Below are 57671 nucleotides of genomic sequence, written 5' to 3' on the forward strand. Positions count from 1 at the left end.
GGCCCAAGTTCGCCGTTCGCGACATGGCCAAGGCCCTCGGCTACAGTGCCGGACAGCAGGACGGCTGGTCACAGCAGGTCGAGCGCTGGGGCTCGATCACCGAGAGCACCGACCACGACATCCCCGAGGACGTCGTGGCGCTGACCACCCGGGTGCTCGGCACGCCACGGCACCTCGGCATCCACTCCGGGGGCATGGTGCTGACCGACCGTCCCGTGGGCGAAGTCTGCCCCATCGAGCCCGCGCGGATGGAGAACCGGACCGTTTTGCAGTGGGACAAGGACGACTGCGCCTGGATGGGCCTGGTCAAGTTCGACCTGCTCGGGCTCGGGATGCTCGCCGCGCTGCAATACACCTTCGACCTCGTCACCGAGCACATCGGCGAGAAGTGGGACCTCTCGACCATCCCGCGCGAGGAGAAGGGCGTCTACGACCAGCTCTGCCGCGCCGACTCCATCGGCGTGTTTCAGGTCGAGAGCCGTGCCCAGATGGGGACCCTGCCTCGGCTGCAGCCGCGACGCTTCTACGACCTCGTGATCGAAGTCGCCCTGATTCGTCCCGGGCCCATCCAGGGCGGAGCAGTCCATCCGTACATCCGCCGAAAACTCGGCGAGGAGCCGGTCGTCTACCAGCACCCTCTGCTCGTGACCCCGCTCAAACGCACCCTGGGGGTGCCTCTCTTCCAGGAGCAGCTCATGCAGGTCGCCGTGGCGGTCGGTGACTGCAACGCGGAGGACGCCGATCTGCTCCGCCGCGCGATGGGGTCCAAGCGCGGCACCGAGAAGATCGAGACTCTCCGTGAACGGCTCTACCAGGGGATGGAGCGCAACGGGATCACCGGCGAGGTTGCTGACGACATCTACCTCAAGATCCAGGCCTTCGCCAACTTCGGCTTCGCCGAGAGCCACGCGATCAGCTTCGCTCTGCTGGTTTACGCGAGCGCATGGCTCCGCCTGCACTACCCCGCCGCCTTCACCGCGGCACTGCTGCGGGCCCAGCCGATGGGCTTCTACGCACCACACACCCTGGTCGCGGACGCCCGGCGACACGGGGTCGACGTCGCCTCCCCCGACGTCAACCGCTCGCTGGCGCATCCAAGCCTTGAAGCACAGGAGGGCGCACCCGCACCGCGCCGGGCAGGCGCGCCCTCTGGGAAGGATGAGTGCCTTTCGGCCGATCAGCCCCCGACGGGTCTCTTCGACCGCTTGGAGCACTTCCACACGGACGACCACCGCCGCGACAGCGGCTTCGTGATCCGGCTTGGGTTGGCAGGCGTGAAGGGCATTGGCACCGCTCTGGCCGAGCGCATCGTGACCGAACGCGAGCGCGGTGGCCCCTACGCGAGCATGGCCGACCTCTCGAGGCGGGTGGGCACGAACGCGACCCAGCTAGAGGCGCTCGGTGCCGCGGGCGCGTTCGACTCCCTGGGGCTTGAACGTCGACAGGCGCTGTGGGAGGCGGGGACTGCGGCAGGAGACCGCGAAGAATTCCTCGCTAGCTCGACGGTCGTCGTGCAGCCTCCCTTGCTGCCGATGCTCTCCCCGCAGGAGCGCGTCGTCTTCGACTTCTGGGCCACCGGAATCTCACCCGACGACCATCCGCTGCGGCATCTCCGCAAGAACCTCAAGCACCGCGGAGCCCGCTCGACGGCCGACCTCCCCAAAACCCCCTCGGGCACGCGGATCGAGGTCGGCGGAGTCGTCATCCATCGTCAACGTCCCTCCACAGCCGGCGGAGTGACCTTTCTTAACCTCGAAGACGAGCACGGGATCCTCAACGTGATCTGTTCCGTCGGAGTATGGAACCGCTACCGCCGCGTAGCTCGCGAGGCACCCGCCCTGCTCGTCAGGGGGATCCTCGAGCGCTCCGACGAGGGGGTAACGAATCTCCTCGCCGACCGGTTCGAGACCCTGGCGGTCGGCGCCCGCACCACGTCCCGCAACTTCCGATGATCCACCAACGGCCCCAGCCGCTGCCACGAGAAAGCGACACCATGATGACCGTCAACCACGCCGACCCGTCCCCGCACCTCGACGCACCACTCCTCCACGACCGCGAGCTGCGCGAACGCGTCTCGTCACTGATCGGCCCGGCCTACCGCCGAGCGCTTTGGCCGATCTTCCTCGATCGAGCCGGAGTGCAATTGCCGATCCTCTACCCGGTCGACGGAGTTCCCGTGCATCCCGACGCGGAGAAGACCGAACGGATCGTCGCGACACTCGCGAAGGCCGTCGCCCATCAGGAGGTGGGATCACTCGTCTTCGCGTTGGAGCGACCGGGGCGGGCATTCCTCAGCGAGAACGACCGAATCCTTGCTCGGCACCTCGCCGCAGCCTGCCACCGACGCGCGATTCCGCTGCGAGCCCTGCTCCTCGTGCACAACGAGGGCGTCCGCGTCATCACCGCGACGGAGTACGCCGCGGTCACGATATGAGCACTCAGGCGGGGGCGCCCAGGGTCACCAGCAGCGAGGAGGCTCCGAGGGCGACCTCGAGGGCGCCGGGCTCGACCGCGTACTCGCCCACGCCGAGAAGCGACTCCGCCACCTCCGGCAGCGGAACCCGAGCAGCCGAGTCACCGACGTTGATCGCGATAGTGACACGTCCACGACTGAGAGTCAGCCAGTGTGCCTGCTCGTCGAGTTCGACATGCACCGAGCCGAACCGCGGATCGGTGAGTTCCGGGAAACGACGACGCAGCGCCGCCAGCTCGCGATACACAGCCAGAATGCGCGCGTGGCGCCCCTCCTGCACCTCAGACCAGTTGAGCCGAGAGCGCGCAAAGGTCTCGGGATCCTGCGGATCAGGCACGACCTCCGGGTCCCACCCCATCTTGGCGAATTCCTCGATGCGGCCCTTCGCGGTGGCCTCGCCGAGGTCCTTCTCTGGGTGCGAGGTGAAAAACTGCCACGGCGTCGACGCAGCCCATTCCTCACCCATGAAAAGCATCGGGGTGAACGGGCCGAGCAAGGTGAGAGCAGCCGCGATCGCGAGACGACCTTCGTCAAGGGTCGCTGTCAGTCGGTCGCCAATCGCACGATTGCCAATCTGGTCATGGTTCTGGCTGCAGACGACGAGACGCCAGGTGGGCATCCGCTCGATGTCGACAGGACGGCCGTGATGACGGCCGCGGAATGTCGAGAGGGTCCCGTCGTGAAAGAAGCCCTTCGTCAACACCTTCCTGAGAGCACCGAGGGGTGCGAAATCTTCGTAGTAGCCCGTCGTCTCGCCGGTCAACGCAACATGAATCGCGTGGTGGAAGTCATCGCTCCACTGGGCGTCGAGCCCGTAACCACCCGCCTCGCGCGGCGTGATGAGCGTCGGATTGTTGAGGTCCGACTCCGCGATCAGCGTGAGGGGGCGCCCGACATGCGCCGAGAGCACGGCCACCTCCGAGGCCATTTCCTCCAGCACGTGCACAGCGCGCTCATCCGAGAGGGCGTGCACCGCGTCGAGGCGCAGGGCGTCGACGTGATAGTCGCGCAACCACATCAGCGCGTTGTCGATGATGTAGCCGCGGACGACGTCCGAGCCCTCACCGTCCAGGTTGATCGAGCTGCCCCAGGTATTGGCCTTCTCGTTCTTCAGGTAGGGACCGAACTCGGGCAAGTAGTTGCCGCTCGGCCCGAGATGGTTGTAAACGACGTCCTGCACCACACCGAGACCCGCACGATGAGCGGCGTCGACGAACCGCTGATACGCCTCCGGTCCTCCGTACGGCTCGTGCACCGCATACCAGAGGACGCCGTCGTAGCCCCAGTTGTGCGTGCCATTGACAGCGTTCACCGGAAGGATCTCAACGAAGTCGACCCCGATCGACCGCAGGTGCTCGAACTTGCCGGCCGCGGCGTCGAGGGTGCCCTCCGGGGTGAACGTGCCGACGTGGAGCTCGTAGATCACCGCACCCGCCAGCTCCCGGCCCGTCCACGACTGGTCCTCCCACTCATGGGCCGCAGGATCGAACGTGCGCGAGAGTTCGTGCACGCCCTTCGGCTGACGTCGCGACCGTGGATCGGGGAACGGTCCTCTCCCGTCGATCCGGTAGCCGTAGTCGACGTCGCCCGACTCGGGCGCCGACGACGGAGCACGCCACCAACCCTCGTCCCCGAAACGGGTCATCGCGACGGAAGAGTCGGCGCCCAGCACGAGTTCGACGGTCGAGGCGTCGGGAGCCCAGACATCAAAGCGAGCCGCTCCAGACCAAGGAAGGGCGTAGCGGTAGGAAGTCGTGCGGGTCACGGCGATCTCCAGAAGGGGTCAGGATGGGCGACGGAAAGGCGAGTCGGTCGGTCAGACGATCGGCGCGAGCAGCGCCACCGGGTAGTCGGCGAGCAGCTCGGCCACCGGCGTCACTCCACCCGCAAAGGTGCGACCGGTAAGGACGTCCTCGACAGGGTGACCGGGGAGCACGATAACAGTCTCGTCCCAGCCCCCGCGTGCGGCGAGCCCCGTGGGCAGACGAGTCGCTACGGTGAGCGCTCCACCGCGATCGAACGCGACCGCGTGCTCGGCCGCGGGACCGATCGCCGGCACTCCCGCGTAGCGGGTGAACAGCTCTGGGCGGTCGCGGCGCAAGCGCAGGGCTCGGGAGGTGACGAGCAGCTTTGCTGCACCCTCGGCGTCAATTGCCGGCTTCCAGCCTCCGTCGATCCGCTCGAGCAGCGTGCGACGTCGGCCAAAATCGACCTCGCGGCGATTGTCCGGATCCACGAGGGACGTCTCCCAGAGCTCGCTGCCCTGGTACACGTCAGGAATGCCGGGTGCCGTGATCTGCACGAGCTTCGCCGCGAGCCCGTTCGACCAACCAGCAGCAGAGACGCGCGAGACGGTCTCTTCCACCAGTCGGCGCACGGCAGGATGGTCGAAGGCGGCATCGATCGCCGCGTGCATCCGCTCCTCGAACGCCTCGTCCGGAGCCGTCCAGTGCGTCGAGTCGTCGGCCTCGCGCGACGCCTTCTCGGCGTAAGCATGCAGACGCTCGCGACTCGCGGGCCATGTGCCGACGACAGCTTCCCAGAGCAGGTGCTCGATGGCACCGTCGCCAAAACCCACAAGGCCGTGCAACTCGCGCAGTGTCGTCGCCCAGGCCCCCGGGTCCTCGGCCAAAGCAGTGATCCGGGCCCGGGTGTCTTCGCCACGCTTGGTGTCGTGGGTCGAGAGCGTCGTGAGAGACGCCGGGAACGACGCTTGCCGCACGCCCTGACGGCGATGGAACTCGACGAGATCGATCGCGAACTCGTCCGGGTCGGCTCCGACTTCGTTCAACGACGTGAGACGGCTGAAACGGTAAAACGCCGTATCCTCAACGCCCTTTGCCATGACCATGCCGGACGTTTGCTGGAAGCGCATCGACACAGGAGTGCCAGTCTCGCTCAGCGCAGCGGCTACCTCGTCGAGGGTCGCCGCAATCTCGGGACGTCGGTGAATTGCGTCGATCCTGGCGTGCTCAAGATGCTCCGCGCCATAGGGCAGGTAGCTGCGGTACACGGGGTAGGTGGCCAAAAGCTCGGCCACAGCGTCGTCGGCACCACTGATGCCGGGCAGCAAACGGGCGAGTCGAAGTACCTCGGAGCGGAGGATGCCATCGGCGATGCCGCGCTTGGTGCCGTGAATCAGGTCGGCCCACGCGACGGGCGAGCCTCCGCCGCTCATCTCTGCGTCGAGTCCCTCAAACACGGGCCGCGCATCGGGATCGACCAGAATGCGATCGATGTCGGCGAGGGCGTCGTAACCCGTGGTGCCCACCGTCGCCCAGTGCGGCGGGAGTTCCTCGTCGCCCTCAAGGATCTTCTCGACCCAGACCGGTGCGCCACCAATGGCGCGGGCAAGATCGTCGAGATAGCCGCCCGGGTCAGCCAGACCATCCGGGTGGTCGACCCGGAGGCCGTCTGCGAGCCCCTCGGTAAACCAGCGGACGATCTCACGATGCGATGCATCGAACACCTCGGGGCGCTCGACCGTGAGTGCGGCAAGGGTGTTCACTGCGAAGAAACGGCGGTAGTTCAGCTCGGCGTCGGCACGGCGCCAGTTGACGAGTTCGTAGCTCTGCCGTGCGTGCACGGCGCGTCCCGAGTCTCCCGGTCCAGCCGTCCCCGGCGCGATCGGCAGGCGGTTCGTGTAGTAATGCAGCTCGTCACCCACGATCGTGAGCGCATCGAGTTCGCTGTCACTGTCACCGTCGCTCGCCCCGTCGCCGAGGATCGGGACGCGCAGCCTGCCTCCACCCGCCTCCCAATCGACGTCAAACGCAGAGGCGTAGCGCGAGGCGCGCCCATTTTTCAGCAGATCCCACCACCACGAGTTCTCACTCGGCGTTGCGACACCCATGTGGTTCGGCACGATGTCGATCAGCACTCCCAGGCCCTCGGCCCGCGCCGTCCGGGAGGCGTGTGCAAGGCCCACCGCTCCACCGCGCTCAGGATCGACCTGGGAGTGGTCAACCACGTCGTAACCGTGGTCCGAGCCCGGCTCCGCCCGCAACAGCGGCGACAAGTACAGCCAATCGGCGCCGAGGGCCCGCACGTAGTCGGCGACGCGCGCCGCCTCATCAAGACCGAACCCGGACCGGATCTGCAGGCGGTAAGTGGAGGCGGGCAGACGCACGTCAGACTCCTGTCGAAGCGGCGGTCGCGGAGTCGGTGGACTCGGCGTGGGGGCTGGTATGGCCGGTCGAGGTCACGATCGGGATTGCCGAGGTCGCCGCGAGCGAGGCGAGCGAGGCGGCCACCGAGTGGTCGACCTCAGGTTCGGGGGCGCTGTGCTCCTGCAAAATGACCAGCGACTTCGCCTGGACGGTGAGCATCGCCCCGGCCGGGCGCGGGATCGAATCCGCCTCCGCACCGGCCGTATCAACAAGAACGCTCCACTGAAGCGCATATTCGTCGCTCGGAATCGCGAACTCCACGTCTACATCATCAGCGTTGAAATAGAGCAAGAAGCTGTCGTCGGTCACCGGACGGCCGCGCTCGTCGCGCTCACGGATCCCGTTTCCGTTCAAGTACATCCCCACCGAGCGGCCAAGACCAGAATCCCAGTCGGACGGCGTCATCTCGGTTCCGGCCGGTGTGAACCACACGATGTCCGGCAGCGGCTCGCCGGTCCCCCGCAGAACGGGACGGCCGTCGAAGAAACGCATCCGACGGAAGGTCGGGTGCTCGGCACGGAGGCGAATAAGCGCCGCCGTGAACTCAAGCAGAGGGCGGTCAGCATGAGTCCAATCGATCCAGGTCAACTCACTGTCCTGAGCGTAGGTGTTGTTGTTACCGTCCTGCGTACGGCCCAGCTCATCGCCGTGCAGGATCATCGGCACGCCCTGCGAGATCAGCATCGTCGCGAGGAAATTCCGCTGCTGCCGCGCCCGCAATGCGAGCACGTGCGGGTCATCCGTTGGCCCCTCGGCGCCGTGGTTCCACGACCGATTGTGCGACTCACCGTCGTTGCCGTTCTCGCCGTTCGCGTCGTTGTGCTTCTCGTTATACGAGACCAGGTCGCGCAACGTGAAGCCGTCGTGGGCCGTGACGAAATTGATGGACGCGACGGGATAGCGGCCCGAACGGGCGTAGAGGTCGGCCGAGCCGGTCAGCCGGGAGGCGAATTCGCCAAGAGTCGACGGCTCGCCACGCCAGAAGTCGCGCACCGTGTCGCGGTACTTTCCGTTCCACTCTGTCCACTGCGGCGGAAAGTTGCCGACTTGATAGCCGCCGGGACCGACATCCCACGGCTCGGCGATCAGCTTCACCTGCGAGACCACCGGATCCTGCTGCACCAGCTCGAAGAAGGTCGACAGCCGGTCGACGTCGTAGAACTCCCGTGCGAGCGCCGAGGCGAGATCGAAGCGGAAGCCATCGACACGCATTTCCGTCACCCAGTACCGCAGCGAGTCCATGATCAGCTGGAGCGAATGCGGGTGGCGGACGTTCAAGGTGTTGCCCGTGCCCGTGTAGTCCATGTAGTAGCGCCTGTCATCGTCGACCAGGCGGTAATAGGCCTCGTTATCGATGCCGCGGAAGGACAGGGTCGGACCGAGGTGGTTGCCCTCGGCCGTGTGGTTGTAGACCACGTCGAGAATGACCTCGATCCCAGCGGCGTGAAGGGCCTTCACCATGCTCTTGAACTCCTGTACCTGCTGGCCCTGGCCGGCCGTCGAGGCGTAGGTGTTCTGCGGAGCGAAGAAGCCGATGGTGTTATAGCCCCAGTAGTTCGACAGGCCCTTTTCCATCAGCGTCGAGTCATTCACGAACTGGTGCACCGGCATGAGTTCGATCGCTGTCACGCCGAGGTGCTTGAGATGATCGATAACCGCGGGATGGGCGACGCCCGCGTATGTGCCTCGCAGATCCTCCGGGACCTCGGGATGGCTCCGGGTCAGCCCCTTCACGTGAGCTTCATAAATCACCGTGCTGTCGTACGACGTGCGCGGTCGGCGGTCTCCCGCCCAATCGAAGAATGGATTAATGACGACGCCCATCATCATGTGAGCAGCGGAGTCCTCGTCATTCCGGGAGTCCGGGTCGCCAAAGGTGTACGAGAAGAGAGACTGGTCCCAATCGATCTCGCCCGCCACAGCCTTTGCGTAAGGGTCCAGCAGCAGCTTGTTGGGGTTGCAGCGGTGGCCCGCCGCGGGGTCGTACGGACCGTGGATCCGAAAGCCGTAGCGCTGGCCGGGCTGCACCTGCGGGAGGTAGCAGTGCCAGACGTACGCATCCGATTCGAGAACCTCGACCCGCGTTTCGACGCCGTCGTCGTCGAACAGGCAGAGTTCGACGCGCTCAGCGATCTCGCTGAACAGGGCGAAGTTCGTGCCGCTTCCATCGAACGTCGCGCCAAGCGGGTAGGCGGTTCCGGGCCAGGTCTCCACGAGACTCCTCAGGGGATCATGCTCGGGCAATCCAGGAGAGGCCGATGTGCGGTCTGCGGACGCCCGACGTCGGGGGTGGTGGTCCGGCACTTCCGCATCGGACCGACTGCCCACTGTAGCGAGCGACTGTCGTGCGTTCTCCTGCTGGTCAGCGTTCATCGCACGTTCCTCCTCCGGCGGTCTCGACCGCAGGCCAGAGCAGCGGTCCGGCACATCCTGCACGCGCAAGAGCGAAGAAGACGTTCCAGGAGGCCACGATCGAACAGTACGGGCGGGCTGACGCCCCCTGGGAGGGCTGGCGCCGCGCCCGGTGCATCGGCTACACCGACGTTAGTGAGAGCCGAGCCTGCGACGCACGAGGTCGATCCGAGCCTGCAGCTGCGTGACGCTGGCCTGCGCGACCGCCGGACCGCCGCAGAGCCGTCGCAGCTCGGTGTGAACCTGACCGTGCGACTCTCCGGTGCCGCGGGCCCACAGCCCGACCAGCGAGTTCAACAGGCTCCGCTGCTCTTTGAGGGTGCGGTAGAGCGGCGCCGGGATCTCGCTCGCCGTCTCCGCTGGGGCCGCCGCACCCGTGCGAGCACCGGCCCGCTTCGCCTGACGTTGCTGCCGGTTCTGCAGAAGTTCGCGCACTTGGTCGGGCTCGAGCAGGCCCGGCAGACCGATGAAGTCGAGCTCCTCCTCGCTCTCGACCTCGACCTCCATCCCGAACTCGGCGCCCTCGTAGACGACGCGGTCGAAGGTCGCAGCAGAGCCGAGCGATTCGAATTGTCCTTCCTCGAGCAGGTTGGACGAGGCCTTCTCGCTACGCTCGGCGTCAGCCATCAGGTCGGCCTCGGGGTATTCCTCATCCTCCGACGAGCGGCGATCGAGCGCGTGGTCGCGCTGCACCTCCATCGACCCGGCCAATGCGAGCAGGCCGGGCACGTTCGGGAGGAACACCGAGGCGGTCTCGCCGCGCCGCCGGGCGCGCACGAAGCGGCCGATTGCCTGCGCGAAAAACAGCGGAGTCGAGGCCGACGTGGCATAGACCCCGACCGCCAGCCGCGGCACATCGACACCTTCCGACACCATTCGCACCGCGACCATCCAGCGCCCGGTCTCCTTCGCGAACTCGTCGATGCGGTCGCTCGCCTCCTTTTCGTCCGACAGGACGACGGTGACCGATTCGCCGCTGATCTCGCGGAGCATCGCGGCATAAGCCCGGGCGGAGTAGTGGTCCGTCGCGATGACGAGGCCACCCGCGTCGGGAACGGCGCGCCGTACCTCCGTCAGCCGCGTGTTGGCGGCACGCAGCACCGAGGGGATCCACTCGCCCTTCGGGTCAAGCGCGGTTCGCCACGCCTGCGAGGTGATGTCCTTCGTGTTGCCCTCGCCGAGCCGCGCCTCCATTTCATCGCCGGCCTTCGATTTCCAGCGCATCTGGCCGGCGTACACCATGAAGAGCACGGGGCGCACGACGCCGTCGGCGAGCGCACGGCCGTAGCCGTACGCGTAGTCGGTCAAAGAGGTGCGGATGCCCTCGTCGTCGGGCAGGTAGCTGACGAACGGGATGGGTGCCGTGTCCGAGCGGAACGGCGTCCCGGTGAGCGAGAGCCGACGCACGGCGGGCTCGAACGCCTCGCGGACCGCTTCCCCCCAGCTGAGGGCGTCGCCCGCGTGGTGCACCTCGTCGAGGATTACGAGGGTGCGACCCGAGAGGGTGAGTTCGCGGTGCAGCTCAGCGCGAACCGCCACCTGCGCATAGGTGACGGCGACACCGTGGTAGTGCCGGGCATGCCGGCCCATGCGGTTCGTAAACGTGGGGTCGAGGCGGATCCCGACACGATGCGCGGCCTCTGCCCACTGGCGCTTAAGGTGCTCTGTCGGGGCAACGACCGTGATGCGGTCAACCGTACGGTTGTGCAGCAGTTCCGCGGCCAGGCGCAGAGCGAAGGTGGTCTTGCCCGCCCCGGGGGTCGCTGCGGCGAGGAAGTCGCGCGGCTCGTTCTGGAAGTAGGCCTCGAGCGCCTCGGCCTGCCACGCCCGGAGCTTGTGGGCGGTACCCCACGGGGCCCGCCCCGGGAACGACGGGGACAGATGCTCGGCGGCGGAGGTGCCGACCTGATGACCGAAGCTCGTGGGACTGCTCACGTGGATCGAATCTAGCCGACCCCTCCGACAGCGGACGGTCCTCCACAGCACCTCGCGACGGGGCACGGCGTGTCGCCCCGAACCGCGCCTCCCGCGGCACTACCGGTGGCGTCGGAGCACAATGGAGGGATGGTCGAGCAGCGTCATCCGTGGTCCCGCTATGTCGCCTTGGGCGACTCCTTCACCGAGGGAATCGGCGATCCTGAGCCCGCGAGCCCCGGCGGGCACCGGGGCTGGGCAGACCGGGTCGCCGAGGTTCTCGGCAGCCAAAACGACGACTTCGCCTACGCAAACCTCGCCGTCCGTGGGCGCCTCCTGCAGCAGATCGTCGACGAGCAGATCGAGCCGGCCCTCGAGCTGCGGCCCGATCTCATCACGATCTCCGCCGGCGGCAACGACGTCATCCGCCCGGGCACCGACCCCGACGATATCGCGGCACGATTCGAAGCAGGCTTGGCACGGCTGCGCTCGAACGGAGCGACGGTGGTGCTCTTCACCGGTGTTGACGTCGGCTTCTCCCCCGTCTTCAACCGGATCCGCGGCAAGGTCGCCATTTACAACGAGAACCTACGGGCGCTCGCCAGACAGTACGACTGCATCGTCGCCGACCAGTGGTCGCTTCACGAGATCCAGGATGTGCGGATGTGGGCGCCCGATCGCCTGCATCTCAACCCGCACGGGCACCACGAGGTGGCTCGGATGGTACTCGAGGCTCTCAACGTCACGAACGACCTGCGCCCCCTCGCGCCCGAGCCGCTGCTTGCTCGGACATGGCGCGCGGCGCGAACGGAGGACTTGCAGTGGGCCCGCGAATACCTCGTGCCGTGGGTGCTGCGCCGAGTACGGCACCAGTCCTCCGGCGACTTCATCACGGCGAAGCGCCCGTCGGCACAACTCTGGCGGGCCGACGCCACCCTTCCCGGCGGGGAGGCGCCAGGAAATGCCACCCCGGAGCAGGTCGACGCGGATATCGCCACGGCTGGCGTCCGGATCGAGCGCCTCGGGGACTAACGGAAGAGTTCGCCCGGGTGAGCGATCCGCCAGCCGAAGCCGGGATCCCCGATCGCGCCGTCCGCGACGAGCGGCAGCTCATAGGGCGTGCCGTTCACCTGCACGGTCGCCGTCCCGACACGTCCACCGTCGGCGACGACCTCGACCGGATCCAGGGCGACAGTGGTGGTCGTCGAGACGTCCCCCCAGACCAGCACCGACCGCGCTTCGGCCGTCTCCGCCACCACCTTCTCGCCCCACGCGCTGGTGAGGCTGCCGTAATCCTGCCCAGTGGTGCTCAACGGGAGGGTGTGAAAGCCGGCCTCGATGCTCGGGATCAGCGTCAGCACGTCGGCCGTCAGCTGCTGATGCGTCTGTGCCCCAACCACGACGCCGACCAGGGTCATCGCCTGCCCCTCGATGGTGGCGACGAGCGAGAAGAGCAGGCAGGAGCCAGCCTCGTCAGTCGTCCCCGTCTTGATCCCGTCGATGCCGGAGCGGCCCAGGAGCGAATTGGTGTTCTCGAGGGTCCCGACACCCGGGAGGGTCGCGGTGGGCAGTGCCACAATGGGCGCCAACACGGGATCGGTCACCAGCAACTCGCCGAGGCGCACCATCTCGGCGGTCGTGCTGACCGTCGCCGGCGACAATCCACTCGTGTCAGCGAGTGAGGTGCGGGTGAGTTTCTGCCCGTCGAGCCAGACCCGCGAGGCGGAGAGAAACGCCGCCTCGGAGCCATAGGCCCAGATCGCGAGCGACTTCGCGTAGTTATTCGCGGAGGGGAGCATCATGGCGGTCAATGCCTCCCTCTCGGTGAGCTGTAGACCGGCCGTCACCGGGGCATGAGAGCCGTTCTCGGCAACTGTCTCGTTGTAGTACTGCACATCGGCACTGGTGAAGGTAATGGTCTCGCCGTCAGTCCCGTCGGCAAGAGGTCGTGCGGCCAGGATCATCAGTGCCGTGACGACCTTGGCGATGCTTCCGGTGGGCAGCACATCCTGGGAGCCGTAGCGCGCGAGCAGTCCGTCTTCCTCCGTGCCCTCGACGCCGACCGCCGCCACCGCACCGGACCCGTACGCAGGCCAGGCCGGGGCTGAGGCGTCGAGGGCGTTTGAGACGGGGGGCATCGCAGCAACGCTCGCCGCGGGGAGCTCAGCGGTCGCTGCGTTCGTCGCGTAGGCGCCGCCCGCGGCCACCAGAACGGTCGCGAGTACGACGGCGGCGATGAGCGGCCCGCGACGACGGGGACGTGCCGCCTGGCGTGCAGCAGGGCCGGGCAGAGCGAGCGCATCGTCGGGCCTGGTCGTGGGGGTCATCCCGTCATCGTAAGGCGGCGTCGCCGGCGATCCTTGAGGCAGAGCCCCGGAGACTCCCACCGACCTTCACCGACGGGGCGCGTCGCCGTCTCAGCGCCCGCGCGTCAGCGCCCAGAGGGCCACGGCCCCCGCCGAGGCGACGTTCAACGAGTCGACCCCGTGCAGCATCGGGATCGTCACCACCACGTCGGACGCGTCGAGCGCCGAACGGCTGAGCCCGTCCCCCTCCGCTCCGAGCACGACGGCGACCCGCTCCGGACGCACCGCCGCGTACTCGTCGAGCGGGATCGCATCGGGCGCGAGCGCCAGCGCGGCGACCGAGAAGCCCGCCGTCAACAGCGACTCCCGCGCCGTCGCCCAGTCCGGAGTGCGGGTCCACGGCACCTGGAGCACCGTGCCCATGCTCACCCGGACGCTACGCCGGTAGAGCGGATCGGCGCACCGCGGGGTCACCAGCACTGCATCGGCGCCCATCCCGGCCGCCGCGCGGAAGACAGCCCCGACGTTCGTGTGGTCGACGAGGTCCTCAAGAATCACCACGAGAGAGGCTCCCTCTAGCAGCTGCGCCATCGGCCGCAGCGGCGGACGGTGCATCGAGGCGAGCGCGCCGCGATGCAGGTGGAAGCCCGTCAGCTCTTCGATGAGCGGGTCCGGCGCCACGAACACCGGAACGTCCGGGAAGCGCTCAAGCACGTCCGTCGCCTCCAGTAGCCGCTTCTGCTGCACCAGGACAGACCTCGGCCTGTGCCCAGCGTCGAGCGCGCGACCGATGACCTTCGCCGATTCGGCGATGTAGAGGCCGCCCTCCGGCTCGAGCACCCGCCGCAGCGCCACATCGGTCAGGCGGTGGTAGTCGGCGAGGAGGGGGTGGTCGAGGTCGTCGATGGGCACGATCGGCATCCCGGCAATCTAGGGCACGACGCGGGCTAAACTCGCCAGGGGCCGCCCGAACGGCCCTCGAAGGAGGCGCGGATGAAGGTCAGTCCGTCACCGGTCACGAAGGGCCCCGCAGCCCTGGCGATCGAGCAGGCCGTCGAACTCCTCAGCGGGCGCCGCATCGCCGCCGTCACAGGCGCAGGCATGAGCACCGATTCGGGCATCCCCGACTATCGCGGCGCGGGTGCCCCCGTCCGCAGCCCGATGACGTACTCGCAGTTCGTCGCCGACCCGGATTACCGCCGCCGCTACTGGGCGGGCAGTCAGCTTGGTTGGCACCGCTTCACGAGCACGGTCCCGAACGACGGGCATCGCGCACTCGCACGCCTTGAGGAACGCGGCCTGCTCACGGGCGTCGTCACGCAGAACGTCGATGGACTGCACGTGAGGGCCGGATCGCGCCGTGTCGTCGACCTGCACGGTTCGGCGGATCGCGTGCGCTGCATGACCTGCGGCCAATACTTCGCCCGCGACGCCGTCGCAGAGCGGATCGAGCGACTCAACCCCTGGCTCGACGATCCGGGCGTTTCCTCCCTCAACCCCGACGGCGATGCCGAGGTGCACGACGTTTCGGCGATGACTGTGCCCGAGTGCACCGTCTGCAGCGGGATTCTCAAGCCCGACATCGTGTTCTTTGGCGAGTTCATCCCCACCGAGCGGTTTCAGGAGGCGCGCGCGATCGTCGCGGGCGCCGACGCGCTGCTCGTGGCAGGGTCCTCACTGGTCGTCAATTCGGGCATTCGATTCCTCGAGATCGCACGCCGGGCGAAGATGCCAATCGTCATCGTCAACCGAGGCGCTACCAAAGGCGACTCGCGCGCGGCGATCAAGATCGACGGCGGCACCAGCGAGGTGCTCCGCGAGCTGGCCGGGCGCCTGCCTGAGCTACGCCCCGCGTCGGTGTGACTCCGCGCAAAGACCGCAACGACCGACCCGCCCCGACCTCACGAGAGGCCCCCGTGACCCAGCTCACCCTCGTCCGACACGGCCAGACCGACTGGAACGCCGCCCGCCGCATCCAGGGCAGGAGTGACATCCCTCTCAACCCAGTCGGCCGCTCGCAGGCCCGCGCGGCTGCGCGCCTTCTCGGCGATCGACACTGGGACGCCGTGGTCGCAAGCCCTCTTCAGCGTGCGTACGACACGGGCGCGATAATCGCCCGCGGCCTCGGCCTTGACGAGCCGCTGGCGGTCGACGGACTCGCCGAGCGTTCCTATGGCGACGCGGAGGGGATGACCGGAGCCGAACTCACCGAGCGGTTCCCCGGTGGCATCGAGGGCGGACGGATCCCCGGCTGCGAGACCCGGGCCGAGGTCGTCACGCGCGCCACCATCGCGCTCCTCGATGCGGCCGAGCGCTTCCCTGGCTCCGCCATTGTCGTGGCTACCCACGGCGCCGTGATCGGCAGCCTCCTGCGCGCGCTCAGCAGCGACGACCTGCCGGCGCACGGCATCTCGGTCGGCAACGGCTCCCGGCACGACTTCGTGATCGTCGATGGAGCGCTGCGCGTCGTCGGCTTCGATGACTCCGGTGATGTGGTGGTCGCCGACGTCGACCTCGACGACGTGCTCAGCCCGGCAGCGGGCGCCTGAGACTCAGCGGCGGCCGAGGTCGCCGAGCAGCCCGAAGAGCACGCGAGCGGAGTCGCGCCACGAGTACGCGGCCGCCCGCTCACGGGCCCGGTTCGACTGCTTGCGCCAGACGACGCCGTCCTCGAGTAAGCGGACACCGTCGGCAATCGCTTTAGCGCTCGACGGATCGACATACACCGCCGCATCCTGCGCAATCTCGCGAAAAATTGGGATATCGCTCACGACGACCGGCGTTCCGAGGGCCATCGCCTCCACCAACGGAATACCGAATCCCTCGTCGTGGCTCGCCGTGACGAGGGCCGTCGCGCGCGCCAGGACCGCACGGTACTCCGCATCCGGAGCCCCCTGATGGAACACCAGCTTCGCGGTCGGTGCCAACGCACGCAGCGTCTCGACCGTTTCGTCGCTTGCTCGGCTCATCAGGTGCAATTCGTAGTCGGGCAGGAGGCGCATCGCCCGCGCCAACGACTCGACGTTCTTGTATGGCATGAACGAGCCCATATAGACGAGGGAGCGCGCCTCCGAGCGGTCCGGCAGCGAGGCGGCAAGTGCGGCGCTCGCCTCGTCGGGCTCGGTCGCTGCGTTGGGCACGACGACGACAGGTCGCGTCGTGAGGCGGTGTTCGCGGATCAGGTCTCGCGTGGTCTGAGAGACCGTCACGACGGCGTCCGCCCGCTCAAGGAGCCTGCGCTGCGGCCACCAGGCCAGGTGGTAGAGACGCCAGAGTCCCCGCACGGGCGCCGTCAGATCCCGCGGGGGTGTGCGGTGGCGGTAGTAGATGAGATCGTGCACGGTGAGAACAAGGCGGTATCGGCGACCGAGCGAGCCCATCGTCTGCATCGGCGAGAACACGACGTCCGGCTGGAGTCGGTTGACCAGCAGCGCGACGAACGGCTCGAAGGGGCTGCTCGGACCGGTCACCCGCTCCCACGGCAGCGCGGGCAGCATCGTGAGCTGGCGGCGGTCGCTGATCAGCATGATGACGTCGTGAAGCTGCGCCAGTTCCCGGACCAATTCGGCCGTGTACCTACTGATGCCGTCGTGGCGCTCGAGCCGGGTATACCGGCAGTCGACGACGATCCTCATCGATCGATCCCCTCCTCGAGGGCAGCGCGGAGAACTGCGGCGGCCTCATCCGGCTTCTCGTAGTGGATCAGATGACCGACGCCGTCGATCACGTGCAGTCGGCCGTGCGCCAAATGATCGAGAAGACGATACTGCGCCGAGAGCGGAGTGATGTCGTCCTGCGCCGCCGCAATCAGCTGCGTCGGCACGGCTATGCGGGAGGCGTATTCGCCAACGTCGTGCGAGACCGAGGCGCGAAACGCCTCCAGGAGGGTGTCCCGCGAGGCGAACGCGCTGAAGTAGCGGTCGTGCTGGTCGTGCACGAACCGGCGCAACGACGGATCCCGCGTTTTCACCATCGCCAGGCTCATGACTCGGACGATCGGCGGGGCGCTGAGTAAGCGATCACCGAGTGGGCGTGGTAACACTGCGGCGAGCCGGTAGTAGAGGACGGCGAGGCGCGTCAGCGCGCCGCGAGGTCCCGCCAACGCCGGCGCCCCGATGGGGTTCACCAGCACCAGGAGCGGCGTCGGCAGCCCGTTCGCGACTGCGGCCGCCGCAATGATCGAGCCGAAGGAGTGGCCGAGCACGACGGCCGAACCGCGCAATCCAAGCGCGTCGAGGAACCCGTTCAGCCAGGAGGTGTACCCGCCAACGTCATGCAGATGTGCGGTCATCGGCGGGGAGGCGCCGAAGCCCGGCAGGTCGGGCGCGACGACCCGGACATCCGCTCCCCCGCCCAGGAGGCGGGCGATCACCGGCTCGAGGCCGTGGTGCTCACCGCGGAACCCGTGCACCAGCACCAGCGCGGTCGACGCCGTCGGCGACCCGTAGATCCAGTACGCGGTCGGCGCTCCCGCGACATCCACCGACGCCTCCTCGATCAGGAGGCGACCGAGGTCGGCGGCGTAGGGGGAGGGTAACGTCATGGCGCTCCCCATCGTAGGGAAAGCCTGTGGAACTTCTCGCCGCAACGCCTTGCGTGGCCCTGATCCGAGCCGCAACCATGAGCACGCGCTCGCATCGTGGCGCACCGCCCCCGTCTCGCAGACGGTCATCCGCTCAGGCAGCAGCAGAAGGAGCACCGTGAGCTTCACGTCGCCGATCCAACTCCCCGGACTCGCCCTCGACCCCCAGTGGTATCGCCGGGCCGTGTTCTACGAGGTGATGATCCGGTCGTACTACGACTCCAACGGGGACGGCGCCGGCGACATCAACGGACTCGCGTCCAAGCTCGACTATCTTCAGTGGCTCGGGATCGACGCCCTCTGGCTTCCGCCGTTCTACCTGTCACCCCTGCGTGACGGCGGCTACGACGTCTCCGACTTCAAGGCGATCCTCCCCGAATTCGGCACGATGGAGGATTTCCGGGACCTGGTGCGAAAGGCCCATGAGCGCAATATGCGGATCGTGATGGACTTCCCGCTGAACCACACCAGCGACCAGCATGAGTGGTTCCAGCAGTCGCGCTCCGACCCCGAGGGCCCCTACGGTGACTTCTACGTCTGGAACGACACGGACGACAAGTGGCCGGATATTCGCATCATCTTCGTCGACACCGAGGATTCGAACTGGGCATTCGACGCCGAACGCCGCCAGTTCTACTTCCACCGCTTCTTCTCGCACCAGCCCGACCTCAACTTCGAGAACCCGGCGGTGCACGAGGCAATCCACGACATCGTCAAGTTCTGGCTCGACCTGGGCGTCGACGGCATCCGCCTCGATGCGATCCCCTACCTCTACGAATCCGACGAGGGCAACGGCGAGGGCGAACCTCCGACGCACGATTTCATCAAGAACCTTCGCACAATGGTCGACCGCGATTACCCGGGCCGCATTTTGATCGCGGAGGCGAATCAGTGGCCGCGCGAGGTCGCCGCATTCTTTGGTACGGAGGAGGAGCCCGAGTGCCACATGGCATTCGACTTCCCGGTGATGCCCCGCGTCTTCTACTCTCTCCGCGCGCAGACCGCGAACGAGCTGAAGAAGGTGCTCTCCGAGACCTTCGACATTCCCAGCGGAGCCGCCTGGGGAGTGTTCCTGCGCAATCACGACGAGTTGACTCTCGAGATGGTCTCGGAGGAGTACCGCCAGGCGATGTACGGCTGGTACGCCTACGACCCGCGGATGCGCTCGAACATCGGCATCCGGCGTCGCCTCGCGCCACTGCTCGACAATTCGCGCGCAGAACTCGAGCTCATCAACGCGCTCCTCTTCTCCCTAGCAGGAAGCCCCTTCCTCTACTACGGCGACGAAATCGGGATGGGCGACAACATTTGGCTCAACGACCGCGACGCCTCCCGCACGCCGATGCAGTGGACGCCCGATCGCAACGCCGGTTTCTCCGCCGCCGATCCGGGCAAGCTCGTGCAGCCGATCGTGCAGTCGCTCGTCTACCACTACAACCAGGTCAACGTGGAGGCGCAGCTCGCGCAGTCCCGCTCGCTCCTGCACTGGATGCGAAACGTCCTGCACGTGCGTCGCGGCCACCCGGCGTTCGGCCTCGGCTCGATGCGTGTGCTCGAGACTGACCACGAGTCGGTGCTCGCTTTCGTGCGCGACTACGCGGGTTCCGGTAGTGAGATGGGCGACCAGCCCGAGGAGGTGCTCTGCGTCTTCAGCTTCAACCACAACCCGGTGTCAGTGACGATCACCGACCCCGAGAACCCCGGATCGACGCTGAGCGACCTCTTCGGAGGCGGACGCTTCCCCGGCTTCACCGAGGCCGGCACGCTCACCATGACCCTCGGCACCCAAGGCTTCTTCTGGCTGCACGTGGCGAAGGCGCGCGGAGCGCGCTGAGCCGCAGCACACCGCGGGGCCTCCGGCCGATGTCAGAGGCCCCGTTTATGCTGTCCGCGTGAGCACCACCGCACAGACCGAGCCCACCCTGTTCGACGATGGCGAGTTCGGCAGTGATGCCGAGTTCGAGAGGCCGGACGAACGTGCCCCGGCTGCGGGAGCGCACTGGTTCGATCTCCTCGCGGTGTTCGACCTCGAGACGACGGGCATCGACGTGCGTACGAGTCGCATTGTCACGGCATATGTCGGCGTCCTCGACGCAGCGGGCCAGCCCATCGAGGGAACGACCTGGCTGGCCGACCCCGGAATCGAGATTCCCCCCGGTGCGAGCGCCGTGCACGGCATCACCACCGACTACGCGCACGAGCACGGACGCCCTCCCGGCGAGGTCGTCGCCGAGATCTCGGAGTCGCTGCGCTCGCTCCTCGCGCGCGGCGTCCCGGTCGTCGTGTACAACGCACCCTACGACCTCTCGCTTCTGGCGCATGAAGCGCGTCGCTGGGGCGTCCCGGTCTTGCTCGACCCGAGCCCGGTCATTGATCCGCTCGTCATCGACAAGGCGGTCGACCGCTTTCGCAAGGGCAAGCGCACTCTCACCGTCGCTGCCGAGCATTACGGAGTCGCCCTTACCGAGGCCCACGATGCCGGAGCCGACGCGATCGCCGCCGGTCGGGTCGCTCAGGCCATCGGCCGCGCGTTCGCCAACGAACTTGGCGTCGACGCCGAGGCCCTCCACGAGCTGCAGGTCGACTGGTGTAGCACGCAGGCCGCATCATTCCAGGAGTACATGCGCCGCGTACGCGACGAGTCCTTTGTCGCTGATGGCACGTGGCCCGTCCGCCACTAACGCCCTTTAAGTAAGGGTGCGCCCCTGCTGCAGCAGCGCCACGTACTCCGCGATCCGCCGCTCTCGCGTCTCGGGCCGCTTGAGCTGCGAGAGCCGGAAGAGGAACGCGAAGCGTTTCTGCCCGCTCACTGTCGCGAAGAAGGCCTGCGCCACCGGATCACCGTCGAGCGCCACCTGAAAATCGGCCGGCACCTCTGCATCGCGCTGCCGGTACGCCGCATCCCAGCGCCCGTCCGCCCGAGCCCGCTCCACCTCCGCGAGCCCCGCGGGCAGCATCCGCCCCTCCGCAAGCAACCGGGCCACATGGTCGCGGTTGACCTTCGACCACGGGCTCGCCCGGCGCCTCGGGGTAAACGCCTGGAGCTTGAACTGCTCATCGAAGGCACCCGCTTGGCCGTCGATCCAACCGTGGCAGAGCGCGATGTCCAGCGCCTCCGCGTAGGTGATCCCCGGATCCGTGGCCGCCTTCTTACGCAACTTAAGCCGGACACCTCCCGGGTCCGGTTCCCCGCGCAGGTACTCGTCCCACTGCTCGGCTGTGGCGAACGGCAGGATCGGCTTGTCGGCGAAGGACACCATTCCGGGACGCTACCGCGTCCGCGGCCCCACCGCGCTACGGATACGCAAGTACCGCTTGTCCCCGTTGTGTCCGCGCAAGGTCGATTGCGGCCCTGGTGACGGTGACGGAATTCTGCCGACTATCCTCCGAATCCGTCGCCTCGAAGCCGTATGCGCCGAGCACGACCGGCGCCGAGCACGACCGGCGCCGAGCACGACAAAGGGCCCCCGACCGCGTGGTCGAGGGCCCTTCGAGGACGTGCTACTTGCCGAAGTTCTTGAACCGGAGGTTGAACTTCTCGACGCGACCGGCGGAGTCCATGAGACGCTGCTTGCCCGTGTAGAACGGGTGTGAGGCGGAGGAGATCTCGACGTCGATGACGGGGTAGGTGACACCGTCAAGCTCGATCGTCTTGGTGCTCTTCGCGGTCGAGCGGGTGAGGAACGTCTCACCGGACGCAAGGTCGCGGAAGACGATCGCGGAGTACTCGGGGTGAATGTCGGTCTTCATGGTCGTGTCCTGTCCTCGATGGTCCTGAACCGCACCTGTCATCGACGGGAACGGGTGGAAGTGGGCGGGAACACCGCGAACGGGCCCGAACCAGCTATCGAGAATATCAGACCGACAGTGTCGAGAAAAGGCCGCGCCCGCACTCAGCCGCGAGCGCGGGCCGAGAAGCGCCCATTTTCGCGAGTAAGCGCGATGTCGAGCCCAAACGTCTCGGCCAGGGTCGCCTCGGTCAGCGATTCCGCCAGGGGACCGGCCACCACGACCGCCCCATCTCGAAGGAGCAGCGCGTGGGTGAAGCCGTCCGGGATCTCCTCGACGTGGTGGGTCACCATCACGATTGCGGGCGAGGCCGGGTCCTTCGCGAAACCGCCGAGCAGCTGCACCAGCTCTTCGCGGGCGCCGAGGTCGAGGCTCGCGGCCGGCTCGTCGAGCAAAAGCAGCTCGGGGTCGGTCATGATCGCGCGGGCGATCTGGACGCGCTTTTGCTCGCCGTCCGAGAGCGTGCCGAAGGTGCGCTCGGCAAGGTGCTCGAGCTTCCACTCGGCCAGAACTCGGCGAGCTCGGCGCTCGTCAATTGCGTCGTAACCCTCGTTCCAGCGGCCGGTTACGGCGTAGGCGGCGGTCATCACCACGTCGAGCACGGTCTCGCCGGCGGGCAGTCGTCGGGCCATCGCGGTCGAGGCGTAACCGATACGCGGCCGCAGCTCGAAGACATCGACGCGACCCAGCGCGTCCCCAAGCAGCTGCGCGATACCGGTCGAAGGGTAATTCTGCGCGGCGGCAATCTGCAGGATCGACGTTTTACCGGCGCCATTGGGGCCGAGGATCACCCAACGCTCGTCCTCGGCGACGTCCCACGACACGTGATCGAGGATCCGCTTGCCGTTCCGGACAAAGGAGACATCGGCGAACGAGACAACGCTGGGCATAGCAGCCATTCTAAAGGGAGTGCCTGAGCGGGTCAGACGAGCGACTCGTAGATGGCTCGGGTGTCCCGAGCAATGTGGGTCCAGCTGAAATGGCTCTGCGCGCGGTCGCGGCCCGCTGCACCCATTCGCTGAGCTGCCTCGGGGTCGGCGACGACCTCGGCGAGTGCCGCGGCCAGGTCAGCGACATAGCGTTCAGGATCGACGGGCGTGCCGGTTCCGTCCGTCGCCTGCTCGATCGGCACGAGCCGACCGGTCACTCCGTCGACGACGACCTCCGGAATACCGCCGGTCGCCGTGCCGACGACCGCCGCGCCGCAGGCCATCGCCTCGAGGTTGACGATGCCGAGCGGCTCGTAGATCGACGGGCAGACGAACGTGGTTGCGGCCGTCAGCACTGCCGAAAGATGGTGCCGAGGCAGGTGCCGGTCGATCCAGACGACGCCGGTGCGCTCCTCCTGGAGACTGCGAACGAGCGTCGTCACCTCGGCCATGATCTCTGGAGTATCGGGCGCACCTGCGCAGAGCACGAGCTGCACGTCGGGCGGCAGGGTCGCCGCGGCCCGCAGGAGGTAGGGCAGGCCTTTCTGTCGGGTGATGCGGCCAACGAAGACCACTGACGGTCGCGAAGAGTCGATGCCGAGCTCCGTCAGGACAGCCTCGTCCTCGACCGGGTGCCAGGCGTCGAGGTCGATGCCGTTGTAGACGACGTGCACCTTGGCGGGATCGAGCGCCGGGTACGAGCGGAGGATGTCGGTGCGCATGCCGCCGGATACCGCGATCACGGCGTCGGCGTTTTCGTACGCCTCGCGCTCGATCCAACTCGAGACGCGATAGCCGCCGCCGAGCTGCTCGGCCTTCCATGGCCGCAGCGGCTCGAGGCTGTGCGCCGAGACCACGTGTGGGATGCCGTGGAGCAGTTGAGCCAGGCGTCCCGCCGCATTCGCGTACCAGGTGTGGGAGTGGACCAGATCGGCTCCCGCCACATCCTGCGCGATCTGCAGGTCGACTCCGAGGGTCTGCAGCGCACCGTTTGCCTGCGCCAACTCCGCGGGAACGGGATACGCGAACGTCCCCTTCTCGTCGCGCGGCGCACCGAAGCAGCGCACCACGACCTCCAGATCTCTCCGCAGCGCCATCGTGAGTTCGGCCACGTGCACACCGGCTCCCCCGTACACCTCAGGCGGATATTCCTTGGTCAGCAAATCGACTCGCACCCCCGAACCGTAGTACAGCCCGCTACTGCGGCGACAGACGGGTCCGCTGACGAGCCCAAGCCCCTACTGTTAGGCCATGCAGTCAAAGAAGATTTTCGGCATCGTCCTCGCCGGCGGCGAGGGAAAGCGGCTCATGCCCTTGACGGCCGACCGAGCGAAGCCCGCGGTGCCGTTCGGTGGCCAATACCGGCTGATCGACTTCGCGCTCTCTAACCTCATCAATTCCGGTCTCACCCAGATCGTCGTGTTGACCCAGTACAAGTCGCACTCGCTCGACCGCCACGTCTCGCAGACCTGGCGCCTCTCCGGACTGCTCAACTCGTACGTCGCGTCAGTGCCCGCGCAGCAGCGCCTCGGCAAGCGCTGGTTCAGCGGCTCGGCCGACGCCATCCTGCAGAGCCTCAACCTGATCCGCGACGAGAAGCCCGACATCGTCGTCGTGGTCGGCGCCGACCATGTCTACCGGATGGACTTCTCGCAGATGATCGACGCGCACGTCGCGTCGGGCGCGAAAGCGACGGTCGCGGCTATCCGCCAGCCGATCGCGCTCGCCGACCAGTTCGGCGTGATCCAGCTCGCGGGCGACGAGGCGGGCGACGGAATCGTCCCCACGATGATCTCGGAGTTTCTCGAGAAGCCGAAGAATGCTGTGGGGCTCGCTGATGCGCCCCATGAGGTTCTCGCCTCAATGGGGAACTACGTCTTCGATGCCGACGCGCTGATCGACGCGGTCATCCGCGACGGTGAACTCTCCTCCTCCGATCACGACATGGGCGGCGACATCATTCCGGACTTCGTCGCCCGCGGCGAGGCCGGCGTCTACGACCTCAAGCTCAACGAGGTCCCCGGGTCGACCGATCGCGACCGCTACTACTGGCGCGACGTCGGCACCATCGACTCGTTCTTCGAGGCGCACCAGGACCTCATCTCGGCGCTGCCGGTGTTCAACCTTTACAACCAGCAGTGGCCGATCTTCTCGTCGCAGCTGAACTCACCTCCCGCCAAGATCGTGCGCGACGGCAAGGGCAACATGGGGTCGACGATCGACTCGGTTGTGTCGCTGGGCACGGTGATCTCGGGCGCGCATATCGAGCGCAGCGTCGTCGGTCCATGGACCGTCATCGAGTCGAACGCCACCGTCACCGACTCCGTCGTCTTCGACAAGGTGCGGATCGGCCCGGACTCTCTCATCATGCGCGCTATCCTCGACAAAGACGTCGTCGTCGAGCCCGGCGCTCGTGTCGGCGTGGACCACGATCACGATCGCGAGCGCGGGTTCACCGTTACCGAGTCGGGCATCACCGTCGTTGGCAAGGGCGTCGTCGTCCACCCGTAGCATCCCCGCGGGTGCTTATCAGCACGCCCACCCGACCGATTGGCCCGGCCCTTGAGTGAGCGTTCCGCGACTCCTTCCCGCTTTCTCGTCGTTCTCGACGCGGACTCCACCCTCCTGCAGGACGAGGTGATCGAACTTCTCGCTGTGCACGCGGGCTCCGAGGAGCGGGTAGCCGCTATCACCGCCCGGGCCATGCGCGGCGAACTCGACTTCGGCGAAAGCCTGCGCGAGCGGGTCGCGACACTGGCGGGCGTCTCGGAGTCGATCTTCGCCGAGGTGAGCGCCGGCGTCCGGGTCACCCCCGGGGCCGCGCAACTGGTCGCCGGAGTTCATGCCGCGGGTGGTCGAGTCGGAGTCGTCTCAGGCGGCTTCCACGAGATTCTCGATCCGGTCGCTGGCACCCTCGGCCTCGACTTCGTCCGCGCGAACCGGCTCTGCTGCTCCAGTGGCCGCCTCACAGGAGCGGTCACCGGCCCGGTCATCGACGCTGCGGCGAAGGCGAAGGCACTGCGCGAGTGGGCGGCTGAGTGCGGCGTCCCTCCTCAGCGCACCATCGCTGTGGGTGATGGCGCCAATGACCTCGAGATGATGGCGATCGCCGCGCTGTCCGTCGCCTTCAACGCCAAGCCCCTCGTCCGTGAACGTGCCGATCTCATCGTCGATGGCCTCGATCTCTCGCAACTGCTGCCGCTGTTGGGGCTGCGCGGCTGAGGATCGGCGGTTCTCGCTCCGACCCCGCAGCGGCCTCGACGGGCATGGTCGCCTTGATGCGCATGCATCTCAGCACGACGCTGATCGTTCAGTGCCCCATCCCGAGGCCGCCGTCGATCGGGATCACGGCGCCGGAGATATAGGCCGCCTCGTCGCTCGTCAGCCATCGGGTCACCTTCGCAACCTCTGCGGCCGTGCCATAGCGCGCGAGAGGGATGGTCTTGCGGTATTCGGCCTGCTGGTCCGCCGAGAGTTCAGCGGTCATATCCGTCTCGATGAAGCCGGGGGCGACCACATTGGCGGTGATATTTCGGGCGCCCAATTCCCGCGTGAGCGAGCGAGCGAAGCCGACCAGCGCAGCCTTCGACGACGAGTAGTTGATCTGACCGGGCGAGCCGTAGAGACCGACAACACTCGAGACGAGCACCACGCGACCGAATCGCTGCTTGAGCATGCCCTTCGATGCACGCTTCACCACGCGAAAGGCGCCGGTGAGATTGGTGTCGATGACGGAGGTGAAGTCCTCCTCCGTCATACGCAGCAGCAGAGTGTCGCGGGTGATACCGGCGTTGGCCACCAGGATTTCGACAGGACCGAGTTCGGCCTCGACCTGTGTGAAGGCGGCATCGACGGAGGCGGTATCGGTTACGTCGGCGACCACGGTGAGCGACCCCTCCGGCCCCGCGCCTGAGCGCGCCGTGACAGCGACCCGGTGACCGGCGGCCACGAACTCCTGAGCGATGGAGTAGCCGATCCCCCGGTTGCCCCCGGTGACGAGGACGGTGCGCGGCGTGGTCATGATGTCCCTCCTGCCGGCGCGCGGGTGGCGCCGGACGACCCGTACATCCTAGAGGCGCCCCGCGCAACACATCGGGGGATGCGGGCCACCCGTCCTGCCCCCACCCCGTGGGACGTAGGCTTGAAGGGCTGTGAAATCACGCGAGACACTCACCTCCCTCCCGCCGTCGCCGAGCGCCGAGCGGCGCTCACGCGCGATCAAATACTCCATCGCCATGAGCATCCGACTGCTGTGCGTGATCTGCCTTCTTTTCGCGCACGGCTGGTGGCAGCTCTTTTTCGCGATCGGAGCCGTCGTCCTTCCGTACTTCGCCGTCGTGCTCGCCAATGTTGGCAGTGCGGGCGAGCGGGGCAACGTCGAACGACCGGGAGCAATTGTGCTGTCTCGGCCCGCACCTACTCCCCAGCCCGCTGCCGACGCTCCGGCTGCCACGAACAGCGGTGCGGGGACCGACGCATCCGAGGGCGGCGACCCCGCGGGACACCGCTCGTGATCCCGCTGGGACGCGTACCGGATGCGCACGCCTGCTCGCGTACCGGCTGCCCGAACACCGCGACCTGGGCCATTGAGTGGCGCAATCCACGGATCCATGCGGAGAATCGCCGGAAGACCTGGCTCGCCTGTGCCGAGCATCGTGATTTCTTGCGCGAATTCCTCCTGGCGCGAGAGTTCCCACTCGAGGTCAAGCCGCTCTACACCGTCGATCGAGGGGCCGCGGAGTGAGCGAGGACCCGTCCCGCCCGTCCTGGCACTTTGTCTTCTCGCGGCGGTGGTTCGGCTACCTCGCACTGGCCGTCGTCTTCGCCGTCGCATGCGTGCTCCTCTCTCGGTGGCAGGTCGCGCGGCTCGACCAGGCAGCCTCGACCAATCGCCTGGTCACGGCCAACTGGACCGCCGAGCCGGTCGCGCTCGACGGACTGCTGCCCGCTGCCGCAGCCTGGGACGATTCGCTCGAGTATCGTCCCGTCGAGGTCAGCGGCGTTTATGACGTCACCGGGCAGACCCTCGTGCGCAACCGCCCCTATAACGGCAATCCGGGATTTGAGGTCCTGACTCCGCTCCGCCTCGACGACGGCAGCGTGTTCGTCGTCGACCGCGGCTGGGTGCCTGTTGGCTCGAACCAGGACTCCCCCGATACGATCCCCGCTCCTCCAAAAAATCAGGTCACGGTCATCGCTCGATTGAAACCAGCGGAAGGCCGGATCGAGGGCCGCTCCGCTCCGGCCGGTCAGATCGCCACGATTCACCTGGACGACCTCTCGGCGCAGCTCGATGAGCCGTTGCGCAGCTCCGCGTACGGCCTCCTCGTTGCCGAGTCGCCAGCTCCCTTCGACGCTCCCCCGCTCGCCGCGATGAAACCGGTTGCCGACGAAGGCCTGCATATCAGCTACGCGATCCAGTGGGTGCTGTTCGCGGTGATGGGGTTCGGGGGGCTCGGCTGGGCGATCCGGCATGAGTACCGCCTCCGCAACGCCGAGGATCCCGAGGTCGTGGCGGCAGAGAAGCGCCGAGAAGAACGGCGCCGCCGTCGGGGACGTAGCGACGCCGAAGTCGAGGACGAACTGCTCGACACCCGCTAGGGACGGGAAATTTCGTGCAGTCGCCGCTCACGGCAACGGAATTAGCGTTGACGCTCGCTCGCCTCGGCAAGAGTCGACAGAGTGGAGCGCAGCCCGGGGAAGGCACCGTCGAGATCGTCAGACCGGAGAGAGGTCCATCGTGTGGTGCCGTCTTTGCGGCTCCGCGTATATCCGGCTTCACGAAGAGTCTTGAGGTGGTAGCTCATCGTCGGCAGAGGGATGTCGAGCCGGTGGGCGAGCGCGGAGCAGGTGTATTCATTGCCATCATCGAGAATATCGACGACGCGAAGACGGATGGGATCGGCTACGGCGCGGAGAAGGTTAATGACGTCGACGGAGGCGAGTTCTGGGTGGAAGGTCCGGGGCGCCATGACGTCCTCTCAGGAAAGGGGGCGAACACTGGTCGTATTCGCCCCCTCACACTACGTCGACTCCCTTGCAATAACGACGACGATCACCTCGACTGACTGAGAGGCTCGCGGGCAGCCGGCATGACGGCCGCGGATGTGGCTCGCGCCGCTGCTCGGCGGCTGAGCCAGTTGTTGAGAAGGAGTGACGTGAGGACGATCGCGGCGCCGATGAGAGCGATCGGACCGGGGCGGAAGCCGCTGATCATACTGATGGTGAATGTCGTGACGGGGACCAGATTCATGAAGAGCGTCCCGTTGAGGGCACCCAGCATGCCGATTCCCTTGTTCCAGAACAGGACAGCGACGACTCCGGCGAAGATGACGAGATACGCCAACTGAGGCCAGGCCGCGAGTACGTGCTCGACGGTGGGCGCCGAGACGTAGCCGACAGCCGACGCGACGATGACCGCGGCGGCGATGGAGATGCATCCAAGCGCAGTGGTCAGGGTGGTGTACCGGAGGGCGGACCAGCCAGGGAACGCCCCGGCACCTCGGGTGTAGGTGACCCAACAGATGGCGCCGAGGAGCGCGAGGAGTTCACCGAGCCCGAGCTGTCCGCTGGCCAGCTTGCCGAAGTCGCCCTGAGTAATCACCAGCGCGACCCCGATGAAGGCGAGCACGATGCTGCCGACGGTGTACAGCGGTGGCATCTTCCGCGTGGCGACGGCTCCGACGATGGCGCCGATGGCCGGCATCATGGCCATGATGAGGCTCACATTCGGAGCACTCGTGTAGTTCAACGCCGTAAAGGCGAGTAGACCAAATCCGGCAAACCCGGAAGTGCCGAGAAGGAAGAGTCGTACCACCTTGCCGTCGGTGGCGAAGGCACCGCGGCCTTCGGCCCGCACAAGCATGAGGACGAGGATCGCGGCGGCGAGGCCGTACCGAATGAGAGTCATATGAAAGGCATTGACCGTCGGGGAAATGCTATTCGCGAGCGGGAACATCCCGCCCCAGATCAGCGGAGGAATGAGGCAATAGAAGATTGCTTTAAAAGATGTGCTTTTCACGGTGTTCCTTAGCTCTTCGAGATCGAGGCGGTAACGAGACTGGTCGGTGTAAGGGTCGTGGACAAATCAAACTTGCCGGTGGAGGAGAAGACGAGGTGCTCGACTGTGTGAACGCTGATGGGAAGTCGTACCCGGCGCTGGACTGCGACTCGAGCGGCGAGGTACTGCAGCAGCGCGGGATCCGTGGCCGGTTCGCGGCCGAGAGCGAGGACGACCACGAGTGAGGTCCCGTCCGTGGCCACCTGGGTAGCGACATCGGTGACATCGGGCAACAGGCGAAGATCGTCTTCGAGCCCGAAGAGATCGCCACACGCCGTGGCCGCCGCGAACTCACTGGAGCGACCGAGGATGCGGAGGGTGCCGTCGTGCTCGAATCGACCGACATCGCTTGTGAGGATGTAGCGCCGATTGTCAATCTCGAGGGACGGGATCGACGCGCTCGCATAGCGTGCCGCGCCCATGAAGCTCGCGACAGCGATACGGCCGACCGCACCCGGTCTGTCGAGTGGATGGTGGCTCTCGTCGAGGACCGCGACATGAGAACCGTCGAGAACTCGACCGGATGTCCGCGGGTTAACGAGCAGATCGGAAGGGTCTGCCATCACATTCACGCCGGTCTCGGTTGTGCCGTAATACGAGTGCAGGACGGGGCCAAGAGTGCTGTACACCTGTCCGACCAGCGCCCCTGGGACATGTCGTCCTCCGGTCAGGAGGAATCGCAGGCGAGATTCCACGCGCTGGCCGTGGCCGCGACTCGCCAGTGTCGACACGACCCGTGTGAGCATCGGCGGGACAAGGAGCGTGGCGGTGATCGCGTTCTCCGTGATCTGATTCGCCACCGCGGCCGGATCTGGCGCCTCGATAACAACCGTCGATCCGGCCGTCAGGAAGGTTCTGGCCCAGCCGTGACTAGAAGCGTGCGACAACGGAAGGCACAGAAGGAACCGATCGGTACTGGTGAAGCCGAATCGCGCGATGAACATCGACGTGCGTCGCTTCTCGCTGGGTGTGTCGCGGAGTACCAGCTTGGGCATGCCGGTCGTACCAGAGGTGAATCCGATGGCTCGGAAATCTCTCTGTCGAGATATCGGCGTTTCCGTCAGCGTCGGAATGTCCGCATAGCTCACGACTCCTGCGCTGGTCGCGACAACCAAGCGCTCGTCCAGGGTGCGGAGGATCAGTGTCGGTTTCACCGACCGCAGCTGTTCCTCTCTGATGGCCGGTGGCTGTGCGGAATCGAGAGCGACCCAAGGGACCCCCAGAGTGGCCACTGCACTCGTGAGAACAAAGACGGCGATGCTGATCTCAGATTCGACAGCGACGACGTCGAGGTCGGAGCGCAAGTGAGTCTCGACCCACGGGAGGATACGTTCGACCTCTGCGGCGTAGTCCCGCCACGTGATCCGAGTGCCTGCATGTTCGAAGGCAATGGCCGTCGGCATGGCGTGGGCGTGGTTGCGGATGACATCGAGAGTGATCACGCGGAATTCCTCTCGAGCTCTCGGGCGGGGATGAAAAAGATTTCGGCGCCGGCGATGCGCTCCTCAGAGAGGGTCCGATCGTGCGTCCTAGTCCACACGTCACCCGGGCCTGCGATCGGAACGCCCGGTGGGTACGGAATGACGTGGCAGTCGACGACGGCTCCGATAGCGAAGCGGCTGGCTTCGCTTTTTGCCGCCATTCGTCGTTCGCGAGCCAGCGAATGCAACGCCCCGAGCAGAGCAGCAACATCGGTCGCGTCCACTCCAATGTGGAAGTGGAGGGTGAGACCGGCGGGGCTGCAGCGCGCTATGTAGATATCGAATTCGTCGAAGAGCCGCTGTCGAATCCGGCCGGATTCGCCCAGGTCGCTGACATTCAACGTCATCCGCATTGGATCGGTGAAGAAGACGCCGGACGATTCATCGACCGTGTCGGCATCGCGAATCAGCTGCCGAAGGAGGGGGTCCGTTCGGATCGCGGACGCGAAGTCTGCGCGAAGTCGGATGGCGGAGGACACGGCGGCCTGCCCGAACATCTCTGCATGCAGGCGCGCCAGATCGAGAGACGCAAGAATCGGCCAGGAGGGAGACGTGGTGTGATTCGTAAAGACTGCCCGCCGGATGCTTGGGGCGACCCCGGTACCGAGAGCGTGGAGATAAGAACCCTGCCGCAGAGCGCCCATAGACTTGTGCGCGGACATCGTGACGATGATCTGAGGGAGTTGAACTCCCTGCAGCCGGAGATTGCGCGCGGCGCGAAGGGCTGTGTAGCGGACGACGTCACTGTGGAACGAGTGAATAGCTGTCCAAGCAGAATCGACGAGGATCGCCGTCTCCGGGGACGCCTCGACAAGTCGGGGCAGCGCATGATCGAATCGCAGGACGAGGCCGTCGTAAGACGAGGCCGTGACGGCGACGATGTCAAACGGGCGCCCCGCGCGGTGAGCGGCTCGCAGCTGGTCGACGATACCGTCCAGATCCGGAACCATGACGGAGCCACGTTGAACTTCGTTCACCGTCGTCACCTCCATTCCTAAAGCAGTCGAGCTGAGAATCATCGACTGATGAGAGGAGCCATCGAGCAAGAGCCGAGACCCTGGCCCGCCGAGTGCGTCGAGCGCGATGCGGTTCGACTGGCTGGTGCCTCCGGTGACGAAGTAGGAGAAATCTGCGCCAAAGGCAGCGGCCGCGGCTTCGTGAGCGGCGGCGAGCGGTCCGACCGGAGCGAAGAATGAATCAAGAGCACGACCGGAAAAGCTCACATCACTTGTCACGCCGTCGAGCATTGCGGAGTAACGATCGCCGAGTTCCGCCGGCAGCGACCGTCGAACACCGTGCAGTGGGAGCGCATGGAGATTGATAATGCGCCGTCCGGACGTCAAAGTCCTCAGCCGTTCTGCGAGTGGAGCGGCTCGTCGCGGGCAGCTTTCTAGGAGGTCTCGACTCATGATGCTGCTGGTGCCTCTCACTAATTTTCATGTGCGTCCAACTACGGAACGATGAGAGCATATCCATACGAGAGGTTGAGTCAAGTTAATATGCACACGTATAGAGCAACCGCACCTTAGTGCGGCGTCGACGACCGCCTCGTGGTCAGAAACGGCAGGCGTCATCGGGCGTGAACTCCCCGGTCACAAGCCGATCGCCACGCCTGCCACAGCGCCGTCAGGTCGATTGCACGCCTGTCGCGCTCGGTGGCGCTCTACCGTCCAGCAGGAGACGATCGCTTCCAGGCTGGACGCTGCGCCAGGCGCGGCTGCGTCACGCCAGCGCCTGTCCACGCCTCATCAACGAAGCACCGTCCGTTCTGCACGACGCACCGGGTCTGCACGATGCACCGGGATCAGCGGGCCCACGCCCCCCGAACGGCTACTGCGCCGCGTCGATTCCCCGCGGGCAGTACCGCTAGGCCAGCGTGATGAGGTCGAGGTAGTCGGCGGCCCAGTGATCTTCGGTGCCCTCGGGCATGATGAGGACGCGCTCGGGATTCAGCGCCTCGACAGCACCCTCGTCGTGACTGACCAGAACGACCGCTCCCTCGTAGTGCGCAAGAGCGTCGAGGATCTCTTCGCGGCTCGCCGGATCGAGGTTGTTCGTGGGCTCGTCGAGCAGCAGCACGTTCGCGCCAGAGACGACGATCATCGCTAGAGCGAGGCGCGTCTTCTCGCCACCCGAGAGCACACCCGCCGGCTTGTGGGAGTCATCTCCCGTGAACAGGAACGAGCCCAGCACGCGGCGCGCCTCAGTCTCAGTGAGGTTCGGGCTGGCCGACACCATGTTCTCGAGCACAGAGCGTTTGACGTCGATGGTCTCGTGCTCCTGCGCGTAGTAGCCGATGCGCAGGCCGTGGCCCGCCTCGATCACGCCGGTATCCGGCTGATCGACTCCGCCGAGGATGCGCAGCAGCGTCGTCTTGCCCGCACCGTTGAGCCCGAGGATCACGACTTTCGAGCCCCGGTCGATTGCGAGATCGACAGCGGTAAAGATCTCGAGAGAGCCATAGCTCTTCGACAGGTTCTCGGCGTGCAAGGGTGTGCGGCCGCAGGCCATCGGAGTCGGGAAGCGCAGCTTGGCGACACGGTCGACTGCGCGCACCTCCTCAAGTCCGCTGAGCATCTTCTCGGCGCGCGCCACCATCTGGTGCGCGGCGGCGGCCTTCGACGCCTTGGCGCCGAAGCGGGCGGCCTGGAGCTGCAGGGCCCCGGCCTTCTTCTCGACGTTGGCGCGCTCCTTCTTGCGCCGTTCCTCGTCAGCGGCGCGCTGGCGCTGGTAGTTCTTCCAGTTCATGTTGTAGACGTCGATGACCTGGCGGTTCGCGTCGAGGTAGAACACGCGGTTCACCGTCTCGCCGACAAGTTCGATGTCGTGGCTGATCACAATGAAGCCACCGCGGTAGTTCTTCAAGAACTCGCGAAGCCACACGACGGAATCGGCGTCCAAGTGGTTAGTCGGCTCGTCGAGGATGAGCGTGCTCGCGTCCGAGAACAGGATCCGAGCCAGCTCGATTCGGCGGCGCTGTCCACCCGAGAGTGTCTTTAGCGGCTGGTCGAGGATACGGTCCGGGAGGTTGAGATTGCTCGCGATCGACGCGGCCTCCGCCTCCGCCGCGTATCCGCCCAGGGCGAGAAAACGGTCGGTGAGGTTGCCGTACTTCTTCATCCCGGCCTCGCTGACGGAAGTCTCGCTGCTGGACATCGCGATCGTCGCCTCCTGCATGCCGAGGACGAGCTGGCCGAGCCCACGCGCGTCCAGGATCCGCGTCCGCGCGAGTTCCTCCGGGTCGCCCGAGCGTGGATCCTGCGGCAGGTAGCCGATTTCGCCGCCGCGGTCGACCGTGCCCTTCGAGGCGATGAGGTCGCCCGCGAGAACCTTCGTCAGCGTCGTCTTCCCTGCTCCGTTGCGGCCGACGAGGCCAACCTTGTCGCCGTCGCTGACCCGGAAGGAGACATTCTCCATCAGGAGTCGAGCGCCGACTCGGAGTTCGAGGTCGTGCACGCTGAGCACAGTTCTGTCCGTTCCCGCCAAGAAATGGCGTTCGGTTCGGGAGGAGTGAGGGAAGGGGCTGCGATACGGTAGCCCCATAGTATAAATGCTGCGCCGCCGGGCAGACAGAGTTCCGGTCCCGCTCGACGCTTTCGCTCCTCGTCGCCTCGGCGGCCCGGTCTCTGGAGAACTCATGTCCACTCTCACGCTCGGTCCGTCCCGGCCGGTCCTCGCCGACCGAATCGTCTCACGTTCACTCACGACCGACGTCGCTCTCGTCCTCGGGGGTGCCGCACTGACCGCGGGGCTGGCGCAGGTCACGGTGCCCATGTGGCCGGTTCCGATCACGGGGCAGACACTCGCGGTCCTGCTGGTCGGTTCTGCGCTCGGCGCGGTGCGTGGCGCGTCGTCTCTCGCTCTGTACCTCGTCCTCGGCCTCGTCGGCCTTCCCGTCTACGCTCCGCAGAGCGACGGCGGGCACCTCACCGGGTTTGCAGCCGCCGCATCGCCGAGCTTCGGCTACATCGTTGGCTTCGTCGTCGCCGCAGGAGTCGTTGGCTGGCTGTCCGAGCGGTCGTGGGAGCGCCGGTTTCCCAGGGCACTCGCGGCTTTCGCGGGCGGCTCGCTGGTCGTGTTCGCCATCGGTCTCCCCTGGCTCGCCGTGAGCTTGCACGCCCTGGGCTACCCCAGCGATCTCGAGTCGACCCTCGTCGGTGGCTTTTACCCGTTCCTCCTGGGCGGGGCAGTCAAAGCCATCATCGCCGCGATCCTCCTTCCCGTCGCCTGGCACGGTGCTGACGCACTCGCCGAGCGACGCCGCTGAGCACCCATTTCTCGCAACGTCGAAGGGCCGGGAGGACAGTTCCTCCCGGCCCTTCGACGTTTATCTGGTCCGACTCAAATCGAGAAGCCGAGCGCGCGCATCATGTCACGGCCGTCCTCAGTAATCCGCTCGGGGCCCCAAGGAGGCATCCATACCCAATTAATCCTAAAGGCCTCGACTATGCCGTCGAGCGACTCTGCTGTCTGCTCCTCCAGCACGTCGGTAAGGGGGCACCCCGCGGATGTCAGGGTCATGTGAATGACAAGCGCGTCGTTATCGTCATCCCAGCCCAGGTCGTAGATCAGACCCAGATCGACGACGTTCACCCCGAGCTCGGGGTCCATGACGTCCTTGAGCGCCTCCTCGACCTGATCGAAAAGCTGGGGATCGAGTGTGGTGACGGCCACGATTACACCGCCGCCGAGGTGAGGAAGCGGTCATAGCCCTCGTCCTCAAGTCGAGTCGCGAGTTCTTTGCCACCCTGCTCTGCCACTCGGCCCGCGACGAAGACATGCACGAAGTCGGGCTGGATGTAGCGCAAGATTCGTGTGTAGTGCGTGATCAGTAGCACACCCAGTCCGGTGCTCTGGTGAGCTCGATTGACGCCCTCGGAGACAATCTTGAGCGCGTCGACGTCGAGTCCTGAATCGGTCTCGTCCAACACGGCGAACTGTGGCGCCAGCAGCTCCAGCTGGAGGATCTCGTTGCGCTTCTTCTCACCACCCGAGAAGCCCTCGTTGACATTACGCGCCGCGAAGGAAGAGTCCATTCGGAGGTTCGCCATCGCGGTCTTGACGTCCTTGGTCCAGTGGCGGATGGCGGGCGCCTCTCCGTCGATCGCGGTCTTGGCCGTGCGGAGGAAGTTCGTGTTGGTCACTCCGGGGATCTCAACCGGGTACTGCATCGCGAGGAAGAGGCCGGCTCGAGCCCGCTCATCGACAGTCATATCGAGCACCTCGACGCCATCAAGCGTGATCGAGCCGCCATCGACGTGATATTTAGGGTGGCCAGCAATCGTATAGGCAAGAGTGGACTTGCCGGACCCGTTGGGGCCCATGATCGCGTGGATCTCACCCTTGTTGATAGTGAGGTCGACGCCGCGCAGGATCTGCTTGGTCCCCTGCTCGGTCTCGACGCTGACGTGGAGATCGCTGATCTGGAGAACGGACATTCAGACTTCCTTCGTGACGGTCGGGTCAATGTAGACGTCGCCGTCGATGATCTCGACGACGAAGACGGGGACCGGCTCGTAGGCCGGCAGGTTCAGGGGTGCCCCGGTGCGGAGGGAGAACTGCGAGCCATGCGCCCAGCATTCGAGACTCTCGCCCTCGACAAACCCCTCGGACAGAGAGATCTCTCCGTGCGTACACGTGTCGCCAATCGCGTGGATTTCGCCCGCGGAGTCTTGTACGACCGCGATCGCGACTCCGTCAACTTCGACCCGCATGGCCTGGTTGGGGATCAGCTCGGACACCGAGCAGATCATCGCGGCGTTGCTCATGCGGGGAGCCCCCGCGCGGCTCCGGTCTGGCCGGCGCTACCGGCGAGCTCGGCCTCGATCGCGAGCTGTAGGCGGTCCTCCAGCTCGGCAATCTTGATCTGCTGCACGATTTCACTGAGGAAGCCGCGGACGACGAGTCGGCGCGCCTCATCTTCGCGTATACCGCGCGACTGCAAGTAAAAGAGTTGTTCGTCGTCAAAGCGGCCGGTCGCCGAGGCGTGCCCCGCCCCGGCGATGTCACCGGTTTCGATCTCGAGGTTCGGGATGGAGTCTGCTCGCGTGCCGTCGGAGAGAACCAGGTTGCGGTTTTGCTCGTAGCTGTCAGTGCCGGTCGCGCTGTTTCTGATCAGCACGTCGCCAATCCAGACGGTGCGTGCACCCTCGCCCTGCAGTGCGCCCTTGTAGGTGACGCGGCTCCGGGTGTCAGGAGCGTCGTGGTCGACGTAGACCTGCTGCTCCAGATGCTGGCCGCCATCGGCGAAGTACAGGCCGAAGAGTTCACCATCGGCGCCTCGCTCAACAAGGTGAGCGGAAGGGTTCACGCGCACGATGGAGCCGCCGAGGGTGACCACGATGTGCTTCATCTTCGCGTCACGCCCTACGCGGATAAAATGATTCGCCAGATGGCGGGCCTCGTCCGCCCACTCCTGGACGGTAACGACGGTGAGCTGAGCACCCTCGCCGACGAGAATCTCGACGTTTTCAGCGAGCGAGGCTTCGCCCTCGTTGTGGAGCACGACCACGGCGCGTGCGTAGGGCGCTGCCTCGATGATCGTGTGCGCCGCGCGAGGAGCGGAACCGAGATCGGAGCGAACCAGAGTCACCACCTTCTCGTCCGCACCCGTGACGCGAAGGGCGAGTGCCTGCTCAAAGCTCGACCAGGCGTTCGCTGCCGCGCGGTCTTCGGGCAGGCCGGCGGTGCCGATCCGCTCGTCCTCGCGACCAACCCAGGAAACGTCGACGCCATCGACGGGGGTGTACTCCACCGGAGTCGGCGAGCCGTCGAGGGGGCCGTCGATCAAGTCGCGCAGCCGCGCGACCGGCGTCAATTTCCAGGCGATCTCGCGACCGGTGACCGCCTCAAACGCATCGACGTCAGTCGACGCGAAACGCTCGGAACGCGTCTGCACGGGCGTAAACGCCCCGTCGGAGTGGGCGCTGATACCTAAACGCTTGGCGGCGGCCGCGCCGTCGATCTCGGGGGTCATCGCGGCGCTCGTGGGGACCGTCATCAGGCGGTGATTCCTTTCGATGGGTGCGGGACGCCCGGTCCGGACGCCCCTTCGAGGACGGAGGCGCGCGTCAACCGACGCTGCCCTCCATCCCCATCTCGATGAGCTTGTTCAGCTCGAGGGCGTATTCCATCGGCAGCTCGCGCGCAATCGGCTCAATGAAACCGCGGACGATCATGGCCATGGCCTCATCTTCCGGCATACCGCGCGACATCAGGTAGAAGAGCTGCTCCTCGCTGACCTTCGAGACGGTTGCCTCGTGCCCGAGCTGCACGTCGTCGACGCGGATGTCGATTGCCGGATAGGTATCGGATCGCGAAATGGTATCGACCAAAAGCGCGTCACAGCGCACAGTGTTGGCCGAGTGATGCGCATTTGCGTCCACCCGAACTTCGCCGCGGTATCCAGCCCGGCCGCCTCCGCGCGCAATCGACTTCGAGACGATCGACGACTGCGTGTACGGCGCCATATGCACCATCTTTGCGCCGGCGTCCTGGTGCTGGCCGGGGCCGGCAAACGCGACCGAAAGGGTCTCGCCCTTAGCGTGCTCTCCGACCAGGAAGATCGACGGGTACTTCATCGTGACCTTCGAACCGATGTTGCCGTCAATCCACTCCATCGTCGCGCCCTCGTGAGCGATTGCGCGCTTGGTCACGAGGTTGTAGACGTTGTTCGACCAGTTTTGAATCGTCGTGTAGCGGACTCGTGCGTTCTTCTTCACGATGATTTCAACGACGGCCGAGTGCAGCGAGTCCGACTTGTAGATCGGCGCCGTGCAACCCTCGATGTAGTGGACGTAGCTGTCCTCGTCGGCAATGATCAGGGTCCGCTCAAACTGGCCCATGTTCTCGGTGTTGATGCGGAAGTACGCCTGGAGCGGGATGTCGACGCGGACGCCCTTGGGGACATAGACGAACGAGCCGCCGGACCAGACCGCGGTGTTCAGCGCCGCGAACTTGTTGTCACCCGCGGGGATGACGGTGCCGAAGTACTCCTCGAAGATCTCGGGGTGCTCGCGCAGCGCCGTGTCGGTGTCCATAAAGATGACACCTTGCTCCTCCAGGTCCTCGCGGATCTGGTGGTAGACGACCTCGGACTCATACTGGGCTGCAACGCCGCCGACGAGTCGCTGGCGCTCCGCCTCGGGGATACCGAGCTTCTCGTACGTATTTTTGATGTCGTCGGGGAGGTCGTCCCACGTCTGCGCCTGCTTCTCGGTAGAGCGGACGAAGTACTTGATGTTGTCAAAGTCAATGTCCGAGAGGTCGGCCCCCCAGGTCGGCATCGGCTTACGCTCGAACAGCGTGAGGGCCTTCATGCGACGGTCTCGCATCCAGGCGGGCTCGTTTTTGAGTGCGGAGATGTCGGAGACGACCTCGGGCGAGATTCCGCGACGTGCGGAGGCCCCGGCGGAGTCTGAGTCGGACCAGCCGAACTCGTAAACGCCCAGGCTCGCGAGCTCGGGGCGGTCGATCAGGATGTCTGACATGTGTACCTCGTTTCCTACCCACTGCTAACCGGTCGGGTCCCGGAGTCATTCCCCCGGCGTGACCCGCGGGTGCTCTCCGGCCGGTCGCGCGATCGCTCTGATGCGCGGAGGGGGTGATGAGTGTCCCTGGGATTCCGGAGGTGTGCTGCGGCGCTTCGTCGGGCCATCGGAGTCGATCCCCGCACCCTCTGCGCGGACGACCACATCGCGCGCTGGATCTGAATCAGCACGCGCTGGATCTGAATCAGCTTCTCATTCTACGTTCCCGCAGCTCCCAACGGAACCTCTTCAGCTGGGTGTCGCCGCAGATGTGACCTGCACACCACCAGACAAGCGTGGCCATACGAGTGTCAGTGGTCCGTGATGGGGTCTGATCATGACGAACGATGACCGAACTCCACTCCCCCTCCGCCTCCTGACCGCGCTGCTCATGCTCGGCCTGGCCCCGCAGTCCGCACGCTGCTTCGGCCCGCTCGCTACGGCGCTGCACCACGAACTCCCCGCTCGAGCACTTCCCCGTGCACTACTGCGGCTGCGCCGGCATCTGCGCTCCTCCGAACGCCGCGGCGACCGATCAGCGGACGGGCTGCAGCTCCCGGGCTGCCTCTCGCCGTTGAGCACGAACGGTGAAGAGCCCCGGGTTGACATCGAGCAGCACGCGGACGGCTCCGACCCAGACGAGAGCAGAACCCAGCAGGTGCACGGCGACCAGTGACTCCGGAAGTGCCGTCAGCGACTGCGCGACGCCGACGAGCGCCTGCAGCAGCAGCACGACGAGGTACGTCACAACCCGCCGGCGGGCGAGCCCGGACTGCTCGACGCGGGTCAGCAGCGCCAGCAGGACCACACCGAGGACCACCAGGGCTGAGCCGAGGACGCCGTGGATCACGGTCACGCTCTCCCAGCGGAACTGCATTCTCGGCACCTCGGCGGAGTCGCCCGCGTGCGGCCCCGTTCCGGTGACGAGCGTCCCGATGAGGATCACCAGCAGGGTCACCGCGACCAGAACGATGCTCGTCGCCCTCGTCGCCCCGTCCGGCTCGAACGCGGTCGACTGCGAACGGTGCGCCCGGTGCCAGGTGAGCGCCGTGGTCGTGAGGAGCGCGATGGCGAGAACGAAATGGCCGGCCACGATGTACGGATTGAGTCCGGAATGCACAGTCGCGCCGCCCGCGAGGGCGTTCGCCACGACAAGCCAGAACTGCGACCAGGCGAGGCGCGTCATGGTGCGGTCGCGCGGCTTCTGCAAACGGGCCGCGGTGATCGCCCAGCCGACGGCGACGACGAGGACGCCGGTGAAGGCTCGATTGGTGAACTCGATGAATCCGTGAATCCCGAGTTCGGGCGTCGAGGTGAGCGATCCCGCGTCGCACGCGGGCCAGGTCGGGCAACCGAGGCCCGAGCCGGTCAGCCGCACGACTCCGCCAAAGAAGATGATGAGGATGCTCGCTACGAGCGCCGCGGTCGTACCCCACCGCAGGGCGCGCGGCCCGAGGGTGACGCGCTCGGCCAGGAGCGAGAAGGGCGTCACCATCAGAAGGGCAGCAGCGGGTCGATGCCGACGGCGAGAAATAGCAACGTGAGGTACCCGATCGAGCCGTGGAACACGCGCATCGGCGAGACGTGTTCGTGACGAATCGCGAGGCCGTAGAGCCGGTGGGTCTCGGCGACGAACCACACTCCGCTAGCCAGCGCGACGACCGTGTACACGACGCCCATCTCGGCGACCGGGATCAGCAGGAGCGAGCAGGCGACGGTGGCCCACGCATAGAGGATGACCTGGAGTCCGACGATGGTGCGCCCTCGAACGACGGCCAGCATGGGCACGCCGGCCGCCTGATAGTCGTCGCGATATTTCATCGAGAGGGGCCAGTAGTGCGGCGGAGTCCAGAGGAAGATCACCGAGAAAAGGATGACCGGCGCCCAGTCGAGCGAATTGGTGACCGCTGCCCAGCCGATCAGGACCGGCATGCAGCCAGCGATGCCGCCCCACACGATGTTCTGCGGAGTGCGGCGCTTGAGAAAGAGAGTGTAGAAGACGACATAGATCAGGATCGCCGCAAGAGAAAGACCTGCCGACAGCCAGTTCGCGGTCAGGCCGAGCCACAGGATCGAGAGGACGCCGATAGCGCTGGCGAAGACGAGAGCCGAGCGGTCCGAGATCTCTCCGGTCACGAGTGGACGGTTCTTCGTCCGGTTCATGATCCGGTCGATGTCGCGGTCGAAGTAGCAGTTGAACGCTCCCGCGGAACCCGCGCTCAACGCGCCTCCGATCAGGACGTTGACGACGAGCAGCAGGTCCGGGATACCGCCCTGCGCCAGGATCATCGTCGGAGCGGTCACGACGAGGAGCAGCTCGATCACCCGGGGCTTCGTCAGGGCAACGAAGGCCTTCACCTTGCGCGAGAGCGCCGTCCGCGACGACCCGCCTCGTTCGACGGCGGTGGTCTCTACGGCTACGTCCATTGCTCCTCTAACATCCACGATCCCGAATGAGTGTAATGCGCACGCTGGTGCGAGGGCCCGGCGTGCACGCTTGTCCAAACCGGAGCCGACATATGCGACCACGCAACCCCCGGTCGGTGGGGTACCCCTCTCCGTATACTCGACATCGCTCGCCAGAGCACCCGGCACGTGCCCGAGTCCGCCCGATGATCATCGGCACGAGGCCGAGAGGGTCGTTGCCGGAGCATCGTGTCGAAGTCGTGATGCGGCGTGCTCCACCATGCGAGAGGGCGGACGGTCCCCGTACGCCCCACGTCTCGAGAAGGGTCAGTACCAAGTGTCAGAACTGCAATGGGAATCCATTGATAAGAAGGCAGTCGACACGGCGAGGGTTCTCGCCGCGGATGCGGTGGAGAAGGTCGGGAACGGCCACCCCGGAACGGCCATGAGTCTCGCGCCGGCCGCATACCTTCTTTTCCAGAAGGTCATGCGCCGTGATCCTTCGGACGCGACCTGGATCGGGCGCGACCGCTTCATCCTCTCGGTCGGCCACTCGTCGCTCACCCAGTACGTCCAGTTCTACCTGGGCGGCTACGGTCTTGAACTCGACGACCTCAAGGCGCTGCGCACCTGGGGCTCAAAGACTCCCGGACACCCCGAGTACGGCCACACGGACGGCGTCGAGATCACCACCGGACCGCTCGGTCAGGGGCTCGCTTCGGCCGTGGGCTTCGCCTACGCGGCTCGATTCGAGCGCGACCTGTTCGACCCGGAGGCTGCCGCCGGCGCCTCACCGTTCGACCACTTCGTCTACGTCATCGCCGGTGACGGCGACCTTCAGGAGGGCGTGACCAGCGAGGCATCGTCGCTCGCGGGCCACCAGAAGCTCGGCAACCTGGTCGTTCTCTACGATTCGAACCAGATCTCGATCGAGGACGATACGAACATCGCCTTCACCGAGAACGTCAAGGCGCGCTACGAGGCCTACGACTGGCACGTCCAGGTCGTCGACTGGAAGAAGACCGGCGAGTACCACGAAGACGCGGCGGAGCTGCACACCGCGATCGAGGCCGCGAAGGGCGAGACCGACAAGCCGTCGCTCATCATCCTGCGCACGATCATCGGCTGGCCGTCGCCGAAGAAGCAGAACACCGGCAAGATCCACGGCTCGGCCCTCGGCGCCGACGAGCTCCGCGGCCTCAAGGAAGTGCTCGGCTTCGACCCCGAGAAAACCTTCGAGGTGGCAGACGAGGTCCTCGAGCACACGCGCAAGGCCGTCGAACGCGGCCAGGCACAGCACGCCGAGTGGAACGAGCAGTTCGACGCGTGGGCGTCGGCGAACCCAGACAAAAAGGAGTTGCTCGACCGCGTGCTCTCGGGCGAGCTGCCCGAGGGCATCCAGGAGGCGCTTCCCGTCTTCGAACCCGGCAAGGAGGTGTCGACCCGCGCCGCCTCCGGCAAGGTCATCAATGCACTCGCCGGCGTCGTACCCGAGCTGTGGGGCGGCTCGGCCGACCTCGCGGAGTCGAACAACACGACGATCGAGGGAGCGGGTTCCTTCGTCCCGTCGGAGTTCTCGACACACGAGTGGACCGGCACGAAGGGCGGCCGGGTGCTGCACTTCGGCATCCGCGAGCACGCCATGGGCGCGATCCTGAACGGCATCGTCCTGCACGGCAACACCCGTCCGTTCGGCGGTACGTTCCTGATCTTCTCGGACTATATGCGCCCGGCGGTCCGTCTTGCCGCGCTGATGAAGGCGCCGACGATCTACGTCTGGACACACGATTCGGTGGCGCTCGGCGAAGATGGCCCGACACACCAGCCGATCGAGCAGCTCTCGACCCTCCGCGCGATTCCGGGCCTGGACGTTGTCCGGCCCGGAGACGCCAACGAAGTGGCCTACGCCTGGAAAACGATTCTCGAACGCCGCGAGGGCCCGGCCGGTCTGGCGCTCACCCGTCAGAACATCCCCGTGTTCGAGCGCGGCGAGGGGGACGCCGAGGGCGAGACGTTCGCCTCCGCCGCCAACGTTGCGCGCGGCGCCTACATCCTGGCCGAGGCGCCGAATGGCACCCCGGATGTGATCTTCATTGCGACCGGCTCGGAGGTCCAGATCGCCGTCGAGGCGCGTGAGGCCTTGAAGGGCGAGGGCATCAACGCCCGCGTCGTCTCGGCGCCCTCGCTCGAGTGGTTCCAGGAGCAAGACGCCGAGTACCGCGAGAAGGTGCTGCCCTCCTCCGTGAAGGCCCGTGTCTCCATTGAGGCCGGCCTGAGCCTCGGCTGGGACAGGTACGTCGGCGACGCCGGGCGCTCGGTCTCGATCGAGCACTTCGGCGCGTCGGCCGACTACAAGACCCTGTTCCGCGAGTTCGGGATCACCACCGAGGCGGCACTCTCCGCCGCTCGGGAGTCGCTCGCAGCCTCCTGACCTCGAGGGCCGCGTCCGTCACGGACGCGGCCCTCGCCGTCGGGACGCCGGCTCCCCTCCCCGCCACGCACTACCTACGCAGAAGAAGAAAAGACATGACTGAGAACACACCCACCGCAAACCTCTCCGCCGCCGGCGTGAGCATCTGGCTCGACGACCTCTCGCGCTCCCGCATCTCCTCCGGAGGGCTGCGCAAGCTCATCGACGAAAAGAACGTCGTCGGAGTCACCACTAACCCGACGATCTTCGCGGCAGCGCTCACCAACGGCGAGTCGTATGACGAGCAGGTTCGCCAGCTGGCCGCTGCCAACACGTCGGTCACCGACGCCGTCTTCGAGATCACGACCGACGACGTCGCGGCCGCATCCGACATCTTCCGCCCGATCTACGACGCGACCAGCGGCTACGACGGCCGTGTCTCGATCGAGGTCGAACCCGGACTCGCGCACGACGCGCACGGCACCATCGAGCAGGCCAGGGCCCTCTGGACCAAGGTCGACCGCCCCAATGCGATGATCAAGATCCCCGCGACCGTCGAGGGGCTCGAAGCCATCACCGAGGTCATCGGCTCCGGTATCTCGGTCAACGTCACCCTGATCTTCTCGCTCGCCCGCTACCGCGCCGTCATCAACGCGTACCTGGCCGGCCTTGAGAAGGCGAAGGAAGCGGGAATCGACCTGTCGACTATCCACTCCGTCGCCTCGTTCTTTGTCTCGCGCGTCGACACCGAGATCGACAAGCAGCTCGACGCGGTCGGCACCGATGAGGCCCGTGCGCTGAAGAGCAAGGCGGGCGTGGCCAATGCACAGCTCGCCTACGAGGTGTTCGTCGAAGCGTTCGCTACCGAGCGCGCACTGCTGCTGCAGGAGGCCGGCGCCAACCGTCAGCGTCCGCTCTGGGCCTCGACCGGCGTCAAGTCGGCGGATCTCCCCGACACCCTTTACGTGACCGAGCTGGTCGCGGCGGGGGTCGTCAACACGATGCCCGAGAAGACCCTCGAGGCGACCTTCGACCACGGTGAGATCACCGGCGACACCGTCACCGGCTCCTACGCCGACGCGAACGCGGTCCTCGACGCGGTCGCCGCGCAGGGCGTCTCCTATGCCGACGTCACCGAACTCCTCGAGAAGGAAGGCGTCGAGAAGTTCGTCGTGTCCTGGAACGAGCTGCTGGACACCGTGACTGCGGCGCTCGAAGGCGCGAAGGAGCAGGCCTGATCATGTCGATCCAGATCCATGTCAGCGGAGACGCCGAGAAGGCTGTCGACCGCATCGTCCCTGAACTCGTCGCCGACGAGGTCGCTTCCGGTATCACCGCGCAGGTGCCTACCCTCTGGGGCGCCGCTGCCGAGGAGGAGGCGGCGAAGCGCCTGGGATGGACCGAGTCGACCACGGTCTCGCGACCACTAGTGCCCGAGATCCTTGCGCTGCGCGAGAAACTACACGCCCAGGGCGTCGACCACGTCGTACTGGGTGGGATGGGTGGCTCGTCACTCGCCCCCGAGGTCATCACCCGGACCGCGGGCGTCGAGCTCACCGTCCTCGACTCCACGGCTCCCGGGCAGGTTCTCGCCGCCCTGGAAGACCGCCTCGCTTCGACCGTCGTCGTGATCTCGTCCAAGTCGGGCTCGACCGTGGAGACCGCGAGCCAGAAGAAGGCGTACGAGAAGGCGTTCGCCGACGCGGGCATCGACCCTCTGGAGCGCATCGTCATCGTGACCGACCCGGGCTCGCCGCTGGACTCCTCCTCCCGCGAGGCGGGGTACCGCGTGTTCAATGCCGACCCGAACATCGGTGGGCGCTTCTCGGCACTCTCCGCGTTCGGACTGGTGCCCTCCGGGTTGGCCGGCGCCGACATCGAGGCCCTGCTCGACGAAGCCACAGAGGCCTCGCTCGGGCTCGCCGTCGACAGCCCCGAGAACCCGGGCCTGATCCTCGGAGCGGCGATCGCCGCGACCAGCCCGCGCCGCGACAAGCTCGCGATCGTCGCCGACGGGACCGACATCGTCGGCTTCGCGGACTGGGCGGAGCAGCTCATCGCCGAGTCCACTGGCAAGGACGGCACGGGCATCCTCCCCGTCGTCCTCGGCACCCTCGCGCCCGAGCTCTCCGAGGACCTGCCCGACGTGCAGGTCGTCCGTCTCGTCGAGGACGCGACGGCGCTGCACCTCTTCCCCCGCGACCGCCACGAGGGCGAGATCCTGCTCTCGGGCTCGCTCGGCGCGCAGATGCTGACCTGGGAGTATGCGGTCGCTGTCGCAGGACGCCTGCTCGGCATCAACCCGTTCGACCAGCCCGACGTCGAGTCGGCCAAGGTCGCGACCAGGGCCCTGCTCGAGAAGCGCCCGGAGCCGGTGGCCCCCGCGTTCACCGACGCGGGCATCGAGGTCACCGGCAGCAGTAGCGTCACCGAGGGCGTCTCGACCGTCGCCGCAGCCGTCGATCGCCTCCTCGCCCAGCTGGGCGACGGCGGTTACGTCTCGATCCAGGCCTATGTCGACCGCCTCGCACTCCCCCAGCTCGAGGGCGTCCGCGATCTGCTTGCTGCACAAGCTCAGCGACCCGTCACCTTTGGCTGGGGACCGCGCTTTCTGCACTCGACCGGTCAGTACCACAAGGGCGGGGAGCCGACCGGCGTGTTCCTCCAGATCACCGAGCGCGCCGACGTCGATCTCGAGATCCCGGAGAGCCCGTTCACGTTCGGCCAGCTGATCCTCGCGCAGGCCGCGGGTGACGCGAGCGTCCTTGCCGAGCACGGTCGCCCAGTTCTCACTCTGACGCTGACTGACCCCGACGCCGACCTCGAGATGCTCTTCGAGGCGCTCAACACCTGACCCCGTCGGCTCTCCGCTCCCCGTCGGCCCCGACGGGTTGCGGAGGGCACGCGGTGATGGCCCGCATCGTCTCCCGGATGCAGTCTCGGCCGCATTTCGGCGGGTCCCCTCCTCCCCCTCCCTCACCGAGAGCAGTGCGCCGGTCCTCCCGGCACACAGAAGGACACTGCACATGCCTGTGGATATCTCCCCCGAGTTCAACCCGCTGAGGCTGAGCTTCGATCGCCGGTTGAACCGGATCGCCGGGCCCAGCGGACTCGTCATCTTCGGCGTCACCGGCGACCTCTCTCGCAAGAAGCTGATGCCCGCCGTCTACGACCTCGCTAACCGCGGCCTCCTGCCCCCGGGCTTCGCCCTCGTCGGCTTCGCCCGGCGCGACTGGGATGACCAAGACTTCGAGCAGGTCGTGCACGATTCTGTGAAGAAGCACGCTCGCACCGAGTTCCACGAGGAGGTCTGGGCGCAGCTCGCGCAGGGCATCCGCTTCGTGCAGGGCGAGTTCGACGACCCGGACGCGTTCGCCCGCCTCAAGACGACCGTGGACGATCTCGACCGCGAGCGCGGCACAAACGGGAACTTCGCGTTCTACCTCTCCATCCCGCCCAAATCCTTCCCGCAGGTCACCGAACAGCTGCGCAATTCCGGCCTCGCCGAGCAGAAGGACGGCCAGTGGCGCCGCGTCGTCATCGAGAAGCCGTTCGGCAGCGACCTGACGACGGCGAGAGAGCTCAACGATGTCGTCGAGTCGGTCTTTCCGCCCGACTCTGTGTTTCGGATCGACCACTACCTCGGCAAGGAGACGGTCCAGAATATTTTGGCGCTGCGCTTCGCCAACATGATGTACGAGCCCCTGTGGAACTCGAACTACGTCGACCACGTGCAGATCACCATGGCTGAGGACATCGGCGTCGGCGGTCGTGCGGGCTACTACGACGGCATAGGAGCGGCGCGCGACGTCATCCAAAACCACCTCCTGCAGCTGCTTGCCCTCACCGCGATGGAGGAGCCGATTTCGTTCGACGCTGCCGATCTCCGCGCCGAGAAAGAGAAGGTGCTTGCCGCGGTCCGCCTCCCCACCGACCTGTCGACGGCGACCGCCCGCGGTCAGTACGCCGGAGGCTGGCAGGGTGGCGAGAAGGTCCCGGGCTTCCTCGAGGAGGACGGCATGAGCCCGATCTCGACGACCGAGACCTACGCGGCGATGCGACTCGACATCGGCACACGCCGGTGGGCGGGTGTGCCGTTTTACCTGCGCGCCGGTAAGCGGCTCGGCCGACGGGTCACCGAGATCGCGGTGGTGTTCAAGCGCGCGCCGAAGCAGCTCTTCGCCGAGAGTCAGACCACATCGCTCGGTCAGAACGCGCTCGTGATCCGTGTGCAGCCCGACGAGGGAGTGACCATGCGCTTTGGCTCGAAGGTCCCCGGCGCAGGCATGCAGGTGCGCGACGTGACCATGGACTTCGGCTACGGCCACGCCTTCACGGAGGCGAGTCCCGAAGCCTACGAGCGGCTCATCCTCGACGTTCTCCTCGGCGAGCCGCCGCTGTTCCCGCGGCACGAAGAGGTCGAACTGTCCTGGAAGATCCTCGATCCGATCGAGGAGTTCTGGGCCACGCAGGGCCAGCCCGAGCAGTACCGCCCCGGAACCTGGGGCCCCGATTCCGCCGACGAGCTCCTGGCTCGCGACGGCCGCACCTGGAGGCGCCCGTGATCGTCGATCTGCCTGACACCACGACCAGCGAGGTCTCGAAGACCCTGGTCAAGATCCGCGAGGAGGGCGGCGCCGTTGCTCTCGGCCGGGTGCTGACCCTCATTATCGCGACCTCTCGCGGCCACGAGGAGGAGGCGATCGAGGCCGCGAACGACGCGTCTCGGGAGCACCCGATGCGCGTCATCGTCGTGTCGAAGGACGATGGAACCACGACGGTCCCGGTCGACGCGACCGCTCGAGTGGATGCACAAATCCGGGTGGGCGGCGATGCCGGGGCGAGCGAGGTCGTCGTTCTGCGCCCCTACGGGGATGCCGCGGAGGATGAGGAGAGCCTGGTCACCGGGCTGCTGCTTCCCGACGCTCCGGTCGTCGCCTGGTGGCCCAACAGCGCGCCCGAGAACGCCTCCCGCTCGCCGATCGGCCGCATCGCCACCCGTCGCATTACGGATGCGTCAGCCCAATCGAACCCGGCGGAGGCGCTCCATCACCTCGCGTCCACCTACACCCCCGGCGACACCGACTTCGCCTGGACACGGCTCACGCTCTGGCGTGCTCAGCTCGCCGCGGTGCTCGATCAGCCACCGTACGAGCCGATCACGGCCGTCGAGGTCTCGGGCGCACCCGATTCGCCCTCGACTATCCTCCTCGCCGCCTGGCTGCAGCTCGAACTCGACATTCCCGTCGACCACGAGCTGACGATCAGCGCGACGGGCTCGAGTGGGATTCACGGCGTGCGGATGATCCGTGACTCCGGAGTTATCGAGCTCGAGCGTTCCGTGCCCAATGTCGCGACGCTCACCCAACCCGATCAGCCGGTGCACGACATCTCGCTCCCCCGCCGCAGCCTCCGGGACTGCCTGGCAGAGGAACTGCGCCGACTCGACCCGGATGACCTGTACGGTGAAGTGATCTCTCGCGGGGTCGACATGCTCACCGAGAAGTCCGAGGACCGCAGCGCCTCCTGAGGTACGAGATGCCTCCTGAGGGGCGGTGCACCCGGAGACGGAGGAACCGCCCAGCGCTTCCGACACGGCGCCGATTCGCCGATCGGCCCCGAACCCGAAGGAGATTTCACATGACCACAGAACGCCGCGTCCTGGTCCACCGCGACAAGCAGACACTCGCCGGATCCGTCGCCGCCAGGTTCCTCACGAAGACAATCGACATCCTCGACGACCTCGGCTCGGTGAACGTCGTACTGACCGGCGGAACGATGGGGGCGGCGACCCTTCACGAAATCGCCACCTCGTCGGCGGCTCGAAACGTCGACTGGTCACGCGTGCACTTCTGGTGGGGTGATGAGCGCTGGGCTCCCCGCGGCCACGAAGACCGTAACGACGTCCAGGCGGGTGACCTCTTCACTGCCCTCGGCGTCCCCGACGAGAACGTGCACCGCTACCCGGCGTCCGACGAGGGGCTCGACCTCGACGCCGCGGCGGCCTCCTACGACGCAGAGCTGCGCGCCCACGCGGATGAGGGCCAGGACTACCCGCGGTTCGACATCACCTTCCTCGGGGTGGGGCCAGACGGCCACATCGCCTCCCTGTTCCCTGAGCGCTCTGCGATCCGCTCGACCTCGCCGGGAGTTCTCGCCGTGCGGAACTCCCCCAAACCGCCGCCCGAGCGGCTCACCCTGACCCTTCCGCTGATCAATCAGTCGGACCGGGTCTGGATGGTGCTTGCGGGCGCTGACAAGGCATCGGCACTCGGACTCGCTCTCGCGGGCGCCAATACCAACGAGGTCCCGGCCTCGGGCGCTTTCGGGCGCAAGCGCACTGTCTTCTTCGTCGACCAGGAGGCGGCCGCAGAGGTTCCGGAGTCGCTCATCGCGCCGACCTACTGAGACTCGCGTGGACATGCCGGAAGGCCCGTCCCTTCGGGGAACGGGCCTTCCTGCATTTCGCTCTCGGTGCGAATTACGAGGGGGTCGCGGTGCCTCGCCGGGCACGCAGTTGCTGCAGTGCCTCCTCGAGGAGCTGAGCCGCCTCTGCCTCAGTGCGCCGCTCCTTCACATATGCGAGGTGCGTCTTGTACGGCTCGGCCTTGGCGACCTGCGGCGGGTTCGCCCGGTCGCGTCCCGCTGGAAGACCGGACTGCGGAGAGTCGATCACCTCGGGGATCTCGTCCTCGGGGAGAGCCGCCGAGAAATGTCGAACGGTCTCGTTGCCGAGCGCGTCCCAGTAGGAAATTGCGACCCGCTCCGCATGGAAGCCCCGGTCTTGCTCACCCATGGGTCCTGCGCCGACGCGCGAACCGCGGATTGCACTGCCGCCTGATGCCATTGCGAGTACCCCTATGCTCCGGTAGTGAACTTGGTGATGAGGCCGAGCACCACGATGCAGGCGAACCAGACGAGGCCGAGAATCACGGTGATGCGGTTGAGGTTGCGCTCCGCGACACCTGAGGCGCCGAGGTTCGAGGTGACTCCGCCGCCGAACATGTCGGACAAACCGCCGCCGCGCCCCTTGTGGAGCAGGATCAGCATGGTGAGCAGGAGGCTCGTGATGCCCAGGATGACCTGGAGCACGACCTGGAGGATGTCCACGCGGTACCTTTCGAAGTTCCGGCGCGTTGCGCGCCCCGACGAGTATAACGGCGCCTGCGAATCCCCGAGGAATCCATCGCCACGTGTCCGGGGCGATGTATACGATTCGGGTTCCTCGACGCGGGCTTTCAGTCGCTTCGCGGGGCGGGCTTCTGAGAGGGGTCAAGGGTGAGATACCGCCGGTGACTCGATGCGTCACAGGAGTGGGCGGGGGCTCGTCGGCCTACCAGCCGCCCGTCCAGTTCCTGACGCACACCGGCGATCAGCGGTTCAGCGTCGCCGATCGCCACCCGCTCCGTGAAACGAACCACGTCGCGCAGCCGACCGTGCCCCGCCGCGCAGGGAGAGGCAGGGGACGACGAAAGGGCGAGCCCGGAGGGACCCGCCCTTTCGTCGCAGAAACTTACACCCCGACGTGTGCGCGGAATCGAGCGATCGCCGCGAACTCGTCGACCTGGAGGCTGGCGCCTCCGACGAGCGCGCCATCGACATCCGGCTCGCGCATGAAGCCGGCGATGTTGCCGGACTTCACAGAGCCGCCGTAGAGGATGCGGGTCTTCGCAGCGGTGTCGGCGCCGAGGATATCGGCGACCACTGCGCGCAGCGCCTTACAGACCTGCTGGGCCTGCTCGGGCGTCGCCGCCTGGCCGGAGCCGATGGCCCAGACCGGCTCGTACGCCACGACCAGGTCGGCGTCCGCCGGCAAGCCGGTGAGGGCCTCCTTCAGCTGCGCGACCGGCACGGCCGAGGGGCCGTGCTTCTCGAGGTCCTCCGCGGTCTCGCCGACGCAGATGATCGGGGCGACGCCGTGCTTGAGCGCCGCCGCTGTCTTGGCCGCGATGTCCGCGTCCGTCTCACCGTGGAGCGTACGCCGCTCCGAGTGGCCGACGATGACGTAGTCGCAGTCGAGCTGCTTCAGGAACTGGCCCGAGATCTCACCGGTGTAGGCACCGCTGTCGAACTTCGAGATGTCCTGCGCACCGTACTTGAGCGCAAGCTTGTCCGAGTCGACGAGGATCTGCACCGGCCGGAGGTCGGTGAAGGGCGGGAACACCGCGACCTCGACGCCGTCGAAGTCGTGATCGGCGTCATTGAGGCTCCACGCAAGCTTCTGGACGAAGGCGATGGCCTGGAGGTGGTCCAGATTCATCTTCCAGTTGCCGGCGATGAGCGGGGTGCGGGCGGTGGTGTCTACCATCCGAGGACCTCCAGTCCGGGGAGGCGCTTGCCCTCGAGGAATTCGAGGCTGGCTCCGCCTCCCGTCGAGATGTGGCCGAACTGGTCGTCCTCGAAGCCGAGGGCGCGCACGGCGGCGGCGGAGTCTCCTCCACCGACGACGCTGAGCCCGTCAACCTCGGTGAGCGCCTGGGCGACCGTCTTCGTGCCGGCCGCGAATGGCTCAAGTTCGAAGACCCCCATGGGCCCGTTCCAGAACACCGTCTTCGACGCCGCGACAATCTCGGCGAAGCGCTTTGCCGTCTCCGGCCCGATGTCGAGGCCAAGCCCCTTTGCACCGAACGGCGTGCCCTCGATCGCATCGGCTGCGGCGACCTGGTGCTCGGCGTCGGGGCCGAACGTCGAGGCGACGACGACATCCGTTGGCAGGACGATCTCGACCCCGAGTTCCTTTGCCTTCGCGAGGTAACCGAGGACGGTGTCGACCTGGTCGGCCTCGAGGAGGCTCGCGCCAACCTCGTGGCCCTGGGCCTTGAGGAACGTAAAGAGCATTCCGCCACCGATGAGGATCGAGTCGACCCTGGGCAGCAGGTGCTCGATGACTCCGAGCTTGTCCGAGACCTTCGAGCCACCGAGGACCACTGTGTAAGGGCGCTCGGGTCTCTCGGTAAGCCGCTCGAGAACTTCAAGCTCGGCCGCGATGAGCGTGCCGGCAGCGCTCGGGAGCAGCTGGGCAAGTTCGTAGACGCTCGCCTGCTTGCGGTGCACCACACCGAAGCCGTCCGACACGAAGGCGTCACCGAATGCGGCCAGCTTCTCGGCAAAGGCGCGGCGCTCGGCCTCGTCCTTGCTCGTCTCACCGACGCTAAAGCGCAGATTCTCGAGCACGACGACCTGGCCGTCCTGGAGGGCCTCGACGGCCTTGGATGCAGAATCGCCGACGGTGTCCTCGGCGAAGGACACGGGTGCCTCGAGAAGCTCGCCGAGACGGGCTGCGACTGGAGCGAGGCTGTACTTCGCCTCGGGCTTGCCATCAGGACGGCCGAGGTGGCTGATGACCACGACTCGGGCGCCCTCGGCAACTAGACGCTGGAGCGTGGGCACCGACGCACGCACGCGGCCGTCGTCCGTGATCGTTCCGTCCTTCAGGGGGACGTTCAGATCGCAGCGGACGACGACGCGCGTGCCAGCGAGGGAGCCCAGTGAGTCCAGGGTGCGGAGCGTCACTGCGCTGAGCCTTAGAGCTTGCCGGCGACGAACTCGGCGACGTCGACGAGCCGGTTGGAGTAGCCCCACTCGTTGTCGTACCAGGAGGCGACCTTGACCTGGCTGCCGATGACCTTGGTGAGGCCCGAGTCAAAGATCGAGGAGTGCGGGTCGGTCACGATGTCGCTCGAGACGATCGGGTCCTCGGTGTACTTGAGGATTCCCTTGAGGTTGCCTTCGGAAGCCGCCTTGTACGCCGCGTTGATCTCCTCAACGGTGGCGGGCGTGGTCAGCTCGACCGTGAGGTCGGTGATCGAGCCGGTCGGAACCGGGACGCGCAGGGCATAGCCATCGAGCTTGCCGACGAGCTCCGGGATGACCAGGCCCAGGGCCTTGGCGGCACCGGTCGAGGTCGGGATGATGTTGACCGCGGCGGCGCGTGCGCGACGCAGGTCGCTGTGCGGGCCGTCCTGCAGGTTCTGGTCGGCGGTGTAGGCGTGGACCGTGGTCATCAGGCCGCGCTCGATGCCGAAGTTGTCAAGCAGCACCTTGGCGAGCGGCGCGAGGCAGTTCGTGGTGCAGGACGCGTTCGAAATGATGTCATGCGTCGCCGGGTCGTAGGTGTTCTCGTTCACGCCGAGAACCAGGGTCGCGACATCGCTGCCGGTGGCGGGAGCGGAGACGATGACCTTCTTGGCGCCGGCGGTGATGTGCTTGCGCGCATCCTCCGACTTGGTGAAACGCCCGGTCGACTCGATGACGACATCGACGCCCAGCTCGCCCCAGGGGAGGTTGGCGGGGTCGCGCTCCTCGAGGACGATGATCGGCTTACCGTTGACGACAATGCGGTCACCGTCGAGCTCGACGGTGGCGTCGAGGCGCCCGGTGATGGAGTCGTACTTCAGGAGGTGCGCGAGGGCCTTGTTGTCGGTGAGGTCGTTGACCGCGACGATCTCGAGGTCGCTGCCCTTGGCGAGGGCCGCGCGGAAGAAGTTACGGCCGATACGGCCGAAGCCGTTGATACCGATCTTGACGGACACAGATATCTCCTGATGAGGGAAGGCACCTCGACGGTGCAGTGGAGGGGTGGAAGCCGACGACCAGGCGCCCCGGGTGTAGTGCCCGGGACGCCGAGATCGCTACGACAGTAGCAGGAGGCCCGAAGTTCTCTCGCGGGCCTTCTCGAAACGCTCGGAGACGTCGGCCCAGTTCACGATGTTCCAGAACGCCTTGACGTAGTCGGCCTTCACATTGACATAGTCGAGGTAGAAGGCGTGCTCCCACATATCGAGCAGGAGGACTGGGACCGTCGCCGCGGCAAGGTTGCCCTGGTGGTCGTAGAGCTGCTCGATGATCAGCTTCTCACCGAGGGAGTCCCAGGCGAGGATCGACCAGCCTGAACCCTGAATGCCGAGGGCGGAGGCAGTGAAGTGAGCGCGGAACTTGTCGAACGACCCAAAGTTGTCATCGATGGCCGCGGCGAGTTCGCCGACGGGCTTGTCGCCGCCATCCGGGGAGAGGTTGTTCCAGAACACGGTGTGGTTCACGTGACCGGCCAGGTTGAAGGCCAGGTCTTTCTGCAGCTTGTTGACGTTCGCGAGGGCGTCGCTGTCGCGAGCCTCCTGCAGCGCGGCAAGGGCGGTGTTCGCCCCGGTCACGTACGTCGCGTGGTGCTTGTCGTGGTGGAGCTCCATGATCCGCCCACTGATGTTCGGCTCGAGGGCCGAGTAGTCGTAGGGCAGTTCGGCGAGCGTGTAGTCAGCCATGTGCGATCTCCTGTTCGTGGTCGTCGTTCCCGTGCGACCCGCCGGCGTCTCGGCGTCCGCAGCGCGGCGGAGGAGGAGGGCCGGGAGTGTCCTGAGCGACCCGATCAGTCTAGCGAGCGACCTCTCGCGCGTTCGGAGGGCTTGCGCTGGTCGCGCAGCCGACGCTCAGCGTTCATGCCTCGTCGACCTAAAGGTCGCGGAGCTCGGCGGGGAGGTTGGCGTCGGTGCCCGGGATGTCAAGGTCCAGCGCCCGCTTGTCGGCCATGGCGAGGAGACGGCGGATGCGACCCGCGACCGCATCCTTCGTCATCGGTGGGTCAGCGTGATGGCCCAACTCATCGAGACTCGCGTCACGGTGGGCCAGGCGCAGGCGCCCGGCGTAGCGGAGGTGCTCGGGAATATCGTTGCCGAGAATTTCCATCGCCCGCTCGACCCGAGCGCATGCGGCGACGGCGGCCTGCGCCGACCGGCGGAGGTTCGCGTCGTCGAAGTTGACGAGACGGTTTGCCGTCGCCCGCACCTCCCGGCGCTGGCGCAGCTCCTCCCAGCTCGCGACCGTTGCGGTCGCTCCCATGAGAGTGAGCATCGCGCTGATGCTCTCGCCGTCGCGGATGACCACTCGGTGAACGCCGCGCACTTCGCGCGACTTGGCCTGCACACCGAGGCGCCCTGCCGCTCCGACGATCGCCATCGCCGCCTCATTGCCGGGGCAGACGATCTCGAGCGCGGCGGAACGGCCAGGGTCAGTCAGAGATCCCTGAGCGAGGAAGGCACCGCGCCAGAGAGCAGAAAGCTCCTCCCGCGAGCCAGTCGTGAGCCGGTTGGGCAGACCGCGCACGGGACGGCCTCGCTGGTCGAGCAGGCCCGTCTGGCGAGCGAGAGTCTCGCCGCCGTCGACGACGCGGACGAGCCAACTCGTCGTGCGCCGGGAGCCTCCGGCCGAGACGATGCTGCCGTCGCTTCGGACACCGTACAACTCCGCGAGGTCGCGGCGGACGCGGGTCGCCAGCGGAGCGGAGTCCAGCTCGACCTCGACCGCGAGGCGATTGGAGATGATGTGCAGTCCTCCAGAAAAGCGGAGGATGGTCGCCAATTCGGCGGCACGGACGGTGTTCTTGCGCGAGACGATCGCGACCAGTTCGCCCTTGACGTCTGCGGTGAGGGCCACGGAGTCTTCCTTACGTCGGGTGCGCGGCGGAGCGCGCGGGAATCATTCTCGACCGAGGTCTCGGTGCGCCACACTGACAGCGACTCCCGGCAGCTCGGCGAGCCGGGCAGCGATACGGCCGGCGACCGCAACGGAGCGGTGCTTACCTCCCGTGCAGCCCACGGCGATGGTCGCGTGACGCTTGTTCTCGCGCTGGTAGCCGTCGAGCACGGGTCGCAGAGCACGCGAGTAAGAGTCGATGAACTCCTCGGCGCCCTGCTGGGCCAGCACGTAGTCTCTCACCTCTTCATCGAGGCCCGTATGCGGGCGCAATTCCGGGATCCAGTACGGGTTAGGGAGGAAGCGCGCATCGGCCACCATGTCGACATCGGTCGGAAGCCCGTACTTGAAGCCGAAACTCATTACGGTCACCTGCAGCCCGGCGCGGCCGGCTTCAGCAAAACGGTCGGTGATGCTCGTGGCCAGCTGGTGGATGTTGAGGTCAGAGGTATCGATCACAATGTCGGCGGACTCGCGCAGTTGCGCGAGTCGCGTGCGCTCCGCCGTGATGCCGTCGAGCAGAGTGCCGTGCCCCTGCAACGGATGCGGCCGACGCACCTGCTCGAAGCGGCGCACGAGCACCGCGTCCGTTGCCTCGAGGAACACCATCCGGAGGTCGACTCCCGCGCGGAGCTCGCGGACAATCTCGCCAAGGTCCTCGAAGAAGTCGCGTCCGCGGACGTCGACGACCGCCGCGATCTTGGGCAGCGTGTCGCCCGCGCGCTTCGCGAGGTCGACGAGCGGCCG

Annotated in this window: 52 protein-coding genes (2 of these 52 cut by a window edge); 19 read left to right on the plus strand and 33 right to left on the minus strand. The window is 66.6% G+C overall.

Features of this window, described 5'->3' with window-relative positions; translation table 11 throughout:
- Positions 1 to 1952, plus strand: the 3' portion of a protein-coding gene (locus B0H03_RS03835; protein ID WP_104264835.1) for an error-prone DNA polymerase. 1462 nt of this gene lie to the left of the window's left edge; 1952 of the gene's 3414 nt are visible here — the last part of the coding sequence; its start codon lies off the left edge, out of view; it ends in the stop codon at positions 1950 to 1952.
- Positions 1953 to 1993: 41 nt separating this feature from the next.
- Positions 1994 to 2434: a hypothetical protein gene (locus tag B0H03_RS03840; protein ID WP_104264836.1), complete on the plus strand. Its 441-nt coding sequence runs from the start codon at positions 1994 to 1996 to the stop codon at positions 2432 to 2434.
- Between the two features lie 4 nt (positions 2435 to 2438).
- On the opposite strand, the gene treZ is transcribed toward B0H03_RS03840, so the two are convergent.
- The 4 genes from treZ to B0H03_RS03860 all read right to left on the minus strand — a co-directional run bounded on the left by treZ (position 2439) and on the right by B0H03_RS03860 (position 10989).
- Positions 2439 to 4238: a malto-oligosyltrehalose trehalohydrolase gene (gene treZ, locus B0H03_RS03845; RefSeq protein WP_104264837.1), complete on the minus strand. Its 1800-nt coding sequence runs from the start codon at positions 4236 to 4238 to the stop codon at positions 2439 to 2441.
- Between the two features lie 51 nt (positions 4239 to 4289).
- The gene (gene treY / locus B0H03_RS03850; protein ID WP_104264838.1) at positions 4290 to 6602 is read right to left on the minus strand and encodes a malto-oligosyltrehalose synthase; all 2313 of its coding nucleotides are present in this window, start codon (positions 6600 to 6602) and stop codon (positions 4290 to 4292) included.
- A gap of 1 nt (position 6603) precedes the next feature.
- Positions 6604 to 8856, minus strand: coding sequence for a glycogen debranching protein GlgX (glgX, locus tag B0H03_RS03855; RefSeq protein ID WP_104264839.1), 2253 nt, complete (start codon positions 8854 to 8856; stop codon positions 6604 to 6606).
- Positions 8857 to 9186: 330 nt separating this feature from the next.
- Positions 9187 to 10989: a DEAD/DEAH box helicase gene (locus B0H03_RS03860; RefSeq protein WP_104264840.1), complete on the minus strand. Its 1803-nt coding sequence runs from the start codon at positions 10987 to 10989 to the stop codon at positions 9187 to 9189.
- 129 nt (positions 10990 to 11118) lie between these two features.
- Here B0H03_RS03860 and B0H03_RS03865 point away from each other — a divergent pair, with 129 nt between their 5' ends.
- Positions 11119 to 12000, plus strand: a complete 882-nt coding sequence (locus B0H03_RS03865; RefSeq protein ID WP_104264841.1) for an SGNH/GDSL hydrolase family protein — start codon at positions 11119 to 11121, stop codon at positions 11998 to 12000.
- On the opposite strand, the gene B0H03_RS03870 is transcribed toward B0H03_RS03865, so the two are convergent.
- Both B0H03_RS03870 and B0H03_RS03875 read right to left on the minus strand, forming a co-directional pair.
- The gene (locus B0H03_RS03870) at positions 11997 to 13295 is read right to left on the minus strand and encodes a D-alanyl-D-alanine carboxypeptidase family protein (protein WP_104264842.1); all 1299 of its coding nucleotides are present in this window, start codon (positions 13293 to 13295) and stop codon (positions 11997 to 11999) included. The two genes, B0H03_RS03865 and B0H03_RS03870, sit on opposite strands and share 4 nt — an antisense overlap.
- Before the next feature lie 90 nt (positions 13296 to 13385).
- Positions 13386 to 14195 carry a TrmH family RNA methyltransferase gene (locus tag B0H03_RS03875; protein WP_104264843.1) on the minus strand — a complete coding sequence of 270 codons (810 nt, stop codon included), beginning with the start codon at positions 14193 to 14195 and terminating at the stop codon, positions 13386 to 13388.
- A gap of 72 nt (positions 14196 to 14267) precedes the next feature.
- Between B0H03_RS03875 and B0H03_RS03880 the strand changes: the two genes are divergently transcribed.
- On the plus strand, positions 14268 to 15137 hold the full coding sequence (locus B0H03_RS03880; RefSeq protein ID WP_104264844.1) for a Sir2 family NAD-dependent protein deacetylase: 870 nt from the start codon (positions 14268 to 14270) through the stop codon (positions 15135 to 15137).
- A 53-nt stretch (positions 15138 to 15190) separates the two neighbouring features.
- Complete coding sequence (locus tag B0H03_RS03885) at positions 15191 to 15823, plus strand: histidine phosphatase family protein (RefSeq protein ID WP_104264845.1); 633 nt, start codon at positions 15191 to 15193, stop codon at positions 15821 to 15823.
- Positions 15824 to 15826: 3 nt separating this feature from the next.
- On the opposite strand, the gene B0H03_RS03890 is transcribed toward B0H03_RS03885, so the two are convergent.
- On the minus strand, positions 15827 to 16909 hold the full coding sequence (locus B0H03_RS03890; RefSeq protein ID WP_104264846.1) for a glycosyltransferase family 4 protein: 1083 nt from the start codon (positions 16907 to 16909) through the stop codon (positions 15827 to 15829).
- Entirely contained in the window at positions 16906 to 17817 is a 912-nt protein-coding gene (locus B0H03_RS03895) for an alpha/beta fold hydrolase (RefSeq protein WP_104264847.1), read from the minus strand. Before B0H03_RS03895 ends, B0H03_RS03890 begins: the two co-directional genes overlap by 4 nt.
- Positions 17818 to 17974: 157 nt before the next feature.
- Between B0H03_RS03895 and treS the strand changes: the two genes are divergently transcribed.
- Entirely contained in the window at positions 17975 to 19690 is a 1716-nt protein-coding gene (gene treS / locus B0H03_RS03900) for a maltose alpha-D-glucosyltransferase (protein ID WP_104264848.1), read from the plus strand.
- 58 nt (positions 19691 to 19748) lie between these two features.
- The gene (locus B0H03_RS03905; RefSeq protein WP_104264849.1) at positions 19749 to 20537 is read left to right on the plus strand and encodes a 3'-5' exonuclease; all 789 of its coding nucleotides are present in this window, start codon (positions 19749 to 19751) and stop codon (positions 20535 to 20537) included.
- Positions 20538 to 20543: 6 nt separating this feature from the next.
- Here B0H03_RS03905 and B0H03_RS03910 read toward each other — a convergent pair whose 3' ends face one another.
- The 4 genes from B0H03_RS03910 to glgA form a co-directional block, all read right to left on the minus strand.
- The gene (locus tag B0H03_RS03910; protein ID WP_104264850.1) at positions 20544 to 21116 is read right to left on the minus strand and encodes a YdeI/OmpD-associated family protein; all 573 of its coding nucleotides are present in this window, start codon (positions 21114 to 21116) and stop codon (positions 20544 to 20546) included.
- A gap of 241 nt (positions 21117 to 21357) precedes the next feature.
- A complete protein-coding gene (locus B0H03_RS03915; protein WP_104264851.1) occupies positions 21358 to 21606 on the minus strand; it encodes a type B 50S ribosomal protein L31 in 249 nt (82 codons plus the stop codon).
- Positions 21607 to 21749: 143 nt separating this feature from the next.
- The gene (locus B0H03_RS03920; protein WP_104264852.1) at positions 21750 to 22535 is read right to left on the minus strand and encodes an ABC transporter ATP-binding protein; all 786 of its coding nucleotides are present in this window, start codon (positions 22533 to 22535) and stop codon (positions 21750 to 21752) included.
- 32 nt (positions 22536 to 22567) lie between these two features.
- Complete coding sequence (gene glgA, locus B0H03_RS03925; protein ID WP_104264853.1) at positions 22568 to 23749, minus strand: glycogen synthase; 1182 nt, start codon at positions 23747 to 23749, stop codon at positions 22568 to 22570.
- Positions 23750 to 23825: 76 nt separating this feature from the next.
- Between glgA and B0H03_RS03930 the strand changes: the two genes are divergently transcribed.
- On the plus strand, positions 23826 to 25085 hold the full coding sequence (locus B0H03_RS03930) for a glucose-1-phosphate adenylyltransferase (RefSeq protein WP_104264854.1): 1260 nt from the start codon (positions 23826 to 23828) through the stop codon (positions 25083 to 25085).
- Between the two features lie 51 nt (positions 25086 to 25136).
- The gene (gene serB, locus B0H03_RS03935; protein ID WP_104264855.1) at positions 25137 to 25796 is read left to right on the plus strand and encodes a phosphoserine phosphatase SerB; all 660 of its coding nucleotides are present in this window, start codon (positions 25137 to 25139) and stop codon (positions 25794 to 25796) included.
- Positions 25797 to 25884: 88 nt separating this feature from the next.
- On the opposite strand, the gene fabG is transcribed toward serB, so the two are convergent.
- Entirely contained in the window at positions 25885 to 26595 is a 711-nt protein-coding gene (gene fabG, locus B0H03_RS03940; RefSeq protein WP_104264856.1) for a 3-oxoacyl-ACP reductase FabG, read from the minus strand.
- A 130-nt stretch (positions 26596 to 26725) separates the two neighbouring features.
- On the opposite strand from fabG, the gene B0H03_RS03945 reads away from it, so the two are divergent.
- Genes B0H03_RS03945 through B0H03_RS03955 form a run of 3 tightly spaced genes read left to right on the plus strand, consistent with a single transcriptional unit; the run spans position 26726 to position 28175 of the window.
- A complete protein-coding gene (locus B0H03_RS03945; RefSeq protein WP_104264857.1) occupies positions 26726 to 27088 on the plus strand; it encodes a DUF3099 domain-containing protein in 363 nt (120 codons plus the stop codon).
- Entirely contained in the window at positions 27085 to 27318 is a 234-nt protein-coding gene (locus B0H03_RS03950; protein ID WP_104354263.1) for a hypothetical protein, read from the plus strand. The genes B0H03_RS03945 and B0H03_RS03950 overlap by 4 nt, the downstream gene beginning before the upstream one ends.
- On the plus strand, positions 27315 to 28175 hold the full coding sequence (locus B0H03_RS03955) for an SURF1 family cytochrome oxidase biogenesis protein (protein ID WP_104264859.1): 861 nt from the start codon (positions 27315 to 27317) through the stop codon (positions 28173 to 28175). Before B0H03_RS03950 ends, B0H03_RS03955 begins: the two co-directional genes overlap by 4 nt.
- Before the next feature lie 41 nt (positions 28176 to 28216).
- Here B0H03_RS03955 and B0H03_RS03960 read toward each other — a convergent pair whose 3' ends face one another.
- The 5 genes from B0H03_RS03960 to B0H03_RS03980 form a co-directional block, all read right to left on the minus strand.
- Positions 28217 to 28546 carry an ArsR/SmtB family transcription factor gene (locus B0H03_RS03960; protein ID WP_104264860.1) on the minus strand — a complete coding sequence of 110 codons (330 nt, stop codon included), beginning with the start codon at positions 28544 to 28546 and terminating at the stop codon, positions 28217 to 28219.
- A gap of 83 nt (positions 28547 to 28629) precedes the next feature.
- Positions 28630 to 29595, minus strand: a complete 966-nt coding sequence (locus B0H03_RS03965; RefSeq protein ID WP_127843902.1) for a DMT family transporter — start codon at positions 29593 to 29595, stop codon at positions 28630 to 28632.
- Between the two features lie 8 nt (positions 29596 to 29603).
- Positions 29604 to 31076 carry a class I adenylate-forming enzyme family protein gene (locus B0H03_RS03970; RefSeq protein ID WP_104264862.1) on the minus strand — a complete coding sequence of 491 codons (1473 nt, stop codon included), beginning with the start codon at positions 31074 to 31076 and terminating at the stop codon, positions 29604 to 29606.
- Entirely contained in the window at positions 31073 to 32350 is a 1278-nt protein-coding gene (locus B0H03_RS03975) for an aminotransferase class I/II-fold pyridoxal phosphate-dependent enzyme (RefSeq protein ID WP_160487318.1), read from the minus strand. Before B0H03_RS03975 ends, B0H03_RS03970 begins: the two co-directional genes overlap by 4 nt.
- A gap of 631 nt (positions 32351 to 32981) precedes the next feature.
- Positions 32982 to 34580, minus strand: coding sequence for an ABC-F family ATP-binding cassette domain-containing protein (locus B0H03_RS03980; protein ID WP_104264864.1), 1599 nt, complete (start codon positions 34578 to 34580; stop codon positions 32982 to 32984).
- A gap of 172 nt (positions 34581 to 34752) precedes the next feature.
- On the opposite strand from B0H03_RS03980, the gene B0H03_RS03985 reads away from it, so the two are divergent.
- Positions 34753 to 35382, plus strand: a complete 630-nt coding sequence (locus tag B0H03_RS03985; protein WP_104264865.1) for a biotin transporter BioY — start codon at positions 34753 to 34755, stop codon at positions 35380 to 35382.
- A 74-nt stretch (positions 35383 to 35456) separates the two neighbouring features.
- Here the strand turns inward: B0H03_RS03985 and B0H03_RS03990 are convergent, their stop codons facing one another.
- From B0H03_RS03990 to B0H03_RS04020, 7 genes are all read right to left on the minus strand, one after another.
- The gene (locus B0H03_RS03990; protein WP_419956908.1) at positions 35457 to 35789 is read right to left on the minus strand and encodes a metal-sulfur cluster assembly factor; all 333 of its coding nucleotides are present in this window, start codon (positions 35787 to 35789) and stop codon (positions 35457 to 35459) included.
- Positions 35790 to 35791: 2 nt separating this feature from the next.
- Positions 35792 to 36553 (minus strand): Fe-S cluster assembly ATPase SufC, encoded by a 762-nt coding sequence (sufC, locus tag B0H03_RS03995; protein ID WP_104264867.1) that lies wholly within the window; start codon positions 36551 to 36553, stop codon positions 35792 to 35794.
- Complete coding sequence (locus B0H03_RS04000; protein ID WP_181075020.1) at positions 36554 to 36883, minus strand: non-heme iron oxygenase ferredoxin subunit; 330 nt, start codon at positions 36881 to 36883, stop codon at positions 36554 to 36556. It lies immediately after the preceding gene.
- A complete protein-coding gene (gene sufD, locus B0H03_RS04005; protein WP_104264868.1) occupies positions 36880 to 38115 on the minus strand; it encodes a Fe-S cluster assembly protein SufD in 1236 nt (411 codons plus the stop codon). The genes B0H03_RS04000 and sufD overlap by 4 nt, the downstream gene beginning before the upstream one ends.
- Before the next feature lie 70 nt (positions 38116 to 38185).
- Entirely contained in the window at positions 38186 to 39604 is a 1419-nt protein-coding gene (gene sufB / locus B0H03_RS04010; RefSeq protein WP_104264869.1) for a Fe-S cluster assembly protein SufB, read from the minus strand.
- 574 nt (positions 39605 to 40178) lie between these two features.
- On the minus strand, positions 40179 to 41138 hold the full coding sequence (locus B0H03_RS04015; RefSeq protein ID WP_104264870.1) for a COX15/CtaA family protein: 960 nt from the start codon (positions 41136 to 41138) through the stop codon (positions 40179 to 40181).
- The gene (locus B0H03_RS04020) at positions 41138 to 42070 is read right to left on the minus strand and encodes a heme o synthase (RefSeq protein ID WP_104264871.1); all 933 of its coding nucleotides are present in this window, start codon (positions 42068 to 42070) and stop codon (positions 41138 to 41140) included. Before B0H03_RS04020 ends, B0H03_RS04015 begins: the two co-directional genes overlap by 1 nt.
- Before the next feature lie 316 nt (positions 42071 to 42386).
- Here B0H03_RS04020 and tkt point away from each other — a divergent pair, with 316 nt between their 5' ends.
- From tkt to pgl, 6 genes are all read left to right on the plus strand, one after another.
- A complete protein-coding gene (gene tkt, locus B0H03_RS04025; protein ID WP_104264872.1) occupies positions 42387 to 44480 on the plus strand; it encodes a transketolase in 2094 nt (697 codons plus the stop codon).
- Positions 44481 to 44575: 95 nt separating this feature from the next.
- Positions 44576 to 45697, plus strand: coding sequence for a transaldolase (tal, locus tag B0H03_RS04030; RefSeq protein ID WP_104264873.1), 1122 nt, complete (start codon positions 44576 to 44578; stop codon positions 45695 to 45697).
- 2 nt (positions 45698 to 45699) lie between these two features.
- The gene (locus B0H03_RS04035) at positions 45700 to 47313 is read left to right on the plus strand and encodes a glucose-6-phosphate isomerase (RefSeq protein WP_104264874.1); all 1614 of its coding nucleotides are present in this window, start codon (positions 45700 to 45702) and stop codon (positions 47311 to 47313) included.
- 172 nt (positions 47314 to 47485) lie between these two features.
- Entirely contained in the window at positions 47486 to 49024 is a 1539-nt protein-coding gene (gene zwf / locus B0H03_RS04040) for a glucose-6-phosphate dehydrogenase (protein WP_104264875.1), read from the plus strand.
- Positions 49021 to 49989, plus strand: coding sequence for a glucose-6-phosphate dehydrogenase assembly protein OpcA (locus tag B0H03_RS04045; protein ID WP_104264876.1), 969 nt, complete (start codon positions 49021 to 49023; stop codon positions 49987 to 49989). Before zwf ends, B0H03_RS04045 begins: the two co-directional genes overlap by 4 nt.
- 110 nt (positions 49990 to 50099) lie before the next feature.
- Positions 50100 to 50867 (plus strand): 6-phosphogluconolactonase, encoded by a 768-nt coding sequence (pgl, locus tag B0H03_RS04050; protein ID WP_104264877.1) that lies wholly within the window; start codon positions 50100 to 50102, stop codon positions 50865 to 50867.
- Positions 50868 to 50940: 73 nt separating this feature from the next.
- On the opposite strand, the gene B0H03_RS04055 is transcribed toward pgl, so the two are convergent.
- From B0H03_RS04055 to rapZ, 8 genes are all read right to left on the minus strand, one after another.
- Complete coding sequence (locus B0H03_RS04055; RefSeq protein ID WP_104264878.1) at positions 50941 to 51306, minus strand: RNA polymerase-binding protein RbpA; 366 nt, start codon at positions 51304 to 51306, stop codon at positions 50941 to 50943.
- Between the two features lie 11 nt (positions 51307 to 51317).
- Positions 51318 to 51569, minus strand: coding sequence for a preprotein translocase subunit SecG (secG, locus tag B0H03_RS04060; protein ID WP_104264879.1), 252 nt, complete (start codon positions 51567 to 51569; stop codon positions 51318 to 51320).
- Positions 51570 to 51972: 403 nt separating this feature from the next.
- Positions 51973 to 52767, minus strand: a complete 795-nt coding sequence (gene tpiA / locus B0H03_RS04065) for a triose-phosphate isomerase (protein ID WP_104264880.1) — start codon at positions 52765 to 52767, stop codon at positions 51973 to 51975.
- Positions 52761 to 53972: a phosphoglycerate kinase gene (locus tag B0H03_RS04070; protein ID WP_104264881.1), complete on the minus strand. Its 1212-nt coding sequence runs from the start codon at positions 53970 to 53972 to the stop codon at positions 52761 to 52763. Before B0H03_RS04070 ends, tpiA begins: the two co-directional genes overlap by 7 nt.
- Positions 53973 to 53983: 11 nt before the next feature.
- Positions 53984 to 54991, minus strand: a complete 1008-nt coding sequence (gene gap, locus B0H03_RS04075; RefSeq protein WP_104264882.1) for a type I glyceraldehyde-3-phosphate dehydrogenase — start codon at positions 54989 to 54991, stop codon at positions 53984 to 53986.
- A 99-nt stretch (positions 54992 to 55090) separates the two neighbouring features.
- Positions 55091 to 55717 (minus strand): superoxide dismutase, encoded by a 627-nt coding sequence (locus B0H03_RS04080; RefSeq protein ID WP_104264883.1) that lies wholly within the window; start codon positions 55715 to 55717, stop codon positions 55091 to 55093.
- Between the two features lie 187 nt (positions 55718 to 55904).
- Complete coding sequence (gene whiA / locus B0H03_RS04085) at positions 55905 to 56885, minus strand: DNA-binding protein WhiA (RefSeq protein WP_104264884.1); 981 nt, start codon at positions 56883 to 56885, stop codon at positions 55905 to 55907.
- Between the two features lie 42 nt (positions 56886 to 56927).
- Positions 56928 to 57671, minus strand: partial view of an RNase adapter RapZ gene (gene rapZ, locus B0H03_RS04090; RefSeq protein WP_104264885.1) — the 3' portion only. Its footprint extends 132 nt past the window's final position; only the last 744 of its 876 coding nucleotides appear in the window; the start codon falls outside the window, past its right edge — the gene reads right to left on this strand; the stop codon is at positions 56928 to 56930.

It is taken from the genome of Rathayibacter iranicus NCPPB 2253 = VKM Ac-1602, assembly GCF_003149025.1.
Lineage (GTDB): Bacteria > Actinomycetota > Actinomycetes > Actinomycetales > Microbacteriaceae > Rathayibacter > Rathayibacter iranicus.

What these genes read in the sequence shown, in the direction of transcription:
- B0H03_RS03840 (WP_104264836.1), top strand. Translation starts at nt 1,994, where the DNA reads ATGATGACCGTCAACCACGCCGACCCGTCCCCGCACCTCGACGCACCA.
- B0H03_RS03865 (WP_104264841.1), top strand. Translation starts at nt 11,119, where the DNA reads ATGGTCGAGCAGCGTCATCCGTGGTCCCGCTATGTCGCCTTGGGCGAC.
- B0H03_RS03870 (WP_104264842.1), bottom strand. Translation starts at nt 13,295, where the DNA reads ATGACCCCCACGACCAGGCCCGACGATGCGCTCGCTCTGCCCGGCCCT.
- B0H03_RS03875 (WP_104264843.1), bottom strand. Translation starts at nt 14,195, where the DNA reads ATGCCGATCGTGCCCATCGACGACCTCGACCACCCCCTCCTCGCCGAC.
- B0H03_RS03880 (WP_104264844.1), top strand. Translation starts at nt 14,268, where the DNA reads ATGAAGGTCAGTCCGTCACCGGTCACGAAGGGCCCCGCAGCCCTGGCG.
- B0H03_RS03890 (WP_104264846.1), bottom strand. Translation starts at nt 16,909, where the DNA reads ATGAGGATCGTCGTCGACTGCCGGTATACCCGGCTCGAGCGCCACGAC.
- B0H03_RS03895 (WP_104264847.1), bottom strand. Translation starts at nt 17,817, where the DNA reads ATGACGTTACCCTCCCCCTACGCCGCCGACCTCGGTCGCCTCCTGATC.
- B0H03_RS03910 (WP_104264850.1), bottom strand. Translation starts at nt 21,116, where the DNA reads ATGGTGTCCTTCGCCGACAAGCCGATCCTGCCGTTCGCCACAGCCGAG.
- B0H03_RS03915 (WP_104264851.1), bottom strand. Translation starts at nt 21,606, where the DNA reads ATGAAGACCGACATTCACCCCGAGTACTCCGCGATCGTCTTCCGCGAC.
- B0H03_RS03920 (WP_104264852.1), bottom strand. Translation starts at nt 22,535, where the DNA reads ATGCCCAGCGTTGTCTCGTTCGCCGATGTCTCCTTTGTCCGGAACGGC.
- B0H03_RS03930 (WP_104264854.1), top strand. Translation starts at nt 23,826, where the DNA reads ATGCAGTCAAAGAAGATTTTCGGCATCGTCCTCGCCGGCGGCGAGGGA.
- fabG (WP_104264856.1), bottom strand. Translation starts at nt 26,595, where the DNA reads ATGACCACGCCGCGCACCGTCCTCGTCACCGGGGGCAACCGGGGGATC.
- B0H03_RS03960 (WP_104264860.1), bottom strand. Translation starts at nt 28,546, where the DNA reads ATGGCGCCCCGGACCTTCCACCCAGAACTCGCCTCCGTCGACGTCATT.
- B0H03_RS03985 (WP_104264865.1), top strand. Translation starts at nt 34,753, where the DNA reads ATGTCCACTCTCACGCTCGGTCCGTCCCGGCCGGTCCTCGCCGACCGA.
- sufC (WP_104264867.1), bottom strand. Translation starts at nt 36,553, where the DNA reads ATGTCCGTTCTCCAGATCAGCGATCTCCACGTCAGCGTCGAGACCGAG.
- B0H03_RS04000 (WP_181075020.1), bottom strand. Translation starts at nt 36,883, where the DNA reads ATGAGCAACGCCGCGATGATCTGCTCGGTGTCCGAGCTGATCCCCAAC.
- sufD (WP_104264868.1), bottom strand. Translation starts at nt 38,115, where the DNA reads ATGACGGTCCCCACGAGCGCCGCGATGACCCCCGAGATCGACGGCGCG.
- sufB (WP_104264869.1), bottom strand. Translation starts at nt 39,604, where the DNA reads ATGTCAGACATCCTGATCGACCGCCCCGAGCTCGCGAGCCTGGGCGTT.
- B0H03_RS04015 (WP_104264870.1), bottom strand. Translation starts at nt 41,138, where the DNA reads ATGGTGACGCCCTTCTCGCTCCTGGCCGAGCGCGTCACCCTCGGGCCG.
- B0H03_RS04020 (WP_104264871.1), bottom strand. Translation starts at nt 42,070, where the DNA reads ATGGACGTAGCCGTAGAGACCACCGCCGTCGAACGAGGCGGGTCGTCG.
- tal (WP_104264873.1), top strand. Translation starts at nt 44,576, where the DNA reads ATGACTGAGAACACACCCACCGCAAACCTCTCCGCCGCCGGCGTGAGC.
- B0H03_RS04035 (WP_104264874.1), top strand. Translation starts at nt 45,700, where the DNA reads ATGTCGATCCAGATCCATGTCAGCGGAGACGCCGAGAAGGCTGTCGAC.
- zwf (WP_104264875.1), top strand. Translation starts at nt 47,486, where the DNA reads ATGCCTGTGGATATCTCCCCCGAGTTCAACCCGCTGAGGCTGAGCTTC.
- pgl (WP_104264877.1), top strand. Translation starts at nt 50,100, where the DNA reads ATGACCACAGAACGCCGCGTCCTGGTCCACCGCGACAAGCAGACACTC.
- B0H03_RS04055 (WP_104264878.1), bottom strand. Translation starts at nt 51,306, where the DNA reads ATGGCATCAGGCGGCAGTGCAATCCGCGGTTCGCGCGTCGGCGCAGGA.
- tpiA (WP_104264880.1), bottom strand. Translation starts at nt 52,767, where the DNA reads ATGGTAGACACCACCGCCCGCACCCCGCTCATCGCCGGCAACTGGAAG.
- B0H03_RS04080 (WP_104264883.1), bottom strand. Translation starts at nt 55,717, where the DNA reads ATGGCTGACTACACGCTCGCCGAACTGCCCTACGACTACTCGGCCCTC.